At 60.2% G+C, this 57671-nt stretch carries 52 protein-coding genes, 1 other RNA gene and 1 riboswitch (2 of these 54 cut by a window edge); of the genes, 34 read left to right on the top strand and 19 right to left on the bottom strand.

Annotated elements, in window-relative coordinates:
- Positions 1-351: the start of a uracil-xanthine permease family protein gene (locus J1G37_RS02325; RefSeq protein ID WP_207040050.1), read on the bottom strand. 924 nt of this gene lie to the left of the window's left edge; only the first 351 of its 1275 coding nucleotides appear in the window; it begins with the start codon at positions 349-351; its stop codon lies off the left edge, out of view.
- A 2-nt stretch (positions 352-353) separates the two neighbouring features.
- Positions 354-992, bottom strand: coding sequence for a uracil phosphoribosyltransferase (gene upp, locus J1G37_RS02320; RefSeq protein ID WP_017738743.1), 639 nt, complete (start codon positions 990-992; stop codon positions 354-356).
- Positions 993-1156: 164 nt separating this feature from the next.
- Here upp and J1G37_RS02315 point away from each other — a divergent pair, with 164 nt between their 5' ends.
- The 3 genes from J1G37_RS02315 (at position 1157) to J1G37_RS02305 (ending at position 2753) form a co-directional block, all read left to right on the top strand.
- Positions 1157-1714, top strand: a complete 558-nt coding sequence (locus J1G37_RS02315; RefSeq protein WP_017738742.1) for a hypoxanthine-guanine phosphoribosyltransferase — start codon at positions 1157-1159, stop codon at positions 1712-1714.
- Between the two features lie 63 nt (positions 1715-1777).
- The gene (locus J1G37_RS02310) at positions 1778-2257 is read left to right on the top strand and encodes a hypothetical protein (RefSeq protein ID WP_207040049.1); all 480 of its coding nucleotides are present in this window, start codon (positions 1778-1780) and stop codon (positions 2255-2257) included.
- 208 nt (positions 2258-2465) lie between these two features.
- On the top strand, positions 2466-2753 hold the full coding sequence (locus J1G37_RS02305) for a PA4642 family protein (protein WP_207040048.1): 288 nt from the start codon (positions 2466-2468) through the stop codon (positions 2751-2753).
- A 102-nt stretch (positions 2754-2855) separates the two neighbouring features.
- Here J1G37_RS02305 and mqo read toward each other — a convergent pair whose 3' ends face one another.
- Positions 2856-4364, bottom strand: coding sequence for a malate dehydrogenase (quinone) (gene mqo, locus J1G37_RS02300; protein ID WP_207040047.1), 1509 nt, complete (start codon positions 4362-4364; stop codon positions 2856-2858).
- 727 nt (positions 4365-5091) lie between these two features.
- Positions 5092-5325, bottom strand: coding sequence for a hypothetical protein (locus J1G37_RS02295; RefSeq protein WP_207040046.1), 234 nt, complete (start codon positions 5323-5325; stop codon positions 5092-5094).
- A 193-nt stretch (positions 5326-5518) separates the two neighbouring features.
- On the opposite strand from J1G37_RS02295, the gene J1G37_RS02290 reads away from it, so the two are divergent.
- Entirely contained in the window at positions 5519-6103 is a 585-nt protein-coding gene (locus J1G37_RS02290) for a YajG family lipoprotein (RefSeq protein WP_207040045.1), read from the top strand.
- Between the two features lie 57 nt (positions 6104-6160).
- Here the strand turns inward: J1G37_RS02290 and J1G37_RS02285 are convergent, their stop codons facing one another.
- Positions 6161-6370 carry a hypothetical protein gene (locus J1G37_RS02285; protein WP_071491163.1) on the bottom strand — a complete coding sequence of 70 codons (210 nt, stop codon included), beginning with the start codon at positions 6368-6370 and terminating at the stop codon, positions 6161-6163.
- A gap of 183 nt (positions 6371-6553) precedes the next feature.
- Here J1G37_RS02285 and J1G37_RS02280 point away from each other — a divergent pair, with 183 nt between their 5' ends.
- Complete coding sequence (locus J1G37_RS02280; protein WP_207040044.1) at positions 6554-6811, top strand: hypothetical protein; 258 nt, start codon at positions 6554-6556, stop codon at positions 6809-6811.
- Positions 6812-6859: 48 nt separating this feature from the next.
- Here J1G37_RS02280 and J1G37_RS02275 read toward each other — a convergent pair whose 3' ends face one another.
- On the bottom strand, positions 6860-8023 hold the full coding sequence (locus J1G37_RS02275; protein WP_207040043.1) for a 1-acyl-sn-glycerol-3-phosphate acyltransferase: 1164 nt from the start codon (positions 8021-8023) through the stop codon (positions 6860-6862).
- 132 nt (positions 8024-8155) lie between these two features.
- Here J1G37_RS02275 and J1G37_RS02270 point away from each other — a divergent pair, with 132 nt between their 5' ends.
- From J1G37_RS02270 to J1G37_RS02255, 4 genes are all read left to right on the top strand, one after another.
- A complete protein-coding gene (locus J1G37_RS02270) occupies positions 8156-8338 on the top strand; it encodes a CPXCG motif-containing cysteine-rich protein (protein WP_017738733.1) in 183 nt (60 codons plus the stop codon).
- Positions 8339-8349: 11 nt separating this feature from the next.
- Positions 8350-8610 carry a DUF2007 domain-containing protein gene (locus J1G37_RS02265; RefSeq protein WP_124527451.1) on the top strand — a complete coding sequence of 87 codons (261 nt, stop codon included), beginning with the start codon at positions 8350-8352 and terminating at the stop codon, positions 8608-8610.
- A gap of 36 nt (positions 8611-8646) precedes the next feature.
- Positions 8647-9267, top strand: coding sequence for an SOS response-associated peptidase (locus J1G37_RS02260; RefSeq protein ID WP_207040042.1), 621 nt, complete (start codon positions 8647-8649; stop codon positions 9265-9267).
- Between the two features lie 107 nt (positions 9268-9374).
- Positions 9375-10193, top strand: coding sequence for a M48 family metallopeptidase (locus J1G37_RS02255; RefSeq protein WP_207040041.1), 819 nt, complete (start codon positions 9375-9377; stop codon positions 10191-10193).
- A gap of 134 nt (positions 10194-10327) precedes the next feature.
- Here the strand turns inward: J1G37_RS02255 and J1G37_RS02250 are convergent, their stop codons facing one another.
- The 3 genes from J1G37_RS02250 to J1G37_RS02240 form a co-directional block, all read right to left on the bottom strand.
- Positions 10328-10912, bottom strand: a complete 585-nt coding sequence (locus J1G37_RS02250; protein ID WP_016974259.1) for a TMEM165/GDT1 family protein — start codon at positions 10910-10912, stop codon at positions 10328-10330.
- An 89-nt stretch (positions 10913-11001) separates the two neighbouring features.
- A riboswitch (yybP-ykoY riboswitch) is annotated at positions 11002-11121 on the bottom strand.
- A gap of 51 nt (positions 11122-11172) precedes the next feature.
- Positions 11173-12171 carry a class I SAM-dependent methyltransferase gene (locus J1G37_RS02245; protein ID WP_207040040.1) on the bottom strand — a complete coding sequence of 333 codons (999 nt, stop codon included), beginning with the start codon at positions 12169-12171 and terminating at the stop codon, positions 11173-11175.
- 30 nt (positions 12172-12201) lie between these two features.
- Positions 12202-13167 (bottom strand): 2-hydroxyacid dehydrogenase, encoded by a 966-nt coding sequence (locus J1G37_RS02240; RefSeq protein WP_207040039.1) that lies wholly within the window; start codon positions 13165-13167, stop codon positions 12202-12204.
- 86 nt (positions 13168-13253) lie between these two features.
- Here J1G37_RS02240 and J1G37_RS02235 point away from each other — a divergent pair, with 86 nt between their 5' ends.
- From J1G37_RS02235 to J1G37_RS02215, 5 genes are all read left to right on the top strand, one after another.
- Complete coding sequence (locus J1G37_RS02235) at positions 13254-13886, top strand: LysE family transporter (protein ID WP_124527445.1); 633 nt, start codon at positions 13254-13256, stop codon at positions 13884-13886.
- A 259-nt stretch (positions 13887-14145) separates the two neighbouring features.
- Complete coding sequence (locus tag J1G37_RS02230) at positions 14146-15828, top strand: fatty acid--CoA ligase (RefSeq protein WP_124527443.1); 1683 nt, start codon at positions 14146-14148, stop codon at positions 15826-15828.
- Positions 15829-16160: 332 nt separating this feature from the next.
- Complete coding sequence (locus J1G37_RS02225; RefSeq protein ID WP_207040038.1) at positions 16161-18104, top strand: DUF1302 domain-containing protein; 1944 nt, start codon at positions 16161-16163, stop codon at positions 18102-18104.
- Positions 18105-18132: 28 nt separating this feature from the next.
- The gene (locus tag J1G37_RS02220; protein ID WP_207040037.1) at positions 18133-19497 is read left to right on the top strand and encodes a DUF1329 domain-containing protein; all 1365 of its coding nucleotides are present in this window, start codon (positions 18133-18135) and stop codon (positions 19495-19497) included.
- Positions 19498-19697: 200 nt separating this feature from the next.
- Positions 19698-22427, top strand: coding sequence for a LuxR C-terminal-related transcriptional regulator (locus J1G37_RS02215; protein WP_207040036.1), 2730 nt, complete (start codon positions 19698-19700; stop codon positions 22425-22427).
- 394 nt (positions 22428-22821) lie between these two features.
- Here the strand turns inward: J1G37_RS02215 and J1G37_RS02210 are convergent, their stop codons facing one another.
- Entirely contained in the window at positions 22822-24240 is a 1419-nt protein-coding gene (locus tag J1G37_RS02210) for a hypothetical protein (RefSeq protein WP_207040035.1), read from the bottom strand.
- Between the two features lie 1114 nt (positions 24241-25354).
- Here J1G37_RS02210 and J1G37_RS02205 point away from each other — a divergent pair.
- Both J1G37_RS02205 and J1G37_RS02200 read left to right on the top strand, forming a co-directional pair.
- Positions 25355-25999, top strand: a complete 645-nt coding sequence (locus J1G37_RS02205; RefSeq protein ID WP_207040034.1) for an MBL fold metallo-hydrolase — start codon at positions 25355-25357, stop codon at positions 25997-25999.
- Positions 26000-26232: 233 nt separating this feature from the next.
- Entirely contained in the window at positions 26233-27000 is a 768-nt protein-coding gene (locus tag J1G37_RS02200) for an OmpA family protein (protein ID WP_207040033.1), read from the top strand.
- A gap of 68 nt (positions 27001-27068) precedes the next feature.
- Here the strand turns inward: J1G37_RS02200 and J1G37_RS02195 are convergent, their stop codons facing one another.
- The 4 genes from J1G37_RS02195 to J1G37_RS02180 form a co-directional block, all read right to left on the bottom strand.
- Positions 27069-27650 carry a BON domain-containing protein gene (locus tag J1G37_RS02195; RefSeq protein WP_124527438.1) on the bottom strand — a complete coding sequence of 194 codons (582 nt, stop codon included), beginning with the start codon at positions 27648-27650 and terminating at the stop codon, positions 27069-27071.
- Positions 27647-28240, bottom strand: a complete 594-nt coding sequence (locus J1G37_RS02190; RefSeq protein ID WP_017738708.1) for a phosphoheptose isomerase — start codon at positions 28238-28240, stop codon at positions 27647-27649. Before J1G37_RS02190 ends, J1G37_RS02195 begins: the two co-directional genes overlap by 4 nt.
- 92 nt (positions 28241-28332) lie before the next feature.
- Complete coding sequence (locus J1G37_RS02185) at positions 28333-28704, bottom strand: YraN family protein (protein WP_207040032.1); 372 nt, start codon at positions 28702-28704, stop codon at positions 28333-28335.
- A complete protein-coding gene (locus J1G37_RS02180; protein WP_207040031.1) occupies positions 28704-30515 on the bottom strand; it encodes a penicillin-binding protein activator in 1812 nt (603 codons plus the stop codon). The genes J1G37_RS02185 and J1G37_RS02180 overlap by 1 nt, the downstream gene beginning before the upstream one ends.
- A 165-nt stretch (positions 30516-30680) precedes the next feature.
- Here J1G37_RS02180 and rsmI point away from each other — a divergent pair, with 165 nt between their 5' ends.
- The 18 genes from rsmI (at position 30681) to lpxC (ending at position 50198) form a co-directional block, all read left to right on the top strand.
- Complete coding sequence (gene rsmI, locus J1G37_RS02175; protein ID WP_207040030.1) at positions 30681-31586, top strand: 16S rRNA (cytidine(1402)-2'-O)-methyltransferase; 906 nt, start codon at positions 30681-30683, stop codon at positions 31584-31586.
- Positions 31587-31682: 96 nt separating this feature from the next.
- An RNA gene (rnpB, locus tag J1G37_RS02170) (RNase P RNA component class A) lies at positions 31683-32036 on the top strand.
- A 355-nt stretch (positions 32037-32391) separates the two neighbouring features.
- Complete coding sequence (mraZ, locus tag J1G37_RS02165; RefSeq protein WP_003171868.1) at positions 32392-32847, top strand: division/cell wall cluster transcriptional repressor MraZ; 456 nt, start codon at positions 32392-32394, stop codon at positions 32845-32847.
- 2 nt (positions 32848-32849) lie between these two features.
- Positions 32850-33791, top strand: a complete 942-nt coding sequence (gene rsmH / locus J1G37_RS02160) for a 16S rRNA (cytosine(1402)-N(4))-methyltransferase RsmH (protein ID WP_085986532.1) — start codon at positions 32850-32852, stop codon at positions 33789-33791.
- Positions 33788-34081 carry a cell division protein FtsL gene (ftsL, locus tag J1G37_RS02155; RefSeq protein ID WP_017738702.1) on the top strand — a complete coding sequence of 98 codons (294 nt, stop codon included), beginning with the start codon at positions 33788-33790 and terminating at the stop codon, positions 34079-34081. The genes rsmH and ftsL overlap by 4 nt, the downstream gene beginning before the upstream one ends.
- A complete protein-coding gene (locus J1G37_RS02150; RefSeq protein ID WP_207040205.1) occupies positions 34081-35823 on the top strand; it encodes a penicillin-binding protein 2 in 1743 nt (580 codons plus the stop codon). Before ftsL ends, J1G37_RS02150 begins: the two co-directional genes overlap by 1 nt.
- Positions 35823-37286 (top strand): UDP-N-acetylmuramoyl-L-alanyl-D-glutamate--2,6-diaminopimelate ligase, encoded by a 1464-nt coding sequence (locus J1G37_RS02145; protein ID WP_207040029.1) that lies wholly within the window; start codon positions 35823-35825, stop codon positions 37284-37286. The genes J1G37_RS02150 and J1G37_RS02145 overlap by 1 nt, the downstream gene beginning before the upstream one ends.
- Positions 37279-38649: a UDP-N-acetylmuramoyl-tripeptide--D-alanyl-D-alanine ligase gene (gene murF, locus J1G37_RS02140; protein ID WP_207040028.1), complete on the top strand. Its 1371-nt coding sequence runs from the start codon at positions 37279-37281 to the stop codon at positions 38647-38649. Before J1G37_RS02145 ends, murF begins: the two co-directional genes overlap by 8 nt.
- Positions 38649-39731, top strand: a complete 1083-nt coding sequence (gene mraY, locus J1G37_RS02135; RefSeq protein ID WP_017738698.1) for a phospho-N-acetylmuramoyl-pentapeptide-transferase — start codon at positions 38649-38651, stop codon at positions 39729-39731. Before murF ends, mraY begins: the two co-directional genes overlap by 1 nt.
- A 6-nt stretch (positions 39732-39737) precedes the next feature.
- A complete protein-coding gene (gene murD / locus J1G37_RS02130; RefSeq protein ID WP_207040027.1) occupies positions 39738-41084 on the top strand; it encodes a UDP-N-acetylmuramoyl-L-alanine--D-glutamate ligase in 1347 nt (448 codons plus the stop codon).
- A gap of 8 nt (positions 41085-41092) precedes the next feature.
- On the top strand, positions 41093-42304 hold the full coding sequence (gene ftsW, locus J1G37_RS02125; protein ID WP_207040204.1) for a putative lipid II flippase FtsW: 1212 nt from the start codon (positions 41093-41095) through the stop codon (positions 42302-42304).
- Complete coding sequence (murG, locus tag J1G37_RS02120; protein ID WP_207040026.1) at positions 42294-43364, top strand: undecaprenyldiphospho-muramoylpentapeptide beta-N-acetylglucosaminyltransferase; 1071 nt, start codon at positions 42294-42296, stop codon at positions 43362-43364. Before ftsW ends, murG begins: the two co-directional genes overlap by 11 nt.
- Positions 43357-44805, top strand: coding sequence for a UDP-N-acetylmuramate--L-alanine ligase (murC, locus tag J1G37_RS02115; RefSeq protein ID WP_207040025.1), 1449 nt, complete (start codon positions 43357-43359; stop codon positions 44803-44805). The genes murG and murC overlap by 8 nt, the downstream gene beginning before the upstream one ends.
- On the top strand, positions 44802-45758 hold the full coding sequence (locus J1G37_RS02110) for a D-alanine--D-alanine ligase (RefSeq protein WP_207040024.1): 957 nt from the start codon (positions 44802-44804) through the stop codon (positions 45756-45758). The genes murC and J1G37_RS02110 overlap by 4 nt, the downstream gene beginning before the upstream one ends.
- 5 nt (positions 45759-45763) lie before the next feature.
- A complete protein-coding gene (locus J1G37_RS02105) occupies positions 45764-46633 on the top strand; it encodes a cell division protein FtsQ/DivIB (RefSeq protein ID WP_026137037.1) in 870 nt (289 codons plus the stop codon).
- A gap of 15 nt (positions 46634-46648) precedes the next feature.
- A complete protein-coding gene (ftsA, locus tag J1G37_RS02100; protein ID WP_017738691.1) occupies positions 46649-47911 on the top strand; it encodes a cell division protein FtsA in 1263 nt (420 codons plus the stop codon).
- A gap of 66 nt (positions 47912-47977) precedes the next feature.
- The gene (gene ftsZ, locus J1G37_RS02095) at positions 47978-49174 is read left to right on the top strand and encodes a cell division protein FtsZ (RefSeq protein ID WP_017738690.1); all 1197 of its coding nucleotides are present in this window, start codon (positions 47978-47980) and stop codon (positions 49172-49174) included.
- A gap of 112 nt (positions 49175-49286) precedes the next feature.
- Positions 49287-50198 (top strand): UDP-3-O-acyl-N-acetylglucosamine deacetylase, encoded by a 912-nt coding sequence (gene lpxC / locus J1G37_RS02090; protein WP_003171886.1) that lies wholly within the window; start codon positions 49287-49289, stop codon positions 50196-50198.
- 195 nt (positions 50199-50393) lie between these two features.
- Here lpxC and J1G37_RS02085 read toward each other — a convergent pair whose 3' ends face one another.
- From J1G37_RS02085 to J1G37_RS02065, 5 genes are all read right to left on the bottom strand, one after another.
- Positions 50394-51887, bottom strand: coding sequence for a sensor domain-containing diguanylate cyclase (locus J1G37_RS02085; RefSeq protein WP_207040023.1), 1494 nt, complete (start codon positions 51885-51887; stop codon positions 50394-50396).
- 86 nt (positions 51888-51973) lie between these two features.
- Complete coding sequence (locus tag J1G37_RS02080; protein WP_207040022.1) at positions 51974-53296, bottom strand: OprD family porin; 1323 nt, start codon at positions 53294-53296, stop codon at positions 51974-51976.
- 409 nt (positions 53297-53705) lie between these two features.
- The gene (locus J1G37_RS02075; protein ID WP_207040021.1) at positions 53706-55070 is read right to left on the bottom strand and encodes a heavy metal sensor histidine kinase; all 1365 of its coding nucleotides are present in this window, start codon (positions 55068-55070) and stop codon (positions 53706-53708) included.
- A complete protein-coding gene (locus J1G37_RS02070) occupies positions 55060-55737 on the bottom strand; it encodes a heavy metal response regulator transcription factor (RefSeq protein WP_017738686.1) in 678 nt (225 codons plus the stop codon). The genes J1G37_RS02075 and J1G37_RS02070 overlap by 11 nt, the downstream gene beginning before the upstream one ends.
- 31 nt (positions 55738-55768) lie before the next feature.
- Positions 55769-57671 carry the 3' portion of a multidrug efflux RND transporter permease subunit gene (locus tag J1G37_RS02065; RefSeq protein WP_207040020.1) on the bottom strand. The gene runs 1193 nt beyond the window's last position, so the window shows 1903 of its 3096 coding nt (coding positions 1194-3096); its start codon lies beyond the right edge, outside the window — the gene reads right to left on this strand; the stop codon is at positions 55769-55771.

Here is a 57671-nt window from a genome sequence, read left to right as displayed (position 1 = left end):
TGGCAGCAAGCGGTCGATGAAACCGGTGCCCTTGATCTTCACGGCAGCGCCGAGGAAGGTGTAGACGAAACCGGCCGCCATCACCCCACCCATGGTCGCCGCCAGGCCGAATTGCTGCTTGGCGAGAATGATCGGGGTGATAAAGGCAAAGCTCGATGCCAGGAATACCGGCACCTGCCGCCCCGTCACGACCTGGAACAACAACGTGCCCAGGCCTGCGGTAAACAGTGCAACGTTTGGATCAAGACCTGTGATCAGCGGCATCAACACCAGCGCGCCAAATGCCACGAAGAGCATTTGTGCGCCAGACAGGATCTGGCGCCAAAGCGGGTCGTTGAATTCATCCTGCATGCTCACGCGTCCTTCTGCTTGGTGCCGAAGATCTTGTCACCGGCATCGCCCAGGCCTGGGATGATGTAGCCGTGTTCGTTCAGGCACTGATCGATGGACGCGGTGTAGATCTGCACGTCCGGGTGGGCCTTCTCGACGGCGGCGATGCCTTCGGGAGCGGCCACCAGCACCATGGCGCGAATGTCCTTGCAACCGGCTTTTTTCAGCAGGTCGATGGTGGCAACCATGGAGCTGCCGGTGGCGAGCATCGGGTCGATGATCATGGCCAGGCGCTCGTCGATTTCCGGGACGAGTTTTTCCAGGTAGGTGTGCGCTTCCAGGGTTTCTTCGTTGCGGGCGACGCCCACGGCGCTGACCTTGGCGCCCGGGATCAGGCTGAGCACGCCTTCGAGCATGCCGATACCGGCGCGCAGGATCGGCACCACGGTGATCTTCTTGCCGGCGATTTTCTCGACCTGGACGGGACCGGCCCAACCTGGAATCTCGTAGGTTTCCAGGGGCAGATCCTTGGTGGCTTCGTAGGTGAGCAACGCTCCGACTTCCTGAGCAAGCTCACGGAAATTCTTCGTGCTGATGTCGGCGCGGCGCATAAGGCCGAGTTTGTGTTGGATCAGCGGGTGGCGGATCTCGCGAGTGGGCATGGGAAAGGCTCCGGCGGCGGGCAAAAAAACCGGCCTAGATTAATCTATCCGAGGGTGTTGTCCTATAGACATCTAGTACGTTAGTCCATTAAGGCTTGATCCGAGCGCACGAGAAGCGTACCTTCGCCCGCTTTTCTTGCCACAGCACCCCCTTGGAGAGCGCCATGTCCGCTGATCTCGAGCATATCCGTCAAATCATGCGCGAGGCTGACTGCCTGTACACCGAAGCGCAAGTCGAAGAGGCGATCGCCAAGGTCGGCGCCCATATCAGCCGCGAAATGGCCGACACCAACCCGGTGGTTTTCTGTGTGATGAACGGCGGCCTGATTTTCGCCGGCAAATTGCTCACGCACCTGCAATTCCCGCTGGAAGCGTCCTACCTGCACGCCACCCGCTATCGCAACGAAACCAGCGGCGGCGACCTGTTCTGGAAAGCCAAGCCGGAAGTCTCGTTCATCGACCGCGACGTGCTGATCATCGATGACATCCTCGACGAAGGTCACACCTTGGGCGCGATCATCGACTTCTGCAAACACGCCGGCGCGCGCAAAGTGCACACCGCCGTGCTGATCGACAAGGACCACGACCGCAAGGCGCGGCCTGAGCTGAAAGCCGATTTCGTCGGCCTGCCGTGCGTTGACCGCTACATCTTCGGCTACGGCATGGACTACAAAGGCTACTGGCGCAATGCCAATGGCATCTACGCCGTCAAAGGCATGTAAACGCGCTTCATCAGGTGCGGGGCCGGCATGCTAGAGTGCCTGGCCCTGCGTCTGGAGCCTGTCATGAGCCTGTTGATCCGCACGTGCGCCGCCCTGGCGCTGACTCTCAGTTTGCCCCTGGCTGCAGCACCCCTGCACAGCCAATTCCTGCCGCCAGACGACCTGACTCTGCGCGCCGAAGCGCCCGACCAGCAGCAATTGCTGCAAGTCACCGAGTACGCGGTGGTGGTGGGTAATCAGCGTCAATCCAGCCAGCAACCGATTCCGGTGACGTCGCCGCTGATGATCCGCCTCAAGGGCAAGCCCCTGAACAAGGGCGCGACCATCAATCAAGTGGTGCTCAATTTCGATGCGGAAAGTAAAAGCCTGAAAAAGCCGGCGTATGACGATAAGAGCAAGACCCTGACCTTGTCCTATCCGGTGGCGCAGTACCGCGTTATCGTCGACTTGTTGCGTAACGACACCCTGTATGTGCAATTCCTCAGCTACGCCAATGGCCATATCTGGGCAGACCTGCACACCGGTGCAGTCCGTACCAAGTAACCAAACGACACCGATACCGCTATGTGAACCCAATCAATGTGGGAGCTGGCTTGCCTGCGATAGCGGTGTGTCAGCGCAATAGTTTTCAACTGACAGACCGCTATCGCAGGCAAGCCAGCTCCCACAGGCGTGTTTGGTTGTTTTCGAAGGTGGTGTCCGGCAGGTAGACTTCCAGTCCCGTGTAAATGTCAGCAGGCTGGAGTCGGTAATGCGTAAAGATAAGAAGCAGTTGATTGGTGACGAGATCGGCGACGATCAAATCAAGTTGTTCCTGGACTTCGAGCCGGTTGACGCGACTTCACCGTCCCTGCACAAACTGATCAAGGCCTACCGTGGCCTGCGTATCGACGACTTCGAACGTTTCCTCGGCTTTTTCAAGGAAGCCGGCCTGGACCTCGACGGCAAGGACGAGCATGGCCAGACCTTCGTCGAGCTGATCAAGGACCAGCGCAACGCGGACGAGTACATCGAGTTGATCGAAAAAGCCCGCGGCTGATTTCCAAGACATAAAAAAACGCCCCGCTCTCATCACGAGGGCGGGGCGATCGTTCCCACGCTCTGCGTGGGAATGCATCCGGTGACGCTATGCGTCACAACCTCAAGCGTAGCTCTCGGTCTCGGCAGCAGGCTCAACCAGTTCCAGGCTGATGTTGTTCTGCGTGTTGATCTTGCGGTACAGGTCGGCATCTGTTTCCAGAACCTTTTCCCGTGCCGGGAAGATCTCGTGCAGCTTGGCGGCCCATTCACCCGCCGCTTTCTGCGGAAAGCACTTCTCGATCAGTTCCAACATGATCGAAACCGTCACCGAAGCACCCGGGGACGCGCCCAGCAGTGCGGCCAGCGAGCCGTCCTTGGCCGCGACCAGTTCGGTGCCGAATTGCAGCACGCCGCCTTTCTTCGGGTCTTTCTTGATGATCTGCACTCGTTGGCCGGCCACTTCCAGGCGCCAGTCTTCGGCTTTCGCTTCAGGGTAGAAGCGGCGCAGGGATTCCAGGCGCTGTTCCATGGACTGGCGCACTTCGCTGACCAGGTACTTGGTCAGGTCCATGTTGTCGCGGGCCACGGCCAGCATCGGGCCGATGTTGCCGGCGCGAATCGACATCGGCAGGTCAAGGAACGAGCCGTGCTTGAGGAACTTGGTGGTGAAGCCGGCGTATGGCCCGAACAGCAGGGATTTCTTGCCATCGACCACACGGGTGTCCAAGTGCGGCACGGACATCGGCGGCGAACCCACGGCGGCCTGGCTGTAGACCTTGGCCTGGTGGTGCTTGACCACGTCCGGGTTGTCGCAACGCAGCCATTGGCCGCTGACCGGGAAGCCGCCAAAACCTTTGCTTTCTTCGATGCCCGAGGCTTGCAGCAGCGGCAGGGCCGCGCCACCGGCGCCGAGGAAGACGAACTTGGCGTCCACTTCACGGCTGTTGCCGCTATTGACGTCCTTGATGCTCACGGTCCAGCCGGCGCCGTTGCGCTTGAGGCCAGTGACGCGCTTGCAGTACTTGACCTGGGCATCCGGCGAACTGGTCAAGTGACCCAGCAGCTGGTTGGTCAGGGCGCCGAAGTTGACGTCGGTGCCGTTGAGCACGCGGGTGGCGGCGATTTTTTCGTCGAGCGGGCGGCCCGGCATCATCAGCGGCATCCACTCGGCCATCTCACTGCGGTCTTCGGTGTAGTGCATGTCCGAAAACGCGTGGTGCTGGCTGAGGGATTCAAAGCGCTTCTTGAGGAAGTCCACGCCTTTTTCGCCCTGCACGAAGCTCAGGTGCGGCACCGGGCTGATAAAGGACTTGGACGAGCCAAAGGTGCCCTTTTGGGTCAGGTACGCCCAGAACTGCTTCGACACCTCAAACTGGGTGTTGATGTGCACGGCTTTCTTGATGTCGATGGAGCCATCGGCGGCCTGCGGCGTGTAGTTCAGCTCACACAGCCCGGCGTGGCCGGTACCGGCGTTGTTCCACGGGTTGGAACTTTCCGCGGCACCCGAATCCATCAGCTCAACGACTTCCAGCTTGAGGCCGGGGTCGAGCTCCTTGAGCAGCACGGCCAGGGTGGCACTCATGATGCCGGCCCCTACCAGTACTACGTCGACTGCTTCGTTATGCGCCATTTAACGCGTCTCCAAAATCTGCAGCACCAAATTGACGGCATGGCTGCCAGGAGTGACGGGGCGGTTCACGTGTTGCCCCAGGTTACCCATGGCCAGGATCGCCATGTCCGTTTCGCAATTCTTTGCAACTTCAGCACACGCTTCCTGCCGGGCTAATCTGCCTATGAACGCATTCATGGGCGCCTGTGGCAATTCGACTTATGGTCAAAGCGTGCGATTCGTGCAACCAATCCGTAGCGGACAGGCTCAAGCTCCGGTTTTTGAGGAGGGCTCGGTCCTGTGTGGTTGGGCTGTTAAAGACGCTGATGGTGCTTGTACAAACGCCAAACTATTCATTTGCTCGCCACACTCTTGTGAAGTTGTGAAAACCCGTTTTTTTCACGCTCTTTTGAAGACGTGAACCTCAAAAAAGGGCTGCCTCAGCCTGGCACCTGGCCCGGATACCTTGCCGACACGCGGCAAAACGGGCAAACAACTCAAGTGGCCGAGCGCAATGGCAGCTCTGGCAGATGCGATATAAAGAGGGGATGTTTGCAACGAAAACAGCAAGCACACCAGCTCTATTCGATCTGTGTGGGCGGCTCTCTGTGGGCGATTGGGGGGTTAATACCGAGGCATTAACGATGCAGCGGGGCCCGATCAGGAGACGTCCTTATAATCGGGGGGAGATTGTAGCGAAGAACGCCAAGGAAATGGGCGTGTTTTATGACTTTTATTAGGTGTTCGGTCAGGCGGCCAACGGCTGGTGCCGGGATGACTGCGCAGGACGTGGGCTTACGCGGGCACGGGCCGGCAGCGGGCGGTGCATCCAGCTCAGGCGAATCTCGTCGATTTCCACCCAGCCATTTCCCACCGGTGGTTGGCTGCACTCTTTAAAGGCCTGGCAGCGGCCTTGCGCATCGAGCAGGGCGAACTGACGCAGGGCGGGTTTGTGCATGAACAGCGACCAGAGAAAATTCATGGTGATAGCCTCCTGAGATTGAGGCAAAGCTTGCCAGCCCGGGATGACGGGCGCATGTATTGGCTGTGACATCTCGATGACATCGAACCGCTTCGGCCGGTGCCGGTCTCAGGATGTAACTGATGCTAGTTCCCGGCAGTGGCGCACCGCTATACTGCCCGCCTGTCGGTACCTGATTTCTGGAGAGAAGCGCATGTTGCAACGCCTGTTGTTCGGTTTGATCACTGTGACCAGTTTGGCCCTGGTTGGCTGCGCCAACAGCCCGCAACAACTGAGCCCGCAACCGAAGCTCACCACTCAGCTGGCGCCAGTGGGTCACGGCCAGCCGGTGTCGGTGCGTGTGGTGGACGGCCGTCCGTCGCCAACGTTGGGTTCCCGTGGTGGCCTGTACCCGGAGACTGCGCTGATTTCGGTCACCGGCCAGGACGTGTTGCCCAAGCTGCAAGCGCAGGCCGAAGCCGCCGTGCGCCTGCTGGGTTTCACCCCGGCCAACTCGCCGGGCGCCCCGCAGTTGACCATCACCCTGGCTGAACTGAAATATCAGTCGCCTAAAGAAGGTCTGTACGTGACCGAGGCCTCCATCGGCGCGACGTTCAAGTCTGACGTCACGGCGGGCACCCGTCGCTACAGCGGCCGCTACGGCGCCTCGCTGAACCAGCGCTTCGGCATGTCGCCGAACCAGGAAACCAACACCAAGCTGGTCAGCGACGTGTTGAGCGACGCCTTGACCCGCCTGTTCAAGGACCCAAGCATCGGTTCGTTGCTCAGCTCGCAATAACCGCTGCATAAAAAAACCGGGCTCAGCGATGAGCCCGGTTTTTTTGTGCCTGGAGTTTCACGCGGCGGTGTCGATACAGAAGTCCAGCAGGCTCACGCCGGTCAATAAATCCGCTTCCGGCAAGTCCGCATGCTGGTGCCCGCCGAGGGCGCAGTACACCAGCCAGTGGCGATCCTGCACGTTGAACGCGAGGCCGCCGATGAGCGCCTCTTGTTCATCGCTGGGGGCGATCAGATACAGCCGATCCTGGTTGTGCGCGTGCAGCATGACAAGCTCCCGAACGTTCGAAGGGCAACAGAGTGGCTTGTTAAGGTGACGTTCAGGTGACGCCGTAAATTACTGGATACATTAGCCGTTCATGTTGGGATGCAAGAGTGGTGGCTGATGAGGCTGCTACGTCCAGCCATGTATCAGAACGGATACCCAGACACTGTGTTACCGAGGTTTGCGATGGCGCTGCCCGCACTATTGATCAATGCTGTGGCTTTAACGGTGGCCTTGCCGGGGGCGGCGCTGCTGGCGATCACCCGCCTGCGCGAGCAACGCGCGATGGCTGACCTGATCGCGCAAAGTGAAGAGCGCGCGATTGATCAGCCGATGTTGTTTCTGGATGTGCGCACCGAACGGGCGCATCGTATGGCGTACCGCATCGGGTTCGCCTGCCTGGGGTTGGCGCTGCTGACCTCTTGGATCAGCACCCGCCTCTAAAGCTCACCACAAAACCAAATGTGGGAGCGGGCTTTTCTGCTTCGGTGTTTACAGCGGGATGCCAGCCTTCACGCGATACTGGTTACGCACCGGCGTCGCATACTGCACCACCAGAAACGGCCGATGCTCAACCGGGCATTCGTTCAAGCGCCGTTCCCACTCAGCCTTCGCCTTGGCCAGCTCATCCGCTGGGAATACATCAGCGGCGTTGGGCACCTGCAATTGCGGGTCAGCCTCGCTCCACTGCGCATACGCCAGGTAATGCACCGGGAACAAGCGATAACCGCCGAGAATCTGCCGGTCCATTTCCGTCGCCAGCACTTTGGTATCTTCGAAGCGCTCGGTGATCGGCGGCGCGAAGTTCACATGCACCCGGCCCTTGTAGCCGGTGATGCCCAGGGCAATGCTCACGTCATCTTCGCCCGGCGCCTTGCAATAGGTGCCGGTGGTGGCGCGGATATACAGCTCGCGGGCCTTGGCCGAATCGCACGGGTCGTATTCGTAGCTGATGGACACTGGCGTCAGGTTCAGCGACTGGATCACCTCGGCGAACGGCTCGTCCTTGCGGCTGACGTGGAACATCTTGAGGATCGCCGACTCGGTGCGGTCATCCCCGTCCTTGGCACGGCCTTCGGCCTGGGCGATCCAGATCGACTCGCAGTCGTTGCGGATCGAATGGTTGATGTAGGCCGACAGCAGGTTGAAGGCCGCCATCTTTTCTTTTCGCCCGGTGATCGAGCGGTGCACGATAAAGCTCTTGTTCAGGCGCATCAGGTCGCTGACAAACGGCTTTTGCAGCAGGTTGTCGCCGATGGCGATACGCGGCGTCGGCAGGCCGGCGTGGTACACGGCGTAGTTGACGAAAGCCGGGTCCATCACGATGTCGCGGTGGTTGGCCAGGAACAGGTAGGCGGTGCCGGACTTGAGCTGCTCGACGCCGGTGTAGGTCACGCCGTCGGTCGCGCGGTCGATGGTGTGGTCGACGTAGTACTCGACTTTGTCCTGCAGCGTCGCCACGGTGGTGACGCCGGCGAATTCACGGCGCAGCTTGCGGGCGATCATCGGCTTGAGCAGCCAGCCCAGGGTGCCGGCGAAGCGCGGAAAGCGGAAGTGGGTCAGGATGTCCAGAAAGGCCTTGTCACTGAACAGCCGGTCCAGCACTGCCGGGACTTCGCTGTCGTTGTAAGGTCGGATGGTATCGAATTGGCCCATCATGCTCTCTTGTTAGAAACGGCTAGGGTAAGTAAAGGAAATGCCAGGGAGCGGTCCGGGAAATAGGCCCGGCCGGAAATAGCCCTGTAAATAGACCGGCGATTATACGCACAAGTCACTCTGGAGGCTGCGATGCTGGAAACCGCGACGTACGATTGTCCTTATTGTGGTGAAGAGGTTGAGACAACGGTGGATTTGTCTGGCGGTGACCAGAACTATATAGAGGACTGCCAGGTGTGTTGCCGCCCGATCATTTTCGATCTACAGGTCCATGGCGACGAGTGGATGCTTGAAACCCGCAGCGAAAACGAATGACAGGACCGCCCATGCAGCGAATCTACGAACCGGAAAACCTGATGGAGGGCGAGTTGCTGCAGCAGATGCTCGCCAGCGAGGGTATCGAGGCGCACCTGGTGGGGCGCCATTTGCTCGGAGGCACCGGCGAGCTGCCGATTTTCGGCTTGCTGGGGCTGGAAGTGGACAACGACCAGGCCGCGTGTGCCCGTGAGTTGATTACTGCCTACATCGGCGCGCAACCCATGCCGGGCGATGAACCCGACAGCTTCCCCGACGTGCTGGTCTGTTAGGCTGTCGGTCGGTTTACCCAAGAGTCGTGTTGCCCCATGTGTGGACGTTATGCCCTGTTTCGCTGGAACCCCTCCTTTGCTGCCTTGCCGGGTTTTCCGGCCGACCAGCAGGCCCAGTGGAACATCTCCCCGAATGACTCGGTGCTGATCCAGCGTTCCGACGCCGGCCAACGCACCCTGGCCCGCGCGCGCTGGGGCCTGACGCCGCCCTGGCTGACCGACCTCTCGCGCACGCCCGCCCACGCCCGCGCCGAAACCCTGGCCGAGCAGCCGATGTTTCGCGAAGCGTTTCGCCAGCGCCGTTGCCTGCTGCCCGCCAATGGCTTCTACGAATGGCGCGGCACCCAGCGCAAGCGCCCGTACTGGTTGACGCCGGGGGAGGGCTCCACGCTGTTTTTTGCGGCGATCTGGGAGGCCTATCCAGTGCAGGAACAGGTTTGGCTGAGCACGGCGGTGGTCACCCAGCCGGCGCAGAGTCAGCGCCGGCCGCTGATCCTGGATGCGGCGGGGCAGGCGGCCTGGCTTGATCCCGAGACGCCGTTGCACACCTTGCAGGCGTTGTTGGCCAGCGAACCGGCTGCGTTACGTGAGCGTGTCTTGGCCAATATGGTCAACGATCCCAAGCTCAACGGGCCGGAATGTTTGACGCCAGGTTGAGCGGCGTGTGGGATGTATCTGAAATTCTGCGGTTACACGTCTGTTGTATCTGGCGTCGATACACATGACCGCCTACGATACGCGCCATGTTTTCAGGGAGAGTGTTCATGAAGAAATCATTGGCAATAAACGTACTGGCAGCCGCGCTGCTGCTGGCCGGTTGCCAGTCGGTCAACACCACCAGCGGCGGTGCCGTCGGGGTTGAGCGCAAGCAATACATGTTCAGCATGCTGTCGAGCCAGGAAGTCGACCAGATGTATGCCCAGTCCTACCAGCAGACGTTGGGTGAGGCCAGCACCAAGGGCCAACTGGACAAGACCAGCGCCAATGCCAAGCGTGTGCAGGCCATTGCCAACCGCTTGATCGCCCAAGCACCGACTTTCCGCCCCGATGCGGCGCAGTGGAAGTGGGAAGTGAACCTGATCAAAAGCGACGAGATGAACGCCAACTGCGGGCCTGGCGGCAAGATCTTTGTGTACAGCGCGCTGATCGACAACCTCAAGTTGACGGATGACGAGCTTGCTGCGGTGATGGGCCATGAAATCGCCCACGCCTTGCGCGAGCATGGCCGCGAAGCCATGTCCAAGGCGTACGGTATCCAGATGGCGAAGCAGGGCGCAGGCGCGTTGTTCGGCCTGGGCCAGGACAGCCTGGCATTGGCCGATACCGTGGCCAACTACGGCATGACCTTGCCCAATAGCCGCGCCAATGAAAACGAAGCAGACCTGATCGGCCTGGAGCTGTCGGCTCGCGCCGGTTACAACCCGAATGCGGCGATTACGCTGTGGAACAAGATGGCCAAGGCTTCGGAAGGCGCGCCACCGGAGTTCATGAGCACTCACCCGGCGTCGGATAGCCGGATTGCCTCGTTGCAGGCGGCGATTCCGAAGGTGATGCCGCTGTATCAGCAGGCCAAGAAGTCCTGATGATCCAAGCCTTGTGAAGATCCAAATGTGGGAGCTGGCTTGCCTGCGATAGCGGTGTGTCAGCTTGCACATCCTTAGCTGGCCCACCGCTATCGCGGGCAAGCCCGCTCCCACATGGGATTGGGTTTACAAATTTAGATCCACCCGCTGCTCTGCATCGCCTTGTACACCGCTACCACCGCCAGCACAAAGAACGCCGTAGCCGCCAATCGACGAATCAAGGTCAGCGGCAGCTTCTCCGCGGCAAAATTCCCCGCCAGAACCACCGGTACGTTGGCAATCAACATGCCCAGGGTGGTGCCGATAATCACCAGCCACAACTCGGGATACTGTGCCGCCAACATCACCGTGGCGATCTGGGTCTTGTCACCGATTTCGGCAAGGAAGAACGCGATCAGCGTGGTCAGGAACGGCCCGAACTTGCGGGTGGTGCTGGCTTCGTCGTCATCGAGTTTGTCTGGTACCAGGGTCCACAACGCGGTGGCGCAGAAGCTCGCCGCGAGGATCCAGTGCAACACCGCATCCGAGAAGAAACTGCCAAACCACGCCCCCACGGCACCGGCGGCCGCATGGTTGGCCAGGGTCGCGGCGACAATGCCGGCGATGATCGGCCAAGGTTTGCGAAAGCGTGCGGCAAGGATGAGCGCGAGCAGTTGCGTCTTGTCGCCGATTTCGGCCAAGGCAACGATTGCGGTAGGAACGAGTAATGAATCCAGCATCAGGTAGGTTTCCAGGGGCGGGTCGACACGGCTATGACACGTACAGCCTTCCCGCCCCGGGTAAGGTGTGCGTGTCATAGGTCTTGTCAAACCCCGGTCCGTCTGTGCGGACACCTGGGTCGCATACGCCATGGTCTGTTGACCAAGTATGTTGACGTATGCCGGACGAGCATGGCGCTCGTGGGAGACTACTCCCCTAGGACGGAGCGGATTCTGCCTAGGCAAAACCCATTCGGCAAGCCTTCTTTTTCAAACGCCCGTCAGCCGCGCTTGGCACGGTAGATGCGGAAACCATTGCCTTCGGCCTTGATTGCGCACACGCCCAGATGCTCTTCGATCAGCGGCTGGTACTTCAGGAAGCTGTTGGCGACCAGGCGCAGTTCGCCGCCTTTTGCCAGGTGTTTCGCTGCTTTTCGCAGCAGGTTCTCGGTGGCGAAATAATCCGTGTGTACGCCGACATGGAACGGCGGGTTGCTCAGAATCGTGTTCAAGCCCATCGGTGCGGCGTCGATTCCGTCGCCGGTCAACACCTCGGCTTCCAGACCATTGGCCGCCAGGGTCAGGCGGCTGCTGGCGGCGGCGAAGGCATCGACGTCGAGCATCGTCACTGTGTTGTGCGGGTAGCGACGTTTGACCGCTGCGCCCAACACGCCTGCACCGCAACCGAAGTCCAACAGGTGACCGCTGGGCAGTTTGTCCAGATGCTCCAGCAGCAGTTCAGTACCGCGATCCAGGCGACCGTGGCTGAACACGCCCGGCAAACTCACGACCTTCAGCGGCCCTTCAGGCAGCGGCACTTCGAAGACTTGAGCCAGGCTTTCCAGCTCGACGGCCTGCGGTGCGTTGGCCACGGTGACTTGCCACAGTTGGCAATGCCGCGCGTTGTCCAGCTTGCGTGGCTTGCCGAAAGGGATCATCTGCTTGGCGGCGCTTTCGATGCCGCCTTTTTTCTCGCCCACCAGAAACAGCTCGGCGCCGGGCAGGCGCGCGGCGACTGCGTTGAGCAGGTAGTCGGTGAGGTCCTTGGATTTGGGCAGGAAAATCACCGCCGCATCAAATGCACGCTCGGGCACATTGACCCCGAACTGGCTGCGCTCGGGGAAGCGTGCATCGAGTGCCGCCTGGTCGCCGGCGTGCCAGCACCAGCCGTGGGCGGTGGGCAGGCGACCGAGCAGGTCGTCGGCGGGCAAACCTACCAGCAGCAGGTTGCCTTGAAAAAGTTCGGCCTGACGAAGCAGTACTTCACTGCGCGGATCCATGGTCTGCTCCTTGAAAAGGAGCGCAGTTTATCAACTGACGACACGTAGCGGGGCGCCGCTGAAAAAGCTCCGGGCGTTTTCCGCCAGTTGGCCGACGATGCGCTGGCGCGCTTCGCGACTGCCCCAGGCGTTGTGGGGCGTGACGATCAGCCGCGGGATGTCATCGGCCAGCAGCGGGTTGCCGTTGACCGGCGGCTCCACGCTGAGCACGTCGGTCGCCGCGCCGCCCAGATGACCGTTGCGCAACGCATCGGCCAGGGCCTGTTCGTTGATCAAGCCGCCGCGTGCGGTATTGACGATAAATGCGCCCGGCTTGAGCAGCGCCAGTTCGCGGGCGCCGATAAAGTCACGGGTGTGCTCGTTGAGCGGGCAGTGCAAGGTCAGGGCATCCACCTGGGCCAGCAGTTCATCCAGCGGCACGCGATCGGCGCGGGCAGGGCGCCCGGGAATCGCGCCGAGCAGCACGCGCATGCCAAAGGCTTCGGCCAGGCGCGCCACGGCACTGCCCAATTCACCGTGGCCGAGCAGGCCGAGGGTCTTGCCTTCCAGTTCAACAATCGGATGGTCCAGCAGGCAGAACTGCTTGGCTTGCTGCCATTCGCCGGCGCTGACGTCCCGTTGGTAGTCCTGCAAGCGTGTCGCCAGGTTGAGCAGCAACATGATCGTATGCTGCGCCACTGACGGCGTGCCGTAACCCTGGCAGTTACTCACGGTGATGCCCTGGGCGCGGGCGGCTTGCAGATCGATATTGTTGGTGCCGGTGGCTGACACCAGGATCAGCTTGAGGTCTGGGCAGGCCGCCAGGGTTTCGGCGTTGATCGCGATTTTGTTGCTGATCGCCACCTCGGCGCCCTGCAGGCGTTCGATCACATTCTGCGGCGTGGTCTGCTCGAATAATTGCAGTTCACTGAAGCAGTTTTGCAGCTCGCTGAGGTCGAGGTCTCCCAGGTCCAGGGAGGGGTGATCGAGGAAGACCGCGCGGCGATTGTTCGTCATCAACTGTACCTTTTGCGACAGGGTTCGAAGGCGTAATCTCCCGAGCCTATCAGATGAAATAATCAGTTACTTGAATTGGAGCGCGCATGTACGTCGCCGAGTTTTTGACCGTGGCCTTGATTCACTTATTGGCGGTGGCCAGCCCCGGCCCGGATTTCGCCGTGGTGGTACGCGAAAGTGTGACCCACGGCCGCCGTGCCGGAACCTGGACCGCGCTGGGCGTCGGCTCGGCGATTTTCCTGCACGTGGGGTATTCGTTGCTGGGGATCGGCTTGATCGTGTCCCAGTCCATCGTGCTGTTCAACGCACTGAAATGGGCCGCCGCTGCGTACCTGCTGTACATCGGCTTCAAGGCCCTGCGTGCCCAGCCGGCCAAGCCCGCCGCCGAAGGCGAGTTGCACCGCGAAGCCGGCGAGCGCACCCCACGCGGGGCGTTTACCGCAGGGTTCGTGACCAATGGCTTGAACCCCAAGGCGACGTTGTTCTTCCTGTCGTTGTTTACCGTGGTGATCAACCCGCACACGCCGTTGGCGATCCAGGCGGGTTATGGCCTGTACCTGGCGGTGGCGACGGCGGTGTGGTTCTGCCTGGTGGCGATGTTGTTCAGCCAGCAGCGCGTGCGCGCGGGGTTTGCGCGGATGGGGCATTGGTTTGATCGGACGATGGGTGCGGTGTTGATTGCCATTGGTGTAAAACTGGCCTTCACCAGCATGAAATAAAACCTGAGCGAGCACAGTCCCTGTGGGAGCGGGCTTGCCCGCGATGAGGGCCTGCCAGCCGACACATTTGTTAGCTGGCATACCGCAATCGCGGGCAAGCCCGCTCCCACATTTGATCTCCATCAGTCGACAGTGATGGCGCAAAGCTAGCATCCACCCCCCTCTGCAAATCATTCCTTTGGCTGATTTGGCTGAAACATAAGCGCTCTACAGTGCAGATCTTTCAGCCAAGACCGTGCAGTCATAAAAAGGGATTCCTATGTTGCAGACCCGTGTTATCCCGCCCGCCGAAGGCGCGTACCAATACCCGTTGTTGATCAAGCGCCTGTTGATGTCCGGGGCCCGCTACGAGAAAACCCGCGAAATCGTGTACCGCGACAAGCTGCGCTACACCTACCCGACCCTGATCGAGCGCGTCGCGCGCCTGGCCAATGTGTTGACCGAAGCCGGGGTCAAGGCCGGTGATACCGTGGCGGTGATGGATTGGGACAGCCATCGCTACCTGGAATGCATGTTTGCCATCCCGATGATTGGCGCGGTGATCCACACCATCAACGTGCGACTGTCGCCGGAACAGATCCTCTACACCATGAATCACGCCGAGGACCGCTTCGTGCTGGTCAACAGTGAGTTCGTGGGCCTCTACCAAGCGATTGCCGGGCAGCTCACCACCGTCGACAAGACCTTGCTGCTGACCGATGGGGACGCGAAAACCGCCGAGCTGCCCAACCTCGTGGGCGAGTACGAAACCCTGCTGGCGGCCGCCAGCCCGAAATACGATTTCCAGGACTTCGACGAGCATTCCGTCGCGACCACCTTCTACACCACCGGCACCACCGGCAATCCCAAGGGTGTGTACTTCACCCACCGCCAACTGGTGCTGCACACCATCGGTGTGGCGACCATCATGGGCAGCGTCGACAGCGTGCGCCTGCTGGGCACCAACGACGTGTACATGCCGATCACGCCGATGTTTCACGTACACGCCTGGGGCCTGCCGTACGTGGCGACCATGCTCGGCCTCAAGCAGGTCTATCCCGGGCGCTACGACCCGGAATACCTGGTGGAGCTGTGGCGCAAGGAAAAGGTCACCTTTTCTCACTGCGTGCCGACCATCCTGCAAATGCTGCTCAACGCCAAGGCGGCGCAGGGCGTGGACTTTGGCGGTTGGAAAATCGTCATTGGCGGCAGTGCGCTTAACCGAACGCTGTACGAAGCGTCCAAGGCGCGTGGGATCCAGTTGACGGCTGCGTACGGCATGTCCGAGACCGGGCCGTTGGTGTCTTGCGCGCACCTCAACGAAGAGTTGATGGCCGGCAGCGAAGACGAGCGCACCACCTACCGCATCAAGGCCGGCGTGCCCGGGCCGTTGGTGGAGGCGGCGATTGTCGACGGTGACGGCAATTTCCTGCCCGCCGATGGCGAGTCCCAGGGCGAACTGGTACTGCGCGCGCCGTGGCTGACCGAAGGCTATTACAACGAACCACAGAAGGGCGCCGAGCTGTGGGAAGGCGGCTGGATGCACACCGGCGACGTGGCCACGCTGGATGCGTTTGGGGTGATCGATATCCGTGACCGCATCAAGGATGTGATCAAGACCGGCGGCGAGTGGGTTTCGTCCCTGGCCCTCGAAGACCTGGTCAGCCGTCACCCGGCGGTACGCGAAGTAGCGGTGGTGGGGATTGCCGATCCGCAGTGGGGCGAGCGCCCGTTTGCCTTGCTGGTGGTGCGTGATGGCCATGTGATCGGGGCCCGCGAGCTCAAGGAGCACCTCAAGCCGTTTGTGGAATTGGGCCATTTGAGCAAGTGGGCGATCCCGAGCCAGATTGCCGTTGTTACGGAAATTCCCAAGACCAGTGTCGGCAAGCTCGACAAAAAGCGTATCCGCATCGACATCATTGAATGGCAGGCCAACAACAGCACGTTCCTGTCCACCCTCTGACGCCCCTCGCCGTGCCCGTTCGGGCACGGCAACGCTCTATCTGGCACCTTTACTTGTGATTTGCCGATTTTCAGCCATCCTTGCCGCGTCGGCCCTCGCCGACGTGGCGAAAGGGTTGAGGCAGACGGGTCGGTGATGCAAATCACACTTTAGAGGGATCAAGCACTACCCCCTGCTGGCTATAGTCCCCCCTGAGTTATTCAAGGATGTTGCGCTTCGGGCCATGGGGGCTCGGTTGCCGTCCGGCATTGGAATCGTTGTATTCCGGCCGTTACATGCATCCAGAAGATTGAACTCACTGCCATAACAATAATGCACATGGAGTAGCGTCGATGACCTCAGTAAACCAGTTCTGGCGCCGGGCAAGACTGCCCCTGGCCGTCAGTCTCGCTTCTACGCTCGCCGGGCCCGCATTCGGCGTCAGTTTCAACGTCGGTGAAATCGAAGGGAGTTTTGACTCGTCTCTTTCCGTGGGTGCCAGTTGGTCTACAGAAAAAGCCAACAAGAACCTCATCGGCTCCAACAACGGCGGGCATGGTCTCTCGCAGACTTCCGACGACGGGCACTTGAACTTCAAGCGCGGCGAAACGTTCTCGAAGATCTTCAAGGGTATCCACGACCTGGAACTGAAGTACGGCGACACCGGTGTATTTGTGCGTGGCAAGTATTGGTACGACTTCGAACTCAAGGATGAAAGCCGTCCGTTCAAGGACATCAGCGACAGCAACCGCAAAGAGGGCGCCAAATCCTCCGGCGCGCAGATCCTCGACGCCTTCATCTATCACAACTACAACATTGCCGATCTGCCGGGTTCGGTGCGTTTCGGTAAGCAAGTTGTGAGCTGGGGTGAAAGTACCTTCATCGGCGGCGGTATCAACTCCATCAACCCGATCGACGTGTCCGCGTTCCGTCGTCCGGGGGCTGAGATCAAGGAAGGCTTGATTCCGGTCAACATGTTCTATCTGTCCCAGAGCATTACCGACAACCTTTCGGCCGAAGGTTTTTATCAGCTTGAATGGGATCAGACCGTCACCGATAACTGCGGTACCTTCTTTTCGCAGCCTGACGTGATTTCCGACGGTTGCAATAACAACCTGGCCGTACTGGCCACCCGTAACAACTTGAACAATGGCTTGGCTGCCCGTGGCATTCCGGCCAACTTCCGTTCATCGATCATCAACACCCTGCAGGCACGAGGCGTGAATTTCGGTAGCCCGGATGAGGGCACCATTGTGAAACGCGGCCCTGATCGTGATGCGCGAGACAGCGGTCAGTTCGGTTTGGCATTGCGCTACATGTTCGAGCCGCTGGACACCGAGTTCGGTGCCTACTTCATGAACTATCACAGCCGTGCTCCGATCTTCAGCGGTAAAGGGGCGCCTGCAAGTGCCTACAATCCTAATGCGTTGGCCGGCTCCTTGATTGGTGCAGGTGTCCCGACCGCGATCGCAACCAACCCAGCGCTGCTGGCCTCCCTCATGCCGCTGGTGGTTGCGGGTAACTCCAGCTACTACGTCGAATACCCTGAAGACATCCGCCTCTACGGGTTGAGTTTCTCCACCACGCTGCCTACCGGTACAGCTTGGAGCGGTGAAATCAGCTATCGCCCGAATGCGCCTGTACAGCTCAATACCACCGATATCCTCTATTCCGGCCTGACACCACTGGACCCGAATGCCTCGGTTTTGAAAGGCAAGGCGGATACCGACCAGCCGGGCTATCGCCGCAAGGAAATCACCCAGCTGCAGACAACGTTCACCCACTTCTTCGACCAAGTCATGGGCGCCGAGCGGCTGACCCTGGTGGGCGAGATTGGCTTCACCCATGTGGGCGGGCTGGAAAGCACGTCGAAAGCACGTTATGGCCGCGACCCGGTTTATGGGCCTGGTCCTCTGCCGAATGGCCGCTGCCAGACTCTGAATGCGAGCACATTGGCCGGCGCAGCCATGAACAACGTGTCGCGCTACTGCGAAAACGACGGCTTCACCACGGCCAACTCCTGGGGTTACCGCGGGCGGGCAATCTGGGACTACAACAGCGTATTCGCCGGCGTCAACCTCAAGCCAAGCGTGGCCTGGTCCCATGACGTGAGCGGTTACTCGCCTGGCCCTGGTGGCAACTTCGAAGAAGGCCGCAAGGCTGTCAGCCTTGGGTTGGATGCGGAATACCAGAACACCTACACCGCCGGCCTGTCGTACACCAACTTCTTTGATGGCAAGTACACCACGGTGGATGACCGGGATTTTGTTGCGCTCAGCTTCGGCATGAACTTCTAAGCGACCGTATTTCAGGAAGAACCAGAACATGAAAATAACTAAAAGTCTGTTGCACGTGGGTGTGCTGGGGCTGTCGATCCTGGCGAGCAACGTCATGGCGGCAGTTTCGGCGACCGAGGCGGCCAAACTCGACACGACCTTGACCCCGATGGGCGCTGAACGGGCTGCCAACGCTGCCGGCACCATCACCGCCTGGCAGCCGTTGGCGACCAACGCCGGCGCCGTGGATGCCCGTGGTTTCCTGGCCAACCCTTACGCCAGCGAGCAGCCCAAGTTCGTCATCACCGCGCAGAACGTCGATCAGTACAAGGACAACCTGTCCCCTGGCCAGTACGCGATGTTCAAGCGTTACCCGGACACCTACAAGATCCCGGTCTACCCGACCCATCGTGGCGCCACGGTGCCAGCCGATGTGTTTGCCTCGATCAAGAAGAACGCCACCAGCACCAACCTGGTGTCCGGCGGCAACGGCCTGGAAAACTTCGAGTCCGCCATTCCGTTCCCTATTCCGAAAAGCGGCGTCGAGGTCATCTGGAACCACATCACGCGCTATCGCGGCGGCAGTGTGACGCGTCTGGTGACCCAGGCTACTCCGCAAACGAACGGTTCCTACAGCCTGGTGTACTTCCGCGATCAGTTTGTTTTCCGCGACAAGATGAAGGATTACGATCCGAAAAATCCGGGAAACATCCTGTTCTACTTCAAGCAGGAAGTGACCGCGCCTGCACGCCTGGCGGGTACTGTACTGCTGGTGCATGAAACCCTGGACCAGGTGAAGGAACCGCGTTCGGCGTGGGTCTACAACGCTGGCCAGCGCCGTGTGCGCCGGGCCCCGCAAGTGTCCTATGACGGCCCGGGTACGGCCGCCGATGGCCTGCGCACATCCGACAACCTCGACATGTACAACGGCGCGCCGGATCGCTACGACTGGAAGCTGGAAGGCAAGAAAGAGATGTACATCGCCTCCAACAGCTACAAGCTTGACGACCCGAAACTCAAGTATGCCGACATCATCAAGGCCGGCCACATCAACCAGGACCTGGCCCGCTACGAGCTGCGCCGCGTCTGGCACGTGGTCGCCACCTTGAAGGAAGGCCAGCGTCATATCTACGCCAAGCGTGACTTCTACATCGACGAAGATACCTGGCAGGCTGCGGTGATCGACCAGTACGACGGTCGCAACCAGCTGTGGCGTGTTTCGGAAGCCCATGCCGAGAACTACTACGACAAGCAAGTGCCGTGGTATGCCCTGGAAACCATCTACGACCTGCAATCCGGTCGCTACCTGGCCCTGGGCATGAAGAACGAAGAGAAACAGGCGTATGACTTCGGCTTCAAGGCCAGCACCAGCGACTTCACCCCAGCAGCCCTGCGCCAGGATGGTGTTCGCTAAACCGCGATAACTCACCTGTGTAATGCACCTATGTGGGAGCTGGCTTGTATGGGAGCCAGCTCCCACATTTGCTTGTGTCGAATTTTTTTGTCGCAGTTCTTTTTCAGGCAAATGTTGCAAAGATCTACAAACCTGCCGCTTTTACCGCTAGTCTGCGGACATCTGCAATGCCGACCACAGCCTTCTACAAGAGCCCGGCGATGACTGATCTGTCCCGAATCCAAGGGCCTGCCAGTGCGGTGATTCCGACCCTGGAAGGTCGCTTCTACAGGCCCCCCCTGCCTGACGGCTACGTGCTGCGACCGCGGCTGTGCGAACGGCTGACTGCCGGGCTGGACGGGCGACTGTTGCTGGTCAGCGCGCCGGCGGGGTTCGGCAAGAGTTCGCTGGCGGTGGAGTTCTGCCAGAGCCTGCCCGCGCACTGGCAAAGCCTGTGGCTGGGCCTGAGCCCACGAGACAATGATCCCGGGCGTTTCCTGGAGCGCCTGCTCGACGGCTTGCAGCACTATTTCCCGCAACTCGGCGCCCAATCCCTGGGCCTGTTGAAGATGCGCCAGCGTCATCAACCGTTTGCCTTTGAAGAATGGCTCGATGGCCTGCTCGATGAGTTGACCGTGCACCTGTCCACCCGCGCGCCGCTGTTGCTGGTGCTGGATGACTATCATCTGGCCCAGGGCCCGGTGCTCGACCGTTGCCTGCAATTTTTCCTCAATCATTTGCCCGATGGCCTGGTGGTATTGGTCACCAGTCGCCAGCGTCCCGATTGGCATCTGGCGCGGCTGCGCTTGTCGCGGCATTTGTTGGAACTGCATGAGCAAGACCTGCGCCTGACCCATGCCGAATCCCTCGCCGTGCTGGACCGCCATAGCAGCTCATTGCGCGGCGAAGCCCTCGACAACCTGATCCGCCGCAGCGAAGGCTGGGTGGCTGGCCTGCGCTTCTGGGTGCTGGCGGCTTCCGAAGCTGGCAGTGACGGCGCGTTGCCGCAGAGCCTGCATGGTGGGGAAGGGCTGATCCGTGACTATCTGCTGGAGGAGGTCATCGACTGCCTGCCCCCGGAAGTGCAGGCGTTCCTTTACGACACCGCGCCGCAAGAGCGGTTTTGCAGCGAATTGTGTGACGCCGTCCGCGAAGCCCACGACAGCGCCGAAATCCTGCGTTATCTGCAAGCCCATCAAGTGTTCCTGGTACCCCTGGACGAACAGGGCCACTGGTACCGTTATCACCATCTGTTCTCTGATTTGCTGCGCACCCGTCGCGCCAGCAGCAACGTGTTGCCGCCCGCCAGCCTGCATTTGCGCGCCTGCCGCTGGTTCAATGCCCAGGGCTTGATCGACGAGGCGGTGGAGCAGGCGCTGCGCGCCGGTCACCTGGATGTGGCAGCCAACCTGGTGCAGAACCTGTCCGAGGAGCAACTGCTGGCCGAGCAGAATGTCGGCATGCTGCTGCGCTGGAAGATGGACTTGCCCGACAGCCTGCTGATCAGCACACCGCGCTTGATCGTGCTCTACAGCTGGGCCTTGGGCCTGGCGTGCCAATTGGATGCGGCGGAAGAGTTGTCTGGCTACCTCAGCCGCTTCCTGCCGGCGCCGTCGGCCACCGCGCAAAAATCGATGCTGGCCCAGTGGCTGGCGCTGAGCGGGATCATCGCGCGCGGCCGGGGTGATCGCGAGCTGACCCAGCGTTATTGCGCTGAAGCGCTGGAAAGCCTGCCGCAGCGGCGTTACGGCCAGCGGTTGATGTGCCTGTCGACGCTCTCCAACCTGGCCATCGTCGATGCCGACCTGTGGCGCGCGCGGGGCCTGAACCGCGAATCCCTGGAGCTGGCGCAGCGTGTCGGCAATCCACTGTTTGAAGCCTTGGCCCACTACGATCGCGCACGAGTCCTACAGGCTCGGGGCGAAATCCTGCGTTCCCTGGACGAGGTCCGCCAGGGGCTGCAACGTTTGCAGGGCCTTGCGCCGCAGCGGCTGTACGCGGTGCGCGCACGCCTGGCGCTTTACGAAGGCTACTTGTTGCTGATGCGCTGCCAGCCCGAAGCAGGGATCACCCGTTTGCGTGCTGGCTTGGCGGAGGCTCGCGCTTGCCGCGATATCAGCGTGCTCATCGGGCATTGCGTGATCGCCAACTTCGAAGGGCGCCGTGGTGACTTCCCCAGGGCGTTCGCCGAGTTGGCCGAGGCGGAGCGCTTGATGCATATCTGGGACGTGCCGCCGATCTACTACCTGGCGATGATCACCCTGATCAAATGCGAACTGTGGTTGGCCCAGGGCCGCACCGACCTGGCCGATGCCTGGTTGACTCGGCTGGGGCAAACCTACAACGGTGAACACGCCGCGGCCGCGCCGGAGTTCCATCCGCACCTGCCGCAACATATCGGCTTGCAGCAGGCCGCGCTGGATGCCACGAGCCATCAATCCTCCGCTGCCTTGCATCGTCTCGAAGAACTGGCGCAACAGGCGCATAACAGCGGCCGGCAAATGATCGCCCTCATGGCCCTGACCCAGCAGGCACAGTTGCTGCTGGAGAGCGGCCAAGACGCCAAGGCCCGCCTGAGCGTGGCCCAGGCCCTGGAGTCGGGCACCGGCGGCGCGTTGCAACCGTTCCAGCGCCTGCTGGAAACCCATCCCGAGTGGATGCGCGAACAACTGGGCAAAGACCCCCACGGCCTATTGAACCAGGCGCTGCTGGCGATGTTGCCGGCAGCCGTGGTGACGGACGCCTTGCCGCTACAGGACACCCTGAGCGCGCGGGAAATGGCAGTGCTGCAATTGATCGCCGAGGGCTGTTCGAATCAGGAGATCAGTAATCGATTGTTCATCTCCCTGCACACGGTCAAGACCCACGCGAGCCATATCAACAGCAAACTGGGCGTGGAGCGCCGCACCCAGGCGGTAGCGCGGGCGCAGGAGTTGCGGTTGATTGGCTAACGCCTGAGGCCAGTCTGGTTTAATAGTGCAATTGTTCCGGCGGTATTCACGCGAAAACGCCATTTGATTTGCACTAGAGGACCGTTCATGGAAATCGTGACCCCGACACTTATCCGCGAAACCTTCCCCGTCGGCCCGTTGCAGTGAAACTGCATTTTTATGATGAGCTAAGCTACTCTTTTTTCAATGTGGTTTGTTAGTTTTGTAATAGAATAAAATGGTTTTGGTTTTGCAGTATTAAGCAAGTTTGAGCTTTTTTGCGATAGGTTGCGTTATCTATATGTCAGATTTTTGCTGAGTATGTGAGTGGCGAGTTAGACAGAATTTAGTGACTGCCGAAAAGCCGGCAGCCTAGAAGTCTTCGCCTGTCTTACTCTTGACTTACTCGCAATTTTTACGGCTTCGGGAGGATGTATGTTTCGAGCCAGTTGACAATGGTCGCCCTCATGGTTTCGTAAAAATCAAAAAAAAGCTTATGTTGATTGGCGAAAATCAAGTCAGTCTCAATTAACAGGCTGGGGTTCAATTCTCGAAAATGAAATTTTCCCGCATGGAAGTGAGAGCTTCTCAGCGAATAATAGTAATCGCAGAGTTTTTTGTCGTAATTTTCAGGAGAAAACTCGTTTAGAAATTCAGAGAATCCCTGATCAGGAATAGTCAAAGATTCCACCGCACAGATCAAGTAGGAGAGGCAGGCTGTGGGCTCTGTTCTATGCAGTTTTATGGCGAGATTGTACATCCGGGAGCACGAAAGAAATGCCTCTTTCTTGTCCGGTGACAGTCTGTGAATGCCCGTAAAGTAGGCTCTGATTTGTCTCGGGAATTTTATTTCTAGATTCGGGAGGTGATGATCTTTAGATATTGCTTCTCTATAGACGTCCATCGGATTTTGTACGTGTTCAGGAAGCTTTCTGTTGAGAAATAATTGCTCAAGGTGTTCTTTTTTTGTTGCTGTGTAGTTAAATCTAGTCTTTTTGTGCGTTAAGGTGTCGTCAAACGATACACTGACTTTCCCTTGGAACAGGTTTGTGAAATCCTCCTCGTCATCGATATGGCTAAGGAAATTCAAGTTGTCTCTTACGACTAGTTTTAGGTCGGGGTCAAAGTAGCCGGTTCTGAATCTTTGGGTTGAAAAGCTCGGTGCTTCGGGAGGGGAGGACTTGAATATGAATGTTCTGAACTCGGAGTCAACGAACTCGAACCCCACATCTACCAGTACAGACAAATAGGATTGGATATTTGAGACGTGCTCAAAAGCTAGTGAGCGCGCATGCTCAATATTCGCTGCGGTCATTTCGACATCGAAAAAAATAATCTGCTCAGTGTTTGGTTCTTGTTTGTAAGGCGCTGCTGCCGGAGTAAGCAAGGTTTTATATTTAAAGTTTAGTAAGTATTGTCCTTTTATGGGGTGTGAGTTGTAGATTTTTGAGTAGATTCGAACGGTGTAGATGTTTTTCGCGCCTTCATTTTTTTTTAGAAGTATTTTATAGTAAAGGTTTTGTATGTATGTCTGTAGGTCGTATTCGTTTATTTCTGATGTCGTTGACTGGATTTTTATTTCTGTTCTGGTGATTTTGCTTTGTTTGTTTTTTTGGTGTTCTACTGAGATTTTTAGTAAAAAATCACAATGCTCTCTTCTGATGGAGTCTTTGCAGTAAAAGGTTATTTCTGAATTGGTTTCGGAAGTTTCTTGTTTTGTGGTGGAATAATCGCTTAGTTCGGAAAAGTATTTGTTGATGGTTGGGATTATGTCGGCGTCAAATGTTAGTTCGTCTGTGTGTGAATATTCTAGTGTGGATTTTATTGGGTTCATCCTGATGTACCTTTATATTTTAGACTGTAGAGGATATTTGTTTTTATCGCAGCTGCTACTAAAGAATTTACTGCGTATGATCTATAAATTAACACTTGATGTGTCAAAATGACATCCCTTCGGTTTCTTGCAGGTGCTGTCATTTTCAGCCATCAGAAGGGAACATTGTGTGCGCAGAGCGGTAAGAAACTGCTGAAAACCTTACCGTGATCCGATTGTTGTTTTGTAATGGTTTTAGGGCGCTCTCAAACCCATGCAGCGATGAGTACTAACCTGTTCAAACTCATGCGAGCGACGTCCAGTGCAAGGCTTATTCACTGTCGATCAGCTTTCTGTCTTTTTGCAAAAAAACAGTCCCGAGGATCCGCAGCAACGTTACTCGTAACCCCCAATCGCCGCCGGAAATCGGCCGACTGCAAGGCACCAAGTGTTCGTAATGGCGTGTAGATGATATGGAGGCATAGTTGGCTGAACGTGTTGTCGTTTGTCCGTTTCCTGCGTCTTATGTGGAGCATGAGTGTGCTCGACCTAAAGCCGCGCAAGTCGCTTGACAGTTCAGTTGTGCGAAGTGAAGCTCCATGGGTTCTCTTTCTAACCGGGTGGAAAAATTACATAAGTCTGCCCCTTCTAGACCTGTTGTAACACTCGCACCTCTCCCCCCCTTGTTCCGACCCGGCCTACGTGAGCTCCGTTGTGCAATTCCGAATCACATTGCCCGTTTCAGCTTGTTCGCTCCGTTAGCTCGCGGATCTAAGATAATGCACAAAGAAACTGTGCTGGTTAGTCGTAAAAACGTGGTCCTCACTTTTTGGGGGGGCGTTTGATGAGGCTTAGGCTGATGTTTGGATGCAGTTGACGCGCGAAGCAATCACGGCTCCGCTGGGTGTTGGGTGCCAATCAACCGTGCATGTCTGCTGCGAGCTACAGGCAGGTATTCTGCTCTATCATGGTCGCCCACGTTTTGCCTCTAGCTGGGTATTGAATGTGCGTGCCTATTGGGGCCACGCTTAGTGTCTGATATAGGTGTGCCGTTCGTGGGGCGTTTCTCCGTAAATGTGGCTATCGATTTTTCGCACTGCGCCAAAAATGTGCAATTAACTTTACAGGAACACCCATGGAAGCCGCACAAACCGCGCTAATACGAGAAACCTTCCCCGTCGGCCCGTTGCAGTGCAACTGCACCATCATCGGCGACCCCATCACCAAAAAAGCCATCGTGGTCGATCCGGGTGGCAACCACGAATTGATCCTGGCCCGCCTGGATGCGTTGGGCCTCAAGGTGGTGAGCATCATCCATACCCATGCCCATCTGGACCACTTCCTGGCTTCCGGCCAGTTGAAAGAGAAGACCGGCGCCACCTTGCACCTGCACAAGGAAGACCAATTCCTGTGGGACAACCTCGAGATGCAGTGCCAGATGTTTCGCGTGCCCTACACCCCGGTGCCGTCGCCGGATCGCTGGCTGGAAGATGATGAGGAGCTGGCCTGCGGTTGTGGTGTGGCGCTGCATACTCCGGGGCATACGCCGGGCTCGATGAGCTTCTGGTTTGCCGATGCCAAGCTGTTGATTGCCGGGGACACCTTGTTTCGGCGCGGCGTGGGGCGCACGGATTTGTGGGGTGGGGACCAGGCAACCATCGTGCGCTCGATCAAGCAGCGCTTGTACACCTTGGACGAAGACGCGACGGTCGTGACCGGGCATGGGCGGGACACGCGACTGGGTGACGAGATGCGTGAGAACCCGTTTGTCAGGGCTTGAGGGGACCCTGGGTATTTTTCTGGATACCCAGTGGCAACCGTCCGACGAGACTTATAGAGAAAATGACAATTCCCGTTCAGCAAGTGTCTGCTAGGGTTTTAGTGTGCTCACCTGTTGTAGAGCAGGGTGCCCGCCGTCCATGGAATTTTTACTCTTTCTCGTGTTCCAAACTCGGCACAGGTCCATTGCCAATGTCCTCTGCATCACAGAATGCAAAAGTAGGAGCTTCCTTCATGTTCACTTCCCGTCGTCTGCTTGTTGTCGCTACCGTCGTGGCCCTGTTATCCGGCTGCGCTACGCCTAACCCTTATGACGGCAGCAGCCAGGGGCAGGCAATTAATGAATCCGGCGGCATGAGCAAGACCGCCAAATATGGTGGCCTGGGTGCCCTGGCCGGTGCATTGGCAGGTGCCGCCATCGACCATAACAACCGTGGCAAGGGTGCGCTGATTGGTGCTGTGGTGGCCGGTGCGGGCGCAGCCGGCTACGGCTACTACGCCGACCAGCAAGAGAAGAAGCTGCGTGAAAGCATGGCCAACACCGGGGTTGAAGTGCAACGCCAGGGCGACCAGATCAAGCTGATCATGCCGGGCAACATCACCTTTGCCACCAACTCGGATGCGATCTCCAGCAGCTTCTACCAGCCGCTGAACAACCTGGCCAACTCCCTCAAGCAGTTCAACCAGAATACCATCCAGATCGTCGGCTACACCGACAGCACCGGCAGCCGCCAGTTGAACATGGACTTGTCCCAGCGCCGTGCGCAGAGCGTGGCCAACTACCTGACTTCCCAGGGTGTGAGCTCGGCCAACCTGAGTGTGCGTGGTGCCGGCCCGGATAACCCGATTGCCAGCAACGCCGACGTCAACGGCCGTGCCCAGAACCGTCGCGTAGAAGTGAACCTCGGCCCGATCCCTGGCCAGCAGTACGGTCAGCCAGGCGCCCAGGCGCCGCAACAGAACAACCAGTTCCAGGGCAACCCGTACTCGCAGTACCAATAACGCCGCATCAATAAAAAGGGCGCCGTGCAGTCAATGCACGGCGCCCTTTTTTGTGGCTGTCGGTTACATCAGTCGATGTACTCGAACACCTTGACGATCTTCTGCACACCGGACACGCCCTGCACCAGGTTGGCTGCACGGGTGGCTTCCGCCTGGGTCAGCAGACCCATCAGGTAGACGATGCCGTTGTCGGTGACAACTTTGATCCGGGAGCCGGGAATAGCGTTGTCGGTCAGCATCTGGGCCTTGATCTTGGTGGTCAGCAGCGCGTCATTGCTGATGGCCAGCAGGGTGATCGGGTCCATGACCTGCAGTTCGTTGTGGACTTTTTTCACGCGCTGCACAGCCGAGGCGGCTTGTTCGGCCTGGGCCTTGAGGTCGGCACGCGGGGTTTGGCCGGCCAGCAGGACCACACCGTTGAAGCTGGTGACGACGATGCGCGAGGCGCCGTTGCCCAGGTCGGTAGCGGCTTTGGCGACGTTGACTTCAACCTTGGTTTCGATCAACGAGTCGTCGATCTTGCTGCCGAAGGTGCGAGTGCCCTTGTCGTCCTGGATCGGCGTGTCACGTGTTGCGGTGATGGCGGTGCTGCAACCGGTGATAGCAAGGCACAGCGTGATGGCCAATAGGCTGAGGCGGTTAACGGTCATTCTTCACTCCCAAACAATTGGCTGTCGATCAGATCGCACAGGCAGTGGATCGCCAGCAGATGGACTTCCTGGATACGTGCCGTGACGTTGGCCGGGACGCGAATCTCCACGTCCTCTGGCAATAGCAGCGACGCCATGCCGCCGCCATCGCGTCCGGTCAATGCTACGACAACCATTTCGCGATCATGTGCGGCCTGGATCGCTTGAATAATGTTGGCCGAGTTGCCGCTGGTGGAAATCGCCAGCAGCACGTCGCCGGGTTGGCCCAGGGCGCGGATCTGCTTGGAGAAGATTTCGTTGTAGCTGTAGTCGTTGGCGATCGAGGTAATCGTCGACGAGTCGGTGGTCAGGGCGATGGCTGGCAAGCTCGGGCGTTCGCGCTCGAAGCGGTTGAGCAGCTCGGACGAGAAATGCTGGGCATCACCGGCGGAACCGCCGTTGCCGCACGAAAGCATTTTGCCCTCGTTGAGCAAGGCGTTGACCATGACCTGACTGGCTTGCTCGATGTGCGGTGCAAGTACGTCCATCGCCTGTTGCTTGGTGTCGATGCTGGCCTGGAAAAGCTGGCGAATTCGGGATTGCATGTCCATCTGTGTGACCTTAAGTAGCGCGGCTGTTCGGCACAGGAATGTGCAGCCCGCAAAGCAAAGAGCAAAAGTGTGTGGTGAAGATGTCCGGCGAATCAGCTGTCGAAGGCATCTTTGAGCCAGTTCAGATCAGCCTGACCAGACGGTGTGGGTTCTATGGCAACCACATCGAAACGGCAGGGGGCGTCGGCCCAGCGATGCTCTTTTTGCAGGAAAAACTGCGCGGTGAGTATCAGCTTCTGACGCTTGCGCTCGTCGATACTGGCGAGCGCGCCACCCCATTGTGCGTGTTTTCTGTAGCGGACTTCGACGAATACTACTGTATCGCCGTCAAGCATGACCAGATCAAGCTCACCGCGTTTACATAACCAGTTCTGCGCCAGAAGGCGCAGACCCTGCTGTTGCAAATGTTTCAGAGCTTGCAGTTCGGCGTCCTTGCCGCTTTGTGCGCTGGACCGCTCGGGCATCAGCGCGGCGTGTCGGGCAGGCGCTGGATGTCGCCGCCGACGAACTTGGCCCATGGCATCTGGCGGTCAACGCGCTGGCTGGCGCTGATGCCCAAGTTGCCAGAGAGGCCGTCAATGCGGGTGTCTGGCAGTGCCTTGAGCTGACCCAGGCGTGGCGCCAGGCGATAGGCGTCAACGCCCATCGCGTACAGGCGACCCAGGCTGCCATTGGCTTGCGGCCATTGTGCGGCAACCTGGTTGCGCAGCGGGTCGGTGCTGTTGAGCAGCCAAGGGGTTTCGCAGAACATCACGTTGGTCATGTCCAGGTACTGGTTCTTGTCGCCGCTGGCGCTGAACACGTGGGACGTCGCATACACAGGTACATCACCGGCGTACTGGAAGTTCAGGGTCGGCTTGATCTGCTGGGCCAGTTGCGGGGTAACGGCCAGGAAGATGAATTCGATGTCCTGGCGGCGCGAAGGCTGTGCAGCAACGTCAGTGCCGACAGTGCTTTGCAGGCTCTTGGCGCGGCCTTCGCTTTTGCGCAGTTGGAACAGGTCGGCGATCTGCTGGGCGAGGGCGACGGGTTGATCGACGTATTCGACGCCGACAACGGTGCCGCCATTGGCTTCCCAATCCTGACGGAAGGCTTTATAGACACGCTCGCCCCATTCGCCACGCGGCACCATGGCCGCCGCGCGATGCAGGCCGTCGGCGCGGGCGCGGCGCGAGACTTCGCGGGCTTCGTCTTCAGCCGCCAGGCCGAACTGGAACAACTGCGCCGGGTTCTGGTCGGCCTCGCTGTAGTTCAGTGCCAGGGTGGTGATCGGCAATTGCGGGCGGGCGCTCAGCTGTTTGACCAGAGGTTTTTCCAGCGGGCCGACCACCAGTTGTACACCGGCAGCCTGGGCCTTGGCGTAGAAGTCATCGATGGAGGTCAGGCGCGAGCTGTCAAAGAACTCGATGACCGGCGGCTTCTGCCCGGCTTGTTCAGCCTGGTAGTGCGCGGCCATGAAGCCTTCGCGCAGTGCCTTGCCAACGGAGGCCAGCGGGCCTTCCTGCGGCAACAGCAGGGCGATCTTGGTCAGGGGCTGGCTGGCCAGTTCCTTGAGCTTGGTCAGCGGAGTCGGCAGTTGCAGCGCCGCAGGATGGCCTGGGTTCTGCGCGCGCCAGGTGTCGATGGCGGCTTGCTGTTGCTCCAGGGTACCGGCGCCCTTGACCGCCTGGGCCAGGGTGATCCAGCCGTCGAGCGTCGGGTTGCCGCTGGCTTGCAGTTGGTCTGCAGGCACTGCGGCAATCAGGGCCCAGATGGCTTCGTGATTGCTTTTGCCGGCATCGCCGCTGAGCAGCGGGGCCATGGCCACGCGCTCGCGGGCGGCGGCCAGTGTCTGGCCATCGGCTTCATAGGCGCGGGCATGCACGCTGCCGGTGCGCAGCTGCTGCTCGGTCGGCAGGTCCTTCAGGTTTTGCAGGCTGGGATGGCTCAGCGCCGTCAGTGCGGCCTTGGGTTGGTTGCGCGCCATGGCCAGTTCGGCGGCCAGGGTGCTGGCAAACACTTGCGCGGCAGGCTTGAGGACATCCAGGGGCACTTGCGCAAGAATCTGCGACGAACGGCCAGGGTTGTTCTGCCTGTAGGCCATGTCTGCCGCACTCAGGCGCAGCAATGCGGCCTTTTCTGGCGTCTTGGCGGTGGTGGCCTGTTCGAGCAATTGCTCGATACTGGCGTCCGGGGTCCGTGGAAGGTCGCCAAGGCTGGACGAGGGCGAGCTGGCGCAGGCCGCCAGAAGGGCAGCGAGGCAGAGGGCGGAGAGCAGCCGCAGGCAAGCGATCATGTAAGTGTTCCTGATACCGATCAAATTAGCGTGGAATTGTACCCAAGCACTGGCCCAGGCGCGATGTTACTGGCGTGAAACCGTCGAATTAGGTCGTGCAAATGTTGCCGGCAGCCATCTGCGGCTGACCGTGAGGGCATATTATCGAGGCGCCTACGCGCTACAATGCGATTTTTCCCAACCATCGAGGTGTGCGTTTTGACTGCTCCAGGTCCTTTGAATTCCACTGCAGGCTCGCTTTTTGTCGTGGCGACGCCCATTGGCAACCTGGACGACATCAGTGCCCGGGCGCTGAAAGTGTTGCGTGACGTTAAATTGATCGCGGCCGAAGACACGCGGCACTCCCAACGCTTGATGCAGCATTTTGGTATCAGCACGCCACTCGCTGCCTGTCACGAGCACAACGAACGCGAAGAAGGCAGCCGTTTTATCGTGCGCCTGCTGGCCGGTGACGATGTGGCACTGATCTCCGATGCGGGCACGCCGTTGATCTCCGATCCGGGTTATCACCTGGTGCGCCAGGCGCGGGCTGCTGGTATCAATGTAGTGCCTGTTCCGGGGGCGTGCGCGCTGATTGCTGCTTTGTCAGCGGCGGGCCTGCCGTCGGACCGCTTTATTTTCGAAGGTTTCCTGCCGGCCAAGGCCGTGGGGCGGCGTGCGCGCCTTGAGGCGGTAAAGGAAGAACCGCGCACATTGATCTTCTATGAAGCGCCCCATCGCATCCTTGAATGCTTGCAGGATATGGAACTGGTATTCGGCGGCGAGCGCCTGGCGCTGCTGGCCCGCGAGCTGACCAAGACCTTCGAAACCCTCAAGGGCCTGCCTTTGGAAGAGCTGCGCGCCTTTGTCGAGGGTGACAGCAACCAGCAGCGCGGCGAGTGTGTAGTGCTGGTCGCAGGCTGGACGGCGCCGGAAAGCGAAGACGCCGTGGGTAGCGAAGCCATGCGCATCCTCGACCTGTTGCTCAAGGAGATGCCCCTCAAGCGTGCCGCTGCGCTGGCGGCGGAAATTACCGGTCTGCGCAAGAATGTGTTGTATCAGGTTGCGCTGGATAAACAGAAAGCCGAATAGTTCAGGGGCGAAAGCTGTATTTCGTCTGAACGTGATAGCAATTCTGAACTTTTATTACTTGTCCTAAGTCCGCCGTGCCGTTAACCTGCGCGGCGGAGAGTCGATTGGACAGTCGCTGCCCTCTATGAAAATTAGGGGGGGGAGGAAAGTCCGGGCTCCATAGGGCGAAGTGCCAGGTAATGCCTGGGAGGCGTGAGCCTACGGAAAGTGCCACAGAAAATAACCGCCTAAGCACTTCGGTGCCGGTAAGGGTGAAAAGGTGCGGTAAGAGCGCACCGCACGACTGGCAACAGTTCGTGGCTAGGTAAACCCCACTTGGAGCAAGACCAAATAGGGTCCCAAGGCGTGGCCCGCGCTGGGACCGGGTAGGTTGCTAAAGGTGTCCAGTGATGGCCATCGTAGACGAATGACTGTTCAAGACAGAACCCGGCTTACAGATCGACTCTCCACCTTTTTTCCTTCTGTCCGAATCTCGGGCAGAAACCCGGTAGTAACGCAAGAATCCCTCCCTGCCGAATCATTGGCAGATGCATCTTCGTAATACCAAAAAAATCTTACTCTTAATAAATTACTTTAACTTTGAGCCATAGCTCTTTGAGCTGTTTGTGCTTGTTGGGTCAAAAACATCGCCAAACTCTCGTTTCTCCTCCCTTTACGCTCCTAAATCTCCGTTCTGTAAGGCTTTTCCTTGAATCCGCGCCTTGACGGTGTGGTGGGCGCATTCCTATAGTGTGCGCAAGTGGCGGAAAGTGGCACAAAGTGGGTTTTTTGAACGTAAAACGCTAAAATTTGGAGAAACGCATCTGTGTTTCGCGGAGCTAACGCTATCAGTCTCGATGCAAAAGGCCGTCTCGCTATGCCGAGCCGGTATCGTGACGAGCTGATTTCGCGAAGTTCCGGGCAGTTGATCATCACGATCGATGCCGTTGACCCTTGTTTATGTGTTTACCCCCTCGATGAGTGGGAGCTGATTGAAACCAAGTTGCGTGCCCTGCCTTCATTGCGTGAAGAAAACCGCCGCCTGCAGCGTTTGCTGATTGGTAACGCCGTCGACCTCGAGCTCGATGGCAGTGGTCGTTTCCTGGTGCCGCCGCGTTTGCGCGAGTACGCCAAGCTGGACAAGCGCGCAATGCTGGTGGGCCAACTGAACAAGTTCCAATTGTGGGACGAAGATGCCTGGGATGCTGTTTCTGCAGCTGACCTGGCTGCTATTCAACAACCGGGCGCCATGCCTGATGAACTGCGTGATTTGATCCTGTGACTATTGATAGCGGCTTTAACCACATCACCGTATTGCTTGACGAAGCCGTTGAGGCTCTCGCCGTGCGCGCGGATGGTTGCTATCTGGATGGCACATTCGGCAGGGGCGGGCATAGCCGGTTGATACTCAGCCAGCTCGGGTCCGACGGTAAACTCCTCGGGTTCGACAAAGACCCCCAAGCGATTGCCACCGGGCAAGCGCTAGCGGCCGAAGACGGCCGCTTTGTCGTTGTGCAGCGCAGCTTTGCCGAGCTGGGTGCCGAAGTGGCCGAGCGCGGCATGGCAGGCAAGGTGGCCGGGGTTTTGCTCGACCTGGGTGTGTCTTCGCCACAGCTTGACGACCCTGAGCGCGGCTTCAGTTTCATGAACGATGGCCCCCTCGACATGCGCATGGACCCGACCCGGGGCATCAGTGCTGCACAGTTCATCGCCACCGCGCCCCACGAAGAAATCACTCGCGTATTCAAGGAATACGGCGAAGAGCGCTTCGCCGGCCGCATGGCCCGTGCCGTGGTCGAGCGCCGTGAGATCCAGCCGTTCGAGCGCACCGCCGACCTGGCCGAAGTGCTGAAAGTCGCCAACCCGGCGTGGGAAAAGGGCAAGAACCCGGCAACCCGCGCGTTCCAGGGCCTGCGCATTCACGTCAACAACGAATTGGGCGATCTGGAAGCGGGCCTCGAAGCCGCGCTGGACGCCTTGGAAGTGGGCGGTCGCCTGGTGGTGATCAGCTTCCACTCCCTCGAAGACCGTATCGTCAAGCTGTTCATGCGTCGCCTGGTCAAGGGTGAGTCCGACAACCTGCCGCGCAACCTGCCGGTACGTTTCGAAGCCTTTGTGCCGAAAATCAAAATCCATGGCAAAGCGCAGTTCGCTTCCGAAGCCGAACTCAAGGCCAACCCACGCTCCCGCAGCGCTGTCATGCGCGTTGCCGAGAAGCTGCGGTGAGCAAGCTTTTTGCCAAGCCCCTCCCGGGCGGCAGCTTCTTCATGATGCTGCTGTACGTCGGCGTGCTGGTGTCCGCGATTGCGGTGTCCTACAGCGCCCACTACAACCGCCAATTGCTCAACACCCTGTATGGGGAGTTGAGTGTGCGTGACAAGGCGCAAGCGGAATGGGGCCGGCTGATCCTGGAACAAAGCACCTGGACGGCCCATAGCCGTATCGAAGTGCTGGCCACCGAACAGCTGAAAATGCACATCCCTGGCGCGGCCGAAGTCCGCATGGTGGCGCCATGATGAAACTCGAAGGCGCACTCTACCCATGGCGCTTCCGCCTGATGCTCGGCTTGCTGGCATTGATGGTGGGCGCGATTGCCTGGCGGATCATCGACCTGCAAGTGGTCGATCGCGACTTCCTGATCGGCGAGGGCAATGCCCGCAGCCTGCGTCATATCCCGATTCCTGCGCACCGCGGCCTGATCACCGACCGTAACGGCGAGCCCCTGGCCGTCAGTACCCCGGTGACCACCCTGTGGGCCAACGCCAAGGAATTGCAGGTGGCCAAGGATCGCTGGCCGGCACTGGCCAGTGCCCTTGGTCAAGACCCGAAAGCCCTGAGCGAACGCCTGGAAGCCCAGGCCAACAAAGAATTCATCTACCTTGTTCGCGGCCTCACCCCTGAACAGGGTCAGCAAGTGCTCGACCTTAAAGTCCCCGGTGTCTATGGCATCGAGGAATTCCGCCGTTTCTACCCAGCCGGTGAAACCACCGCCCATATGGTCGGTTTTACCGATATCGACGACCACGGTCGCGAAGGCGTGGAGCTGGCCTACGATGAATGGCTGGCCGGGGTTCCCGGCAAACGACAAGTCATCAAGGATCGGCGCGGCAGACTGATCAAGGATGTCCAGGTCACCAAAAACGCCAAGGCCGGTAAGCCCTTGGCGTTGTCGATTGACCTGCGCCTGCAATACCTGGCCAACCGCGAGCTGCGTAACGCGATCATCGAGAACGGCGCCAAGGCCGGCAGCCTGGTGATCATGGACGTGAAGACCGGCGAGATCCTCGCCATGGTCAACCAGCCGACGTACAACCCGAACAACCGTCGCAACCTGCAACCGGCGATGATGCGTAACCGCGCGATGATCGACGTGTTCGAACCGGGTTCGACCATGAAAGCCATCTCCATGAGTGCCGCCCTCGAAACCGGGCGCTGGAAGCCCAGCGACAAGGTCGAGGTGTATCCGGGCACCTTGCAGTTGGGCAAATACACCATTCGTGACGTGTCCCGCACCGAAGGTCCAGTGCTGGATCTGACAGGTATCCTGATCAACTCCAGTAACGTGGGCATGAGCAAGGTCGCCTTCGATATCGGCGGCGAAACCATCTACCACCTGGCGCAGAAGATCGGCCTTGGCCAACCCACCGGCCTCGACTTCCCTGGCGAGCGCGTGGGCAACCTGCCGAACTACCGCGACTGGAAAAAAGCCGAGACCGCCACGCTGTCCTATGGCTACGGCCTGTCGGTGACCGCGATCCAACTGGCCCACGCTTTCTCTGTATTGGCGAACAATGGGCGCATGGTTCCGCTGAGCCTGATCCATGTCGACGAAGCGCCGAAAGCTACCCAGGTGATTCCGGAAAACGTCGCCAAGACCATGCAAGGCATGCTGCAACAAGTGATCGAAGCACCGCGCGGCGTGTTCCGTGCGCAGGTGCCGGCGTATCACGTGGCAGGCAAGTCCGGTACCGCGCGTAAAACGTCGGTGGGTACCAAGGGCTATGCCGAAAACTCCTATCGCTCGCTGTTCGCCGGCTTTGGGCCGATGAGCGACCCGCGCTACGCCATCGTCGTAGTGATCGATGAACCGAGTAAAGCAGGCTACTTCGGTGGCCTGGTATCGGCGCCGGTGTTCAGCAAAGTGATGTCCGGCACCCTGCGCCTGATGAACATCACGCCGGACAACCTGCCGCCGACCCAACAAGCGAACGCCGGACCACCGGCCGCTGCCGTAAAAGCCAATGGAGGGCGCGGCTGATGTCTCTTAGCCTGAACAAGATTTTCGCCCACGCTGGCCGCGATCTGCTGATCCGCGAGCTGAGCCTGGACAGCCGCAATGTGCGTGCCGGTGACCTGTTCCTGGCCGTGCCGGGCGGCAAGGTCGATGGCCGTGACCATATCGCCGATGCCTTGCAGCGTGGTGCGGCGGCGGTGGCTTATGAAGTGGAAGGCGCCACCGTGCTGCCGATCACCGACGTGCCGTTGATTCCGGTCAAGGGCCTGGCCAAACAACTGTCGGACATCGCCGGGCGTTTTTATGGCGACCCGAGCCGTCACGTCAATCTGGTGGGCGTCACCGGCACCAACGGCAAGACCAGCGTGACCCAGTTGGTCGCCCAGGCCTTGGACCTGCTCGGTCAGCACTGCGGCATTATCGGCACCCTTGGCACCGGTTTTTATGGCGCGCTGCACAGCGGCCTGCACACCACGCCGAACCCGATTGCCGTGCAAGCGACCCTGGCCGACCTGAAAAAGGCCGGCGCCAAGGCGGTTGCCATGGAAGTCTCGTCCCACGGACTGCATCAGGGCCGCGTTGCTGCGTTGGCCTTTGACGTGGCGGTGATGACCAACCTATCCCGCGATCACCTGGACTACCACGGCACCATGGAGGCCTACGCCGCCGAAAAGGCCAAGCTGTTTGCCTGGAATGACCTGAAGTGCCGGGTGGTGAACCTGGACGACGAATTCGGTCGCCAGTTGGCGGCGCAAGACCATGAGTCGCGCCTGATCAGCTACAGCCTGGAAGATTCCAGTGCGTACCTGTATTGCCGCGACGCCCAATTTAACGACGAGGGCGTGCGCGCCACGCTGGTGACGCCGCAAGGCGAGCACCATCTGCGTAGCACCCTGCTCGGTCGCTTCAACCTGAGCAACGTCCTCGCCGCCGTTGGCGCGTTGCTCGGCCTGGATTACGCCCTCGACGAAATCCTGCGGGTGCTGCCCAAGCTGGAAGGCCCGATCGGTCGCATGCAGCGCCTGGGTGGCGGTTCGCAGCCGCTGGTGGTGGTCGATTACGCCCACACCCCGGATGCCCTGGAAAAAGTCCTGGTTGCCCTGCGCCCACACGCCAAGGGCAAATTGCTCTGCCTGTTCGGCTGCGGCGGTGACCGTGATCGCGGCAAACGCCCGTTGATGGCCGAGATCGTCGAGCGCCTGGCCGATGGTGTGCTCGTCACCGACGACAACCCGCGCAGCGAAGACCCGAGCCAGATTTTCGATGACATCCGTGGCGGCTTCAAAGACGCGTCCAAGGTGACGTTTGTCGCCGGACGTGGCGCCGCCATTGCCCAGCTGATTGCCTGCGCCGGTGTGGATGACGTCGTGGTACTGGCCGGCAAGGGCCACGAGGACTACCAGGAAATCAACGGCGAACGCCATGCCTTCTCCGATCTGGTCGAGGCCGATCACGCCTTGACCGCCTGGGAGGTCGCCCATGCTTAAGGCGATGACATTCAGCGAACTGACCCAGGCCCTGGCGGCCCGTGTACTGTCGAGCGATTGCAGCTTCGACGGTGTCAGTATCGACAGCCGCAACATCAAACCGGGCCAATTGTTCGTCGCCTTGGCGGGCCCGCGTTTCGATGGGCACGACTACCTGAATGACGTCGCTGCCAAAGGTGCCGTGGGCGCCTTGGTGCAGCGCGAAGTAGCAGATTCCACCTTGCCGCAATTGCTGGTCGCCGATACCCGCTTGGCCCTGGGCCAGTTGGGTGCGCTGAACCGTGCTGCGTTCGATAAGCCTGTTGCCGCCATCACCGGCTCCAGCGGCAAGACCACGGTCAAGGAGCTGCTTGCCGGCATCCTGCGCACGCGCGGCCCAGTGCTCGCTACCCGTGGCAACCTGAACAATGATTTTGGCGCACCGCTGACCCTGCTCGAACTGGCTCCGGAACACACGGCGGCCGTCATCGAGCTGGGCGCGTCGCGCATTGGCGAAATCGCCTACACCGTGGCGCTGACCAAGCCCCACGTGGCGATCATCAACAACGCCGGTACCGCCCATGTTGGCGAGTTCGGCGGCCCGGAGAAAATCGTCGAAGCCAAGGGCGAAATCCTTGAAGGCCTCGATGCCTCGGGCACCGCCGTACTGAATCTGGACGACAAGGCCTTCGAGACCTGGCGTGTACGCGCCGCCGGTCGCAAGGTCCTGACGTTTGCCGTGCGCAATGCCGCGGCTGATTTCCATGCTTCCAGCATCACCGTTGATGCCCGCGGTTGCCCGTCCTTCACCTTGCACACCCCGCAAGGCAGCGAGCAGGTGCAGTTGAATCTGCTGGGCAACCATAACGTCGCCAATGCCCTGGCCGCTGCCGCTGCCGCCCACGCCCTGGGCGTGTCGCTGTTTGGTATCGCGACCGGCCTGGGCGCTGTGCAGCCGGTCAAGGGCCGTACCGTGGCGCAGTTGGCGACCAATGGCATGCGGGTGATCGATGACACCTACAACGCCAACCCGTCTTCCATTAACGCCGCCGTTGATCTGCTGAAGGGCTTTGCCGGGCGCAAGGTTCTGGTGCTGGGCGATATCGGCGAGCTGGGCGACTGGGCTGAGCAAGGCCATCGTGAAGTCGGTGCCTACGCCGCCGGCAAGGTCGACGCGCTGTATGCCGTGGGTACAAACATGGCCCACGCGGTCAACGCCTTCGGCCCCGGCGCACGCCATTTCGCGACCCAGGCCGAACTGATCCAGGCGCTGACTGCGGCCGAACAAGACAAACAAACCACTATTTTGATCAAGGGATCGCGCAGCGCGGTGATGGAAAACGTCGTCGCGGCCTTGTGTGGCTCAAGTACGGAGAAACATTAATGCTGCTGCTGCTGGCTGAGTATCTGCAACAGTTCCACAAAGGCTTCGCGGTCTTTCAGTACCTGACCCTGCGCGGGATCCTGGGTGTGCTGACCGCGCTGTCGCTGTCGCTGTTTTTGGGGCCGTGGATGATCCGCACCCTGCAGAACCTGCAAATTGGTCAATCGGTTCGTAATGACGGCCCGCAGTCGCACCTGTCCAAATCCGGCACCCCGACCATGGGCGGCGCGCTGATCTTGTCGTCCATCGGCATCAGCACCTTGCTCTGGGCGGACCTGCACAACCGCTACGTGTGGACAGTGTTGTTGGTGACCCTGTTGTTCGGCGCCATCGGCTGGGTCGATGACTACCGCAAGGTGATCGAGAAAAACTCGAAAGGCCTGCCAAGCCGCTGGAAGTATTTCTGGCAGTCGGTGTTCGGCCTGGGTGCAGCGATTTTCCTGTTCATGACCGCGCCAAGTGCGGTGGAAACCACCCTGATCATCCCGATGCTAAAGGACGCCAGCATTCCACTGGGTGTCGGCTTCGTGGTGCTGACCTATTTCGTGATCGTCGGCTCCAGCAACGCGGTGAACCTCACCGACGGCCTCGACGGCCTGGCGATCATGCCGACGGTGATGGTGGGCGGCGCGCTCGGCATCTTCTGCTACCTGTCGGGTAACGTGAAATTCGCTGAATACCTGCTGATCCCCTATGTACCGGGCGCAGGTGAACTGATCGTATTCTGCGGCGCGCTGATCGGTGCCGGCCTGGGCTTCCTGTGGTTCAACACCTACCCGGCGCAAGTGTTCATGGGCGATGTCGGCGCACTGGCGCTCGGCGCCGCCCTGGGCACCATCGCCGTGATCGTGCGTCAGGAAATCGTGCTGTTCATCATGGGCGGTGTGTTCGTGATGGAAACCCTGTCGGTAGTCATCCAGGTGGCCTCCTTCAAGTTGACCGGGCGCCGCGTGTTCCGCATGGCGCCGATTCACCACCACTTTGAACTCAAGGGCTGGCCTGAGCCGCGTGTGATCGTCCGTTTCTGGATCATCACCGTGATTCTCGTGCTGGTCGGCCTTGCCACCCTGAAACTGAGGTAGAAACGAGTGTCCCTGATCGCTTCAGACCACTTCCGCATCGTTGTCGGCCTCGGCAAGAGCGGCATGTCCCTGGTTCGCTTCCTGGCGAACCGGGGCACGTCGTTTGCCGTGGCCGACACGCGGGAAAATCCACCGGAGCTGGTCACGCTGCGCCGTGACTACCCGCACGTGGAAGTGCGTTGTGGCGAGCTGGATGTCGAGTTTCTGTGCCGTGCCGACGAGCTCTACGTGAGTCCCGGCCTGGCCCTGGCGACACCGGCCCTGCAAGCCGCCGCCGCGCGTGGCGTGAAGCTGTCCGGTGACATCGACCTGTTCGCGCGCAACGCGAAGGCGCCGATCGTGGCCATCAGCGGTTCCAACGCGAAAAGCACCGTGACCACCCTGGTCGGCGAGATGGCGGCTGCGGCCGGCAAGCGCGTGGCCGTGGGCGGCAACCTCGGTGTGCCGGCACTGGACCTGCTCAGCGATGACGTCGAGTTGTACGTGATGGAGCTGTCGAGCTTCCAACTGGAAACCACCCACGACCTCGGCGCCGAAGTGGCCACTGTGTTGAACGTGAGTGAAGACCACATGGACCGCTACAGCGGGCTGCCGGCCTATCACCTGGCCAAGCACCGGATCTTCCGTGGCGCAAAACAGTTCGTGGTCAACCGCCAGGATGCCCTGAGCCGTCCGCTGATGGGCGAGGGCATGCCTTGCTGGACCTTCGGCCTCGGCAAACCCGACTTCAAAGCCTTTGGCATTCGGGAAGAGAACGGCGAGAAATACCTGGCCTTCGAATTCCAGAACCTGATGCCGGTGCGCGAGCTGAAAATCCGTGGCGCCCATAACCAATCCAACGCCCTCGCGGCGCTGGCACTTGGGCATGCCGTGGGCCTGCCGTTCGATGCCATGTTGTCGGCCCTGCGCAGCTTCGGCGGCCTTGAGCATCGCTGCCAATGGGTGCGCGAACTCGATGGCGTCAACTATTACAACGACTCCAAGGCCACCAACGTTGGCGCCGCATTGGCTGCCATCGAAGGCCTGGGTGCCGACATCGACGGCAAGCTGGTGCTGATCGCCGGTGGCGATGGCAAGGGCGCCGACTTCAAGGACCTTAAAGGCCCGGTCGCCGCACATTGCCGCGCCGTGGTGCTGATGGGCCGCGATTCCGACCTGATCGCCGCCGCCCTCGGCGACGCGGTGCCGCAAGTGCGCGCCACGTCCCTGGACGACGCGATTGCCCAGTGCAAGGCCCTGGCCCAGCCGGGCGATGCGGTGCTGCTGTCGCCGGCGTGCGCCAGCTTCGACATGTTCAAGAACTACGAAGAGCGCGGCCAGTTGTTCGCCCGCGCCGTGGAGGCGCTGGTATGAGCCTCGGTCTGAGAAACATCATCAAGCCGTACCCGTCGCCGATCATCACCGGTCGCGGTATCGACCTCGACTTCCCCATGCTCGCCGGTTGCCTCGCGCTGCTGGGCCTGGGCCTGGTGATGATCACCTCGGCATCGTCCGAAGTGGCCGCCGTGCAGTCGGGCAACACCCTGTACATGATGATCCGTCACTTGGTGTACCTGGTGATCGGCCTTGGTGCGTGCGTCGTCACCATGATGATCCCCATCGCTACCTGGCAGCGCTTGGGCTGGTTGATGCTGATCGGCGCGTTCGGCTTGCTGATCATGGTGATCCTCCCCGGCATCGGCCGTGAGGTGAACGGTTCGATGCGCTGGATCGGCTTCGGCGCGTTCAACGTGCAGCCGTCGGAAATTGCCAAGGTGTTCGTGGTGATTTACCTCGCCGGTTACCTGGTGCGGCGCCAGAAAGAAGTGCGCGAAAGCTGGATGGGCTTCTTCAAGCCGTTCATCGTGCTGCTGCCCATGGCCGGCCTGTTGCTGATGGAGCCCGACTTCGGTGCCACGGTTGTAATGATGGGCGCGGCGGCGGCGATGTTGTTTCTCGGTGGCGTTGGGCTGTTGAGGTTTGCCTTGATGGTTGTACTGGCGGTGGTGGCGGTTTACCTGCTGGTCCTGGCACAACCCTATCGTATGGCCCGTCTGATTACCTTTACCGACCCCTGGTCCGACCAGTTTGGCTCCGGCTACCAATTGACCCAGGCGCTGATTGCCTTTGGTCGGGGCGGTTGGTTGGGGGTAGGGCTGGGCAACAGTGTGCAGAAGCAGTTTTACCTGCCGGAAGCTCACACTGACTTCGTATTCTCGGTACTTGCCGAAGAGCTCGGCGTAGTGGGTTCGTTATGCACGGTCGCGCTGTTTGTATTTGTCTGCGTGCGTGCGCTGTACATAGGCCTGTGGGCCGAGAAAGCCAAGCAGTTTTTCGCCGCGTACGTTGCATATGGGTTGGCGTTTCTTTGGATCGGCCAGTTCCTGATCAATGTCGGGGTAAATATCGGGCGGCTGCCGACCAAGGGCCTGACCCTGCCGTTCCTCAGTTACGGCGGCAGTTCATTGGTCATTTGCTGCATCTGCCTAGGCTTGTTGCTGCGCATCGAGTGGGAGAGTCGAACCCACTTGGGCAGCGAAGAGATGGAATTCAGTGAGAGCGATTTTGCCGAGGAGCCACCCCATGGGCGCTAACGTGCTGATCATGGCAGGCGGCACCGGGGGCCATGTGTTCCCGGCCTTGGCGTGTGCGCGTGAGTTCCAGAACCGTGGCTACACCGTGCACTGGTTGGGTACGCCGCGCGGTATTGAAAACGACTTGGTGCCGAATGCCGGCTTGCCGCTGCACTTGATCAACGTCAGCGGCCTGCGTGGCAAGGGCAAGTTGTCCCTGCTCAAGGCGCCGTTCGTGTTGCTCAAGGCGGTGTGGCAGGCGCGCAAGGTAATTCGCGAATTGCAGCCGGTGTGTGTGCTGGGCTTTGGTGGTTATGTGACCGGCCCGGGTGGCGTCGCCGCCAAGCTCGCCGGTGTGCCGGTGATCGTGCACGAGCAGAACGCCGTGGCTGGGACCGCCAACCGCCTGTTGGTGCCCTTGGCTGCACGGGTGTGCGAGGCCTTCCCGAAGACTTTCGATGCATCGGACAAACTGCGCACCACCGGCAACCCGGTGCGTACCGAACTGTTCATGGACATTGCTCGCGAAGCACTGAGCGGGCGCAAGGCGCACCTGCTGATCATGGGCGGCAGCCTGGGCTCCGAGCCCTTGAACAAACTGCTGCCGGAAGCCCTGGCGCAACTCCCTGTGGAATTGCGTCCGGAGGTCTTCCATCAGGCCGGTAAAGATCATGGTGAAGTCACCGCCTCGCGCTATCGCGAAGCCGGTGTCGAGGCGAACGTACAGCCCTTCATCAAAGACATGGCCCAAGCCTATGGCTGGGCCGACCTGGTGGTCTGCCGCTCCGGCGCGCTGACCGTCAGTGAACTGGCCGCCGCCGGTCTGCCGTCCTTGCTGGTGCCTTTGCCCCACGCAATCGACGATCACCAGACCCGCAACGCCGAATATTTGGCCGGGGAGGGCGCTGCCTTCCTGCTGCCGCAAAGAACGACTGGCGCCGCCGACTTGGCCGCACGCCTGACCGAGGTTTTGATGCAACCGGAACGACTCAACAACATGGCGAGCACCGCAAGCCGCCTGGCCAAACCTGACGCAACCCGCACCGTGGTCGATATCTGCCTGGAGGTGGCCCATGGTTGAGAATCAAAAAGCCATGCCACAACCCGAGATGCGCCGCATTCGTCGAATCCACTTCGTCGGTATCGGCGGCGTGGGCATGTGCGGCATTGCCGAAGTGTTGCTGAACCTGGGCTACCAGGTGTCCGGCTCGGACTTGAAAGAGTCGCCGGTTACCGATCGCCTGAAAAGCTTCGGCGCCCAGATCTTTATCGGCCACCGTGCCGAGAACGCCGCCGAAGCCGATGTGCTGGTGGTGTCCAGCGCCGTGAACACTTCCAACCCGGAAGTGGCCACCGCACTTGAGCGCCGTATTCCGGTGGTGCCACGTGCCGAGATGCTGGCCGAGCTGATGCGTTATCGTCACGGCATCGCCGTCGCCGGTACCCATGGCAAGACCACCACCACCAGCCTGATCGCCTCGGTGTTCGCCGCCGGTGGCCTGGACCCGACCTTTGTGATCGGTGGCCGCCTGAATGCAGCCGGCACCAATGCACAACTGGGCACCAGCCGTTACCTGATCGCCGAAGCCGATGAAAGTGACGCGAGCTTCCTACATCTGCAACCGCTGGTCGCCGTGGTCACCAACATCGACGAAGACCACATGGCCACCTACGACGGTGACTTCAACAAGTTGAAGAAAACCTTCGTCGAGTTCCTGCATAACCTGCCGTTCTACGGTTTGGCCGTGGTGTGCCTGGACGACCCGGTGGTGCGTGAAATCCTGCCTCAGGTCAAGCGCCCGACCGTGACCTACGGCTTCAGCGAAGACGCCGACGTGCGTGCGATCAATGTGCGCCAGGAAGGCATGCAAACCTTCTTCACCGTGCTGCGTCCTGACCGCGAGCCGCTGGATGTGTCGGTGAACATGCCGGGCAACCACAACGTGTTGAATTCCCTGGCGACCATCTGCATCGCCAGCGACGAAGGTGTCAGCGATGAAGCCATCGTTGAAGGCCTGTCGCGCTTTGCCGGCGTGGGCCGGCGCTTCCAGGTCTACGGCCAGTTGCCGGTAGAAGGCGGCGACGTGATGCTGGTGGACGACTACGGTCACCACCCCACCGAAGTCGCGGCCGTGATCAAGGCCGTGCGTGGTGGCTGGCCGGAGCGTCGCCTGGTGATGGTCTACCAGCCGCACCGCTACAGCCGTACCCGCGATCTGTATGACGACTTCGTCAATGTATTGGCCGATGCCAACGTGCTGCTGCTGATGGAGGTGTACCCGGCCGGTGAAGAACCGATCCCGGGCGCCGACAGCCGCAAGCTGTGCAACAGCATCCGCCAGCGTGGCCAGTTGGACCCGATCTACATCGAGCGTGGCGTGGACCTGGCGCCAATCGTCAAGCCGCTGCTGCGTGCCGGTGACATCCTGCTGTGCCAGGGCGCCGGTGACATTGGTGGCCTTGCCCCGAAATTGCTGGCGAGCCCGTTGTTTGCCGCCGCCGAGAAGGGGAAGTCGAAATGATCACTGACTACGCCTCCCTGTTTTCGAAAATTGCGCCTGCCGACTTCGGCCGCGTAGCGGTGTTGTTCGGCGGCAAAAGCGCTGAACGCGAAGTGTCGCTCAAGTCCGGCAATGCCGTGCTCGAAGCCCTGCAAAGTGCCGGCGTGAACGCCTTCGGTATCGACGTGGGCGATGACTTCCTCGCCCGCCTGCAGGCCGAGAAAATCGACCGCGCCTTCATCATCCTCCACGGCCGTGGCGGTGAAGACGGCAGCATGCAGGGCCTGCTGGAATGCGCCGGCATCCCGTACACCGGCAGCGGCATCCTTGCTTCCGCGCTGGCCATGGACAAGTTGCGCACCAAGCAGGTGTGGCACAGCCTGGGCATTCCAACCCCGCGTCACAGCGTTTTGTGCAGCGAAGACGATTGTATTTCTGCAGCCAAGGAACTGGGCCTGCCTTTGATCGTCAAACCTGCCCATGAAGGCTCCAGTATCGGCATGGCCAAAGTGAACTCGGCCGCCGAATTGATCGACGCATGGAAAGCGGCAAGTACCTACGACTCACAAGTGTTGGTGGAACAGTGGATTCAAGGTCCTGAGTTCACCATCGCCACCCTGCGTGGCCAGGTGTTGCCGCCTATCGCATTGGGCACGCCCCACACCTTTTACGACTACGACGCCAAGTACGTGGCCTCCGATACCCAGTACCGGATCCCGTGTGGCCTCGACGCAACCAAGGAACAGGAATTGATGGACCTCACGGCGAAAGCCTGTGAGGCGCTGGGTATCGCCGGTTGGGCGCGGGCAGACGTGATGCAGGATGACCAAGGGAATTTCTGGTTCCTGGAAGTCAACACCGCACCGGGCATGACCGATCACAGCCTGGTACCCATGGCTGCTCGTGCAGCGGGCCTGGACTTCCAGCAGTTGGTGCTGGCGATCCTTGCAGCAAGCATTGAGCCTAGAGGCTAACGGACATGAACGGCGCATCGCTTCGACATCAGCAACCCCCAGCACCCGGCCGCAAGCCGGTGCCACGGGGTGCCAGCCGCATGGTGGCTAAAGAGCCGATGTCGGCGCGCCTGCCGAAAGCCAACTTTGGTTTTCTCAAGGCGCTGTTCTGGCCGGTGTTGCTGGTGGTGCTGGGCTTCGGCACCTACGAGGGCGCGCAGCGCCTGTTGCCGTATGCCGACCGGCCGATCACCAAGATCAGCGTGCAGGGTGACTTGAGCTACATCAGCCAGCAGGCGGTACAGCAGCGCATCGGCCCGTACCTGGCGGCGAGCTTCTTTACCATCGACCTGGCCGGTATGCGCGGTGAACTGGAACAGATGCCGTGGATCGCCCACGCCGAAGTCCGCCGCGTCTGGCCGGACCAGGTAACGATCCGCCTGGAAGAGCAACTGCCCGTGGCCCGTTGGGGTGATGAAGCGCTGTTGAACAACCAGGGGCAGGCGTTCACCCCGCGTGAACTGGCCAACTACGAGCACCTGCCGCAGTTGTTCGGGCCGCAGCGGGCGCAGCAGCAAGTGATGCAGCAGTACCAGGCCTTGAGCCAGATGCTGCGGCCCATGGGCTTCTCCATTGCACGCCTGGAATTGCGTGAACGGGGCAGCTGGTTTTTGACCACCGGGGCCGGCAGTTCCGGCCCGGGCATCCAGTTGTTGCTGGGACGCGACCGCTTGGTGGAAAAGATGCGCCGCTTTATTGCCATCTATGACAAGACCTTGAAAGAACAGATTACGAACATTGCGAGCGTCGACCTGCGTTACGCCAACGGCCTTGCCGTCGGCTGGCGTGAACCGGCTGCGCCCACGGCAGCGCAACCCGCTGTCGCGAAGAATTAAGAAGAGGCAGGACCCATGGCAAACGTGCAAAGCGGCAAAATGATCGTCGGTCTCGATATCGGCACCTCCAAGGTGGTGGCGCTGGTCGGCGAGGTCGGAGAAGACGGCGTAATCGAGATCGTCGGTATCGGCACGCATCCGTCCCGGGGCCTGAAGAAGGGCGTGGTGGTGAATATCGAGTCCACCGTGCAATCGATCCAGCGCGCCATCGAAGAAGCGCAGCTGATGGCCGGTTGCCGGATTCACTCGGCGTTCGTTGGCGTGGCGGGCAACCATATCCGCAGCCTGAACTCCCACGGCATCGTCGCGATCCGCGACCGTGAAGTCAGCGCCGCCGACCTTGAACGTGTACTCGACGCTGCCCAGGCCGTGGCGATCCCGGCTGACCAGCGCGTGCTGCACACCCTGCCGCAGGACTACGTGATCGATAACCAGGAAGGCGTTCGCGAGCCCCTGGGCATGTCGGGCGTACGTCTGGAGGCCAAGGTTCACGTGGTGACCTGCGCCGTCAACGCCGCACAGAACATTGAAAAATGCGTGCGCCGCTGCGGCCTGGAAATCGACGACATCATTCTGGAGCAGCTGGCATCGGCTTACTCCGTGCTGACCGACGACGAAAAAGAACTGGGCGTGTGCCTGGTGGACATCGGCGGCGGCACCACCGACATCGCGATCTTCACCGAAGGTGCGATCCGTCACACCGCCGTAATCCCGATTGCCGGTGACCAGGTGACCAACGACATCGCCATGGCGCTGCGCACACCGACCCAGTACGCCGAAGAAATCAAGATCCGCTACGCCTGCGCCCTGGCCAAACTGGCCGGCGCCGGCGAGACCATCAAGGTGCCAAGCGTGGGCGACCGTCCACCGCGCGAACTGTCGCGCCAGGCCCTGGCCGAAGTGGTCGAACCGCGCTACGACGAGCTGTTCACCCTGATCCAGGCTGAGCTGCGTCGCAGCGGCTACGAAGATTTGATCCCGGCCGGCATCGTGCTGACCGGTGGCACCTCGAAGATGGAAGGCGCGGTCGAACTGGCCGAGGAAATCTTCCACATGCCGGTGCGCCTGGGCGTGCCCCATGGCGTCAAAGGCCTGGGCGACGTGGTGCGCAACCCGATTTATTCCACTGGCGTGGGCTTGCTGTTGTACGGCCTGCAAAAGCAGACCGACGGCATTTCCCTGTCGGGCCCGAGCATCCGCGACAGCTACCGCAGTGACGACGAGGCGAAAGCGCCGTTGTTCGAGCGTCTGCAAGCGTGGGTCAAAGGCAATTTTTAAAGATTTACCGCAACACCGCTGGAAGCAGTAGGCGAAAAAACTAGAGAAAACGAAAGGAGAGGGAACATGTTCGAACTCGTAGACAACATCCCCGCAAGCCCGGTCATCAAAGTGATCGGTGTCGGCGGTGGCGGCGGCAACGCTGTCAACCATATGGTCAAGAGCAACATTGAAGGCGTTGAATTCATCTGCGCCAACACTGATGCCCAGGCGCTGAAAAGCATCGGCGCGCGGACCATCCTGCAATTGGGCACCGCGGTGACCAAAGGCCTCGGCGCTGGCGCCAACCCGGAAGTCGGCCGTCAAGCCGCCCTGGAAGACCGCGAGCGTATTGCCGAAGTGCTGCAAGGCACCAACATGGTGTTCATCACCACGGGCATGGGCGGCGGTACCGGTACCGGTGCTGCACCGATCATTGCCGAAGTGGCCAAGGAAATGGGCATTCTGACGGTTGCTGTCGTGACCCGTCCGTTCCCGTTCGAAGGCCGCAAGCGCATGCAGATCGCCGACGAAGGCATCCGTCTGCTGTCTGAAAGCGTCGACTCGTTGATCACCATTCCCAACGAGAAGCTGCTGACTATCCTGGGCAAGGACGCGAGCCTGCTGTCCGCATTCGCCAAGGCTGACGATGTACTGGCCGGTGCCGTTCGCGGTATCTCCGACATCATCAAGCGCCCGGGCATGATCAACGTCGACTTTGCCGACGTACGTACCGTGATGAGCGAAATGGGCATGGCGATGATGGGCACTGGCTGCGCCAGCGGTCCGAACCGTGCACGTGAAGCCACTGAAGCGGCCATCCGCAACCCGTTGCTGGAAGACGTGAACCTGCAAGGCGCACGCGGCATCCTGGTGAACATCACCGCCGGTCCTGACCTGTCCCTGGGTGAGTACTCCGACGTGGGTAGCATCATCGAAGCCTTCGCGTCCGAGCACGCCATGGTCAAAGTCGGTACCGTTATCGACCCGGACATGCGCGACGAACTGCACGTGACCGTGGTTGCAACCGGCCTGGGTGCCAAGATCGAGAAGCCTGTAAAGGTCATCGACAACACCCTGCACACCAGCCAGGTCAGCCAAGCGGCTGCTGCTCCAGCGCCTTCGCGCCAGGAACTGCCGTCGGTGAACTACCGTGACCTGGACCGTCCGACCGTGATGCGCAACCAGGCTCAGGCCGGTGCTGCGGCGTCCCGTAGCCCGAATCCGCAAGATGACCTGGACTACCTGGACATCCCGGCATTCCTGCGTCGTCAGGCCGATTGATGGAATGTATCAGGGCTATGAAGGTGATTGGTGTTCAGCAAAGGTCTGGTCTGCTATTATCGCCAGCCTTTGTTGATACCAGTTCGCAATTTGCGCTCAAGCGGTCCAAGCCATGATTAAACAACGCACCCTGAAGAATATTATCCGTGCCACAGGTGTAGGTCTGCACTCCGGGGAGAAGGTATACCTGACCCTCAAACCTGCACCTGTCGACACCGGCATCGTGTTTGTTCGTGCCGACCTGGACCCTGTGGTGCAGATTCCTGCTCGCGCGGAAAACGTTGGCGAAACCACCATGTCGACCACATTGGTCAACGGTGACGTCAAAGTGGACACGGTGGAGCACTTGCTCTCGGCCATGGCTGGCCTGGGCATCGATAACGCCTACGTCGAGCTCTCCGCGTCTGAAGTCCCGATCATGGATGGTAGCGCTGGACCTTTCGTATTCCTGATTCAATCTGCCGGCCTGGAAGAACAGGACGCAGCCAAGAAGTTCATTCGCATTCTGCGGGAAGTGACAGTAGAAGACGGCGACAAGCGCGCCACCTTCGTCCCGTTCGAAGGCTTTAAAGTGAGCTTTGAGATCGATTTCGATCACCCGGTATTCCGTGACCGCACCCAAAGTGCAAGCGTGGATTTTTCCAGCACTTCGTTCGTAAAAGAAGTCAGCCGCGCCCGTACCTTTGGTTTCATGAGTGACATCGAGTACCTGCGCAAGCACAACCTCGCACTCGGCGGCAGCGTTGAAAACGCCATTGTGGTCGACGCGGATGGTGTACTGAACGAAGACGGCCTTCGCTATGAAGACGAATTCGTGAAGCACAAGATCCTCGATGCAATCGGTGACCTCTACCTGCTGGGCAATAGCCTGATAGGCGAGTTCAAAGGCTTCAAGTCGGGCCACGCCCTTAACAACCAGCTGCTGCGCAAGTTGATTGAGCAGACAGACGCTTGGGAAGTCGTGACCTTCGAAGATGCCAGCACCGCACCGATCTCTTACATGCGTCCCGTTGCGGCGGTGTAAGTAACAACTCTCTTTCTTTAGTTTTGAAAGGCTGCCTTCGGGTGGCCTTTTTTTATGCCTGCGGTTCGAGCGCTATGGAGATCAAAAATGTGGGAGCGGGCTTGCTCGCGAATGCGGTGGATCAGTTACAGATGCATTGACTGACACACCGCTTTCGCAGGCAAGCCAGCTCCCACATTGGACCTCATTCACATGTCAGAGGGTCGCAGCATCCACAATCCGGTTGCGCCCGGTGTGCTTGGCCTCATACAGCGCCTGGTCCGCACTCAACAACAGCGCCTCCAGCGACAAGCGGCTGCGTTTGTCCCACGTGCTCAAGCCAATGCTCACCGTGATCGGCCGCTCATCGCCCGCCACCCGCGGCAAATGTTCGATGCTGCTGCGGATATGTTCGGCAATCACCTCGGCGCCCTTGGCATCGGTATGCGGCAGCACCACCGCAAACTCCTCACCGCCATAGCGTGCCGCCAAGTCGGCGGGGCGGCGGATATTGGTGCCGATCACCTGGGCCACGGTGCGCAACGCTTCATCGCCGCCATGATGGCCGTGGCGGTCGTTAAAGGCCTTGAAGTGGTCCACGTCGATCATCAGCAGTGTCAGCGGTTCGGTTGAGCGTTGCGCGCGGTCCCATTCCAGGCGCAGGCGCTCGTCGAGGATACGGCGGTTGGCCAACCCGGTGAGGGCGTCGGTGGCTGCCAGTTCTGACAGCACGCGCTCCGTGCGATAACGGCGGCGCAGCTCCCGACGCAGCATCCAAGTCAGCCACAACAAGCCGATACACAGCACGCCGGTGGCGCCGGCGGTCAACAGTGCAGCGCGCTCCCAGGGGGCGAACACGTCTTCGCTGGACAGGGCCACCACCACGAGCAGTGGTAGTTCACCGACGTTGCTGAAGGTGTACAAGCGCTCTTTGCCGCTCATGGAGGAGATCGCCCGGAAACTGCCTTCACCCTCACGCAGCATGCGTTTGAAGTTGGGGCGGTCGCTCAGGTCCTTATCGATCATGTCGCGTTCCAGCAGCGGCTGCTGGGCGAGGAGAATGCCGTGGGTGTTCATCAGGTTCACGCTGCTGCCATTGCCGATGGTCAGGCGGTTGAATAACTGATCGAAATACGCCAGGCGCATGGTTGCCACGGCAACCCCGGCAAACTCCCCGTCCGGCCCCGATACGCGCCGGCTGAACGCAATGCGCCACACTTGATCGCAGGCGCAGCGGATCTTGAACGGGCGGCTGATAAACAGGCCTGCCTGGGCGTTGTTCTGATGAACCTGGAAGTAATCGCGGTGGGCGAAATTGCGCGGCGTTGGCCACAGCGTCGAAGAGTCGGCAACCACCGCGCCATTGGCGTCCAGTAACAGCACTTCGCCTTTGAAGGGCGCCGCCGTGGATTGATCAAACTGCACCAAGTGCCGGATATCCGCCGGCACCTGCGCCAAGTCCTTGCGCGTGGTGGCAGCGATCAGCCCTTGCAGCGCCATGTCGTAGAGTTCGACGTTGCGCAGCACATCGGCATTGATCAGTTGGGTAATGTTGGTGGTGGCGCGCTTGGCGGCCTGCAGGGTGCTGGCGTGTTCGCGGATCAGCAGCGCCGCGACGATGACCATGATAAGGGCGACAGTGAGGCCACTGCCCAGCAGCAGCAATAGCTCTGGGCGTAAAGGCAGGGTACGACCACGGTCTTGGCTCATCGGGCAGGCTTCAGCACTTGGGATGCTGGCAGTTTAGTGCTACCCGATGAAAATTAAATAGTTGGTTAAGAAAGAAAGTTCGCGGGTCAGAACACGTTGATCGGATAGTCGACGATCACGCGGTATTCATCCACGTCATTGTCCACCGCCGAATAACCGTTGCTGCCACGGTTGGTCGCCCATTGCAGGCGCACGGCCAGGTCTTTGGCCTTGCCGCCTTGCACCACATATTTGAGGTCGATATCCCGTTCCCAGTGCTTGGCGTCCTTGCCATCGGCGCTGTACCAGCGGCTGTAGCCACGGCTTTGCGGGTCGACTTTGGTCAGGTCGGTCTTGCCGCTGATGTAGGACACGGCCGAGGTCAGGCCAGGCAGGCCGAGGCCGGCGAAGTCGTAGGCGTACTTGAGCTTCCACGAGCGTTCGTTGGGGCCGTTGAAGTCCGAGTATTGCTGGGAGTTGTCCAGGTACACGCTGTCGCCCTGGGAGATGTAGTCGAACGGCGTGTTGCCGTTGACCCGCTGGTAGGCGGCGGTGACGCTGTGATGACCGACGCCGACGGTGAAGTGCAGGCTGTAGGTGTTGTTGTCGATATCGCCCAGCAGCGATTGGCCGGTGTCTTGGGTGTGGTAGTAGTGCAGGCCCGGGTTGAGGCTGACCAGGTCGTTCAGGGCGTAGGTGTAGTCCAGGTCGTAGTAGTACTGGTTCCACACATCCTTGAGTTCAGAAGCGTAGAGGTTGCTGGTCAGCCCGGGGATACCGCTGAATGACACACCTGCCCAGTTGATGTGCTGGGCGTCGGTATGGCTGGGCAGGGCCCCGTAGCTGGTGCCGATGCGCTGGTGGCCGCTCTGGTTGTAGAGCTTGGTGAAGCTGGCCTGGCCGCCTTCGAACATCCAGCCGTCGAAACTGTGGTTGTTCAAGCTGACGCCACGAAAGGTCTGCGGCAGCATGCGTGTCATGCCGCCGGCGATCACCGGGTTGTTGAGGAACAGGTCGCCGGCCTTCAACTCGGTGTCGAATGCGCGGATTTTCAAGGTGCCGCCGGCGGTCGAGAACGAGCCGGGCGCTTTGCCGTTGCCACCGCCGTAGGGAAGGATGCTGGAGCCGTCGGTGCCGCCACCGCCGTCGAGCTTGAGGCCGAGCATGGCGTGGGCGTCCAGGCCAAAGCCGACGGTGCCTTGGGTGTAGCCGGATTCAAAGGTGCCGAGAAAACCCTGGCCCCATTCCTTGCTGTCATCGGTGTGAGTATCGCGACGGTCGCGGTTCATGTAGTAGTTGCGGGTGTTGATCGTGAGGTGGGAGCCTTCGACGAAACCGTCGGCGGGGGTGGTGTCTGCCGCGTGGGCGAGAGGGGCGATCGTTGCTGCAATCGCCAGGAATAGCGGGGTGAACGTCAGCGAGTTCTTCACCGGTGGGGCTCCTTTGGTCAATCGAAAACGGCCATGTCGTGGGGGTGTTCCTGGCCTTTTTTACGGCAAAAAAAAGCCGCTGAAGTCAGCGGCTTTAAAACAGATTCCCAGTGTAGAGCCCTGGAAATAAGTCGAGGGAAATTCGGGTAAGCGGATAACTGTCTTTGCCGTCGCGCTCATCGGTGCGTCAAATTAACGCAGGCGAGCGGTGCGATACAGAGTGTAACAAGATAATGACTGTTGCCCAAATCGCAACAGTTAGCGCGACAGTCATCGCAATGGAGATCCAGTGTGGGAGCTGGCTTGTCGGGTCGCCGCATCGCTGCGATGGCGCCGTGTCAGTTGACCCATGTATCACTGACCCACCGCTATCGCAGGCAAGCCAGCTCCCACATGTTGACCGAGGTGTTCAGACGGGCAGGGTGATACCAAAGGTATTGCCGCCGCCTTCGCTGCGTACGAACACATCACCGCCATGCATCAGCGCAATCGCCTTGACGATGGCCAGGCCCAGGCCGTGATTGCCGCCGCTGTTGCTGCGCGAAGCGTCGACTCGATAGAACCGCTCGAACAGCCGTGGCAAGTGCTCGCTGGCGATCACGTCGCCAGGGTTGGTCACCGCGATTGCCACGCGGTTCGCCTGCACGTCTATCTTCACGTCGATGACCTGCCCCGGCGCGGTGTGCTGCACCGCATTGCTCAGCAGGTTGATCAAGGCCCTGCGCAGGTGGGCTCTTTCGATGTGTACCGTAGCGTCACCGCGTACGCGCACCTGGACCCGGGCGTCTTCAAGGATGAAGTCCAGGTAATCGAGGGTGGTTGCCACCTCGTCGGCCAGCGAGCTTTCAATCAGCTTGGTGGCCTTGCTGCCCTGGTCGGCGCTGGCGAGGAACAGCATGTCGTTGATGATCGAACGCAGGCGCTCCAACTCTTCGAGGTTGGATTGCAGGACCTCGAAATAGTGCTCCGCCGAGCGGCCGCGCGTCAGCGCCACTTGGGTCTGGCCTATCAGGTTGGTAAGCGGCGAGCGCAGCTCATGGGCCACGTCGGCGTTGAACGATTCCAGGCGCGAGTAGGCCAGTTCCACACGATCCAGCGTGGCGTTGAACGAGTTGACGAACTGGCTCAGCTCCGGCGGCAGCGGTGACAACTGCAAGCGCCCGGAGAGTTTTGGCGGTGCCAGTTTTTGCGCTTCATCCGAGAGTTTACCCAGCGGCTTGAGGCCGATTCGCGACACCCAGAACCCCAGCAGCGCAGCCAGCACCACACCGACAAGCGCCAGGCCGATCAGCGCCATCAGCAACTGATGTTGGGTGGCGTGGAAATTTTCCGTGTCGATGGCAATGATGAAACGCAACGGCGGCCGCTGGTCCTTGGCCGGAAACTGGCTCACCAGTGCCTTGAACGGATGGTCGTACCCAGGCTGACGCAAATCGCGCTTACCGCTTGCGCCTTCGGCAAAGGCGCGAATCTGCGCATCGGGGTTGCCATATTCGTAGGACGGATCGCTGCTGACCACCCAGAATCGGATGCGCTTGTCTTCTTCACTGAGCAGCTTGAGCTTGGTGGTGATCTTGGCCCAGTGATCGGGCGTGCCGAAGCGACCCACCGAGGACTCCAGCACGCTGTAGCGCGCATCCAGTTCAGCCTCCGGCAACAGGCCCAGGCCTCGGTCCACCTGTTGGTACAGCACGCCGCCGATCAAGACGAAAATCAACAGCGCCACCAGGGTGAACATGCCGCTCAGGCGCAGCGCGATTGAGTTAGCCGACACTGCGACTCTCCAGCACATAACCCATGCCCCGAATGGTGTGCAGCAATTTTTGTTCGAACGGCCCGTCCAGCTTGGCGCGCAGGCGCTTGATCGCCACTTCCACCACGTTGGCATCGCTGTCGAAATTGATGTCCCAGACCATCTCCGCAATCGCGGTCTTGGACAGGATCTCGCCCTGGCGTCGCGCGAGCACGCTGAGCAGCGAGAACTCCTTGGCGGTCAGGTCCAGGCGCAGGCCATTGCGACTGGCCTTGCGGCTGATCAGGTCGATCCACAGGTCGGCGACCGTGACCTGCACCGGTTCATGGCCACCGCTGCGGCGGGTCAGGGCTTGCAGGCGCGCCACCAGTTCCAGGAAGGAAAACGGTTTGCCCAGGTAATCATCAGCGCCTTCACGCAGGCCGCGAATGCGGTCCTCCACACGTTCGCGGGCGGTGAGCATGATCACCGGCGTCTGCTTGCGGGCGCGCAACGCACGCAATACGCCAAAGCCATCCAGGCCTGGCAGCATCACGTCGAGCACGATCACCGCGTAGTCGTTCTCCAGTGCCAGGTGCAAACCCTCGACGCCTTCGCGCGCCACATCGACGGTGTAGCCTTGCTCCGTCAGGCCGCGGTGCAGGTAGTCCGCGGTTTTTTCTTCATCTTCAATAATCAGGACGCGCATGAGCCTTTTGTTCCAGGACGGGGCCTAGGCCTCAATGTGTGGTCGCCAACTCGGGGGTTGGTTTGGGTCTATGAAAGAGTTTCTCAAGGTACAAGTATATGACCGGTGTGGTGAACAGCGTCAGCGCCTGGCTCACCAGCAGGCCGCCGACCACCGCGATACCCAGCGGCTGGCGCAACTCCGCGCCGGCGCCATAGCCGAGCATCAGCGGTAACGCGCCGAGCAGGGCGGCCAGGGTGGTCATGATGATGGGGCGGAACCGGGTGATACAGGCTTCGAAGATCGCGTCCTGGGGTGATAACCCACGCGTGCGCTGGGCCTCCAGGGCGAAGTCGATCAGCAGGATGCCGTTTTTCTTGACTATGCCGATCAACAGCACCAGGCCGATCAGGGCCATGATCGAAAAGTCCTGGCCCAACAGCCATAACATGACCAGCGCCCCCAGGCCCGCCGAGGGCAGCGTCGAGATAATGGTCAACGGGTGCACAAAACTTTCATACAGCACGCCGAGGATGATGTAGACCGCCACCAGCGCCGCAAGGATCAGCCACGGCTGGCTGGCGAGCGAGCTCTGGAACGCCTGCGCCGCCCCCTGGAAGTTGCCGATGATCGAGGCGGGCATGCCGATCTCGTTCTTTGCCTGGTTGAGCAGGATCACCGCATCACCCAGCGCCACGCCGGGCGCCAGGTTGAACGACAGGTTGGCGGCCGGGAACATACCGTCGTGGGCGATGGACAACGGCCCGACTGTGGGCGCATCGACCGTGGCCACCGCCGACAGCGGCACCATTTCGTTGGTCAGCGGCGAGCGCAGGTAGAAGTAGTTCAGGCTTTCGGCCTTGCCGCGTTGTTGAGTGTCGAGTTCCAGCACCACTTGGTACTGGTTGGTTTCGGTCTGGAACTCATTGACCTGGCGCTGGCCGAAGGCGTCGTAGAGCGCCTGGTCGATATCGGTGGCGGTCAGGCCGAAGCGTGCTGCAGCGCGGCGGTCGATGCTGATGTGGGTGATGCTGCCGCCCAGTTGCAGGTCGTTGGAGACATCACGAAAGGCTGGGATGCCACGCAGTTTCTCGGTGAGGCGCTGGGTCCAGGTGTTCAACGTCGCGCCGTCGTTGCTTTTGAGCACGTACTGGTACTGGCTGCGGCTGGGGCCGGAACTGAGGTTGATGTCCTGGCCGGCGCGCAGGTACAGGACAACCCCCGGTACCTTGGCGAGTTGGGGGCGAATGCGGTCGATGAACTCGCTGGCGGATACATCGCGGTCGCCGCGATCCTTCAGGGAGATCCAGAAGCGGCCATTGGCGATGGTCTGGTTGCTGCCGGTCACGCCCACCGCGTGGGAGAACGCCTGTATCGCCGGGTCGGCCTTGAGGATTTCTGCGAGGGCCTTGTGTTTGGCGACCATGTCCGGGTACGACACGTCCGCAGCGGCTTCGCTGGTACCCAGGATGAAACCGGTGTCCTGCAACGGGAAAAAGCCTTTGGGGATCAATACGTACCCGGCGATCGCCATGCCCAGGGTCAGCCCGAAGATACCGAGCATGGTGCGTTGATGGGCCAGGGCCTTGCGCAGGTACCGTTCATAGCCCGCCAGCAGGCGTTCGCCAAACCCGGGGTTGTCATGGGGGCGATGGACCGGCGCTTTCATGAACAGCGCTGCCAGCGTGGGGGCGAGCGTCAGGGAGACCACCACGGAAATCAGGATGGTCGAGGTGGCGGTCAAGGCAAACTCCTTGAACAGCCGCCCAACCACGCCGCCCATGAACAACAGCGGGATGAACGCCGCCACCAGGGACACGCTGATGGACACCACGGTAAAGCCAATCTCGCTGGCGCCCTTGATCGCTGCTGTGCGCTTGTCCAATCCGGCCTCAAGGTGGCGATGGATGTTCTCCACCACCACGATGGCATCGTCCACCACAAACCCCACGGCG

The organism is Pseudomonas sp. Marseille-Q1929 (genome assembly GCF_017316265.1).
Lineage (GTDB): Bacteria > Pseudomonadota > Gammaproteobacteria > Pseudomonadales > Pseudomonadaceae > Aquipseudomonas.
The sequence above is the reverse complement of the archived record's forward strand: the minus strand, read 5'-3'. Positions and strand labels throughout refer to the sequence as shown.

Coding starts and splice junctions, on each gene's coding strand:
- J1G37_RS02085 (WP_207040023.1), bottom strand. CDS start 51,887: ATGAGCCAAGACCGTGGTCGTACCCTGCCTTTACGCCCAGAGCTATTG.
- mraY (WP_017738698.1), top strand. CDS start 38,649: ATGCTGCTGCTGCTGGCTGAGTATCTGCAACAGTTCCACAAAGGCTTC.
- J1G37_RS02225 (WP_207040038.1), top strand. CDS start 16,161: ATGACCTCAGTAAACCAGTTCTGGCGCCGGGCAAGACTGCCCCTGGCC.
- J1G37_RS02235 (WP_124527445.1), top strand. CDS start 13,254: ATGTACGTCGCCGAGTTTTTGACCGTGGCCTTGATTCACTTATTGGCG.
- J1G37_RS02220 (WP_207040037.1), top strand. CDS start 18,133: ATGAAAATAACTAAAAGTCTGTTGCACGTGGGTGTGCTGGGGCTGTCG.
- J1G37_RS02250 (WP_016974259.1), bottom strand. CDS start 10,912: ATGCTGGATTCATTACTCGTTCCTACCGCAATCGTTGCCTTGGCCGAA.
- J1G37_RS02150 (WP_207040205.1), top strand. CDS start 34,081: ATGAAACTCGAAGGCGCACTCTACCCATGGCGCTTCCGCCTGATGCTC.
- mqo (WP_207040047.1), bottom strand. CDS start 4,364: ATGGCGCATAACGAAGCAGTCGACGTAGTACTGGTAGGGGCCGGCATC.
- J1G37_RS02240 (WP_207040039.1), bottom strand. CDS start 13,167: ATGACGAACAATCGCCGCGCGGTCTTCCTCGATCACCCCTCCCTGGAC.
- ftsA (WP_017738691.1), top strand. CDS start 46,649: ATGGCAAACGTGCAAAGCGGCAAAATGATCGTCGGTCTCGATATCGGC.
- J1G37_RS02195 (WP_124527438.1), bottom strand. CDS start 27,650: ATGACCGTTAACCGCCTCAGCCTATTGGCCATCACGCTGTGCCTTGCT.
- murF (WP_207040028.1), top strand. CDS start 37,279: ATGCTTAAGGCGATGACATTCAGCGAACTGACCCAGGCCCTGGCGGCC.
- J1G37_RS02145 (WP_207040029.1), top strand. CDS start 35,823: ATGTCTCTTAGCCTGAACAAGATTTTCGCCCACGCTGGCCGCGATCTG.
- J1G37_RS02260 (WP_207040042.1), top strand. CDS start 8,647: ATGTGTGGACGTTATGCCCTGTTTCGCTGGAACCCCTCCTTTGCTGCC.
- J1G37_RS02290 (WP_207040045.1), top strand. CDS start 5,519: ATGTTGCAACGCCTGTTGTTCGGTTTGATCACTGTGACCAGTTTGGCC.
- J1G37_RS02315 (WP_017738742.1), top strand. CDS start 1,157: ATGTCCGCTGATCTCGAGCATATCCGTCAAATCATGCGCGAGGCTGAC.
- rsmI (WP_207040030.1), top strand. CDS start 30,681: ATGCGATTTTTCCCAACCATCGAGGTGTGCGTTTTGACTGCTCCAGGT.
- J1G37_RS02295 (WP_207040046.1), bottom strand. CDS start 5,325: ATGAATTTTCTCTGGTCGCTGTTCATGCACAAACCCGCCCTGCGTCAG.
- J1G37_RS02200 (WP_207040033.1), top strand. CDS start 26,233: ATGTTCACTTCCCGTCGTCTGCTTGTTGTCGCTACCGTCGTGGCCCTG.
- J1G37_RS02110 (WP_207040024.1), top strand. CDS start 44,802: ATGATCACTGACTACGCCTCCCTGTTTTCGAAAATTGCGCCTGCCGAC.
- murG (WP_207040026.1), top strand. CDS start 42,294: ATGGGCGCTAACGTGCTGATCATGGCAGGCGGCACCGGGGGCCATGTG.
- J1G37_RS02265 (WP_124527451.1), top strand. CDS start 8,350: ATGCAGCGAATCTACGAACCGGAAAACCTGATGGAGGGCGAGTTGCTG.
- J1G37_RS02205 (WP_207040034.1), top strand. CDS start 25,355: ATGGAAGCCGCACAAACCGCGCTAATACGAGAAACCTTCCCCGTCGGC.
- J1G37_RS02245 (WP_207040040.1), bottom strand. CDS start 12,171: ATGGATCCGCGCAGTGAAGTACTGCTTCGTCAGGCCGAACTTTTTCAA.
- J1G37_RS02280 (WP_207040044.1), top strand. CDS start 6,554: ATGGCGCTGCCCGCACTATTGATCAATGCTGTGGCTTTAACGGTGGCC.
- J1G37_RS02105 (WP_026137037.1), top strand. CDS start 45,764: ATGAACGGCGCATCGCTTCGACATCAGCAACCCCCAGCACCCGGCCGC.
- J1G37_RS02275 (WP_207040043.1), bottom strand. CDS start 8,023: ATGGGCCAATTCGATACCATCCGACCTTACAACGACAGCGAAGTCCCG.
- J1G37_RS02180 (WP_207040031.1), bottom strand. CDS start 30,515: ATGATCGCTTGCCTGCGGCTGCTCTCCGCCCTCTGCCTCGCTGCCCTT.
- murC (WP_207040025.1), top strand. CDS start 43,357: ATGGTTGAGAATCAAAAAGCCATGCCACAACCCGAGATGCGCCGCATT.
- J1G37_RS02185 (WP_207040032.1), bottom strand. CDS start 28,704: ATGCCCGAGCGGTCCAGCGCACAAAGCGGCAAGGACGCCGAACTGCAA.
- J1G37_RS02210 (WP_207040035.1), bottom strand. CDS start 24,240: ATGAACCCAATAAAATCCACACTAGAATATTCACACACAGACGAACTA.
- J1G37_RS02230 (WP_124527443.1), top strand. CDS start 14,146: ATGTTGCAGACCCGTGTTATCCCGCCCGCCGAAGGCGCGTACCAATAC.
- J1G37_RS02215 (WP_207040036.1), top strand. CDS start 19,698: ATGACTGATCTGTCCCGAATCCAAGGGCCTGCCAGTGCGGTGATTCCG.
- ftsZ (WP_017738690.1), top strand. CDS start 47,978: ATGTTCGAACTCGTAGACAACATCCCCGCAAGCCCGGTCATCAAAGTG.
- J1G37_RS02305 (WP_207040048.1), top strand. CDS start 2,466: ATGCGTAAAGATAAGAAGCAGTTGATTGGTGACGAGATCGGCGACGAT.
- J1G37_RS02285 (WP_071491163.1), bottom strand. CDS start 6,370: ATGCTGCACGCGCACAACCAGGATCGGCTGTATCTGATCGCCCCCAGC.
- J1G37_RS02255 (WP_207040041.1), top strand. CDS start 9,375: ATGAAGAAATCATTGGCAATAAACGTACTGGCAGCCGCGCTGCTGCTG.
- lpxC (WP_003171886.1), top strand. CDS start 49,287: ATGATTAAACAACGCACCCTGAAGAATATTATCCGTGCCACAGGTGTA.
- upp (WP_017738743.1), bottom strand. CDS start 992: ATGCCCACTCGCGAGATCCGCCACCCGCTGATCCAACACAAACTCGGC.
- J1G37_RS02190 (WP_017738708.1), bottom strand. CDS start 28,240: ATGGACATGCAATCCCGAATTCGCCAGCTTTTCCAGGCCAGCATCGAC.
- J1G37_RS02270 (WP_017738733.1), top strand. CDS start 8,156: ATGCTGGAAACCGCGACGTACGATTGTCCTTATTGTGGTGAAGAGGTT.
- J1G37_RS02070 (WP_017738686.1), bottom strand. CDS start 55,737: ATGCGCGTCCTGATTATTGAAGATGAAGAAAAAACCGCGGACTACCTG.
- J1G37_RS02310 (WP_207040049.1), top strand. CDS start 1,778: ATGAGCCTGTTGATCCGCACGTGCGCCGCCCTGGCGCTGACTCTCAGT.